General features: G+C 51.0%; 51 protein-coding genes. 19 read left to right on the top strand and 32 right to left on the bottom strand.

Annotation, left to right across the window (positions count from 1 at the left end; translation table 11 throughout):
• From ACO0LN_RS28615 to ACO0LN_RS28600, 4 genes are all read right to left on the bottom strand, one after another.
• The coding region (locus ACO0LN_RS28615; RefSeq protein WP_422979867.1) for a DUF4347 domain-containing protein at positions 1–3,262 on the bottom strand (3,262 nt) is incomplete at its 3' end.
• On the bottom strand, positions 3,259–4,107 hold the full coding sequence (locus ACO0LN_RS28610) for a sulfotransferase family protein (RefSeq protein WP_422979865.1): 849 nt from the start codon (positions 4,105–4,107) through the stop codon (positions 3,259–3,261). The genes ACO0LN_RS28610 and ACO0LN_RS28615, both read right to left, overlap by 4 nt.
• 177 nt (positions 4,108–4,284) lie before the next feature.
• Positions 4,285–4,845 (bottom strand): adenylyl-sulfate kinase, encoded by a 561-nt coding sequence (gene cysC, locus ACO0LN_RS28605; RefSeq protein WP_422979863.1) that lies wholly within the window; start codon positions 4,843–4,845, stop codon positions 4,285–4,287.
• Between the two features lie 322 nt (positions 4,846–5,167).
• The gene (locus ACO0LN_RS28600) at positions 5,168–5,497 is read right to left on the bottom strand and encodes a DUF6916 family protein (RefSeq protein WP_422979861.1); all 330 of its coding nucleotides are present in this window, start codon (positions 5,495–5,497) and stop codon (positions 5,168–5,170) included.
• 89 nt (positions 5,498–5,586) lie between these two features.
• Here ACO0LN_RS28600 and ACO0LN_RS28595 point away from each other — a divergent pair, with 89 nt between their 5' ends.
• The 4 genes from ACO0LN_RS28595 to ACO0LN_RS28580 all read left to right on the top strand — a co-directional run bounded on the left by ACO0LN_RS28595 (position 5,587) and on the right by ACO0LN_RS28580 (position 8,813).
• Positions 5,587–6,162, top strand: a complete 576-nt coding sequence (locus ACO0LN_RS28595; RefSeq protein WP_422979858.1) for a GNAT family N-acetyltransferase — start codon at positions 5,587–5,589, stop codon at positions 6,160–6,162.
• A complete protein-coding gene (locus tag ACO0LN_RS28590; RefSeq protein ID WP_422979856.1) occupies positions 6,149–6,868 on the top strand; it encodes an aspartyl/asparaginyl beta-hydroxylase domain-containing protein in 720 nt (239 codons plus the stop codon). Before ACO0LN_RS28595 ends, ACO0LN_RS28590 begins: the two co-directional genes overlap by 14 nt.
• 2 nt (positions 6,869–6,870) lie before the next feature.
• Entirely contained in the window at positions 6,871–7,914 is a 1,044-nt protein-coding gene (locus ACO0LN_RS28585) for a sulfotransferase (RefSeq protein WP_422979854.1), read from the top strand.
• A gap of 203 nt (positions 7,915–8,117) precedes the next feature.
• A complete protein-coding gene (locus ACO0LN_RS28580) occupies positions 8,118–8,813 on the top strand; it encodes a phage tail protein (RefSeq protein ID WP_422979852.1) in 696 nt (231 codons plus the stop codon).
• 43 nt (positions 8,814–8,856) lie between these two features.
• On the opposite strand, the gene prmC is transcribed toward ACO0LN_RS28580, so the two are convergent.
• From prmC to ACO0LN_RS28485, 19 genes are all read right to left on the bottom strand, one after another.
• Entirely contained in the window at positions 8,857–9,711 is an 855-nt protein-coding gene (gene prmC, locus ACO0LN_RS28575; protein WP_422979850.1) for a peptide chain release factor N(5)-glutamine methyltransferase, read from the bottom strand.
• Entirely contained in the window at positions 9,711–10,217 is a 507-nt protein-coding gene (locus ACO0LN_RS28570) for a disulfide bond formation protein B (RefSeq protein ID WP_422979849.1), read from the bottom strand. The genes prmC and ACO0LN_RS28570 overlap by 1 nt, the downstream gene beginning before the upstream one ends.
• A gap of 232 nt (positions 10,218–10,449) precedes the next feature.
• Positions 10,450–11,529: a peptide chain release factor 1 gene (prfA, locus tag ACO0LN_RS28565; protein ID WP_422979847.1), complete on the bottom strand. Its 1,080-nt coding sequence runs from the start codon at positions 11,527–11,529 to the stop codon at positions 10,450–10,452.
• A gap of 111 nt (positions 11,530–11,640) precedes the next feature.
• Positions 11,641–12,921 carry a glutamyl-tRNA reductase gene (hemA, locus tag ACO0LN_RS28560; protein ID WP_422979845.1) on the bottom strand — a complete coding sequence of 427 codons (1,281 nt, stop codon included), beginning with the start codon at positions 12,919–12,921 and terminating at the stop codon, positions 11,641–11,643.
• A gap of 184 nt (positions 12,922–13,105) precedes the next feature.
• Positions 13,106–15,511, bottom strand: coding sequence for a CHASE2 domain-containing protein (locus ACO0LN_RS28555; protein ID WP_422979843.1), 2,406 nt, complete (start codon positions 15,509–15,511; stop codon positions 13,106–13,108).
• A gap of 45 nt (positions 15,512–15,556) precedes the next feature.
• The gene (locus ACO0LN_RS28550; RefSeq protein ID WP_422979841.1) at positions 15,557–17,266 is read right to left on the bottom strand and encodes a FecR domain-containing protein; all 1,710 of its coding nucleotides are present in this window, start codon (positions 17,264–17,266) and stop codon (positions 15,557–15,559) included.
• Between the two features lie 57 nt (positions 17,267–17,323).
• A complete protein-coding gene (locus ACO0LN_RS28545; protein WP_162043428.1) occupies positions 17,324–18,016 on the bottom strand; it encodes a response regulator transcription factor in 693 nt (230 codons plus the stop codon).
• Between the two features lie 222 nt (positions 18,017–18,238).
• Positions 18,239–18,502, bottom strand: coding sequence for a cell division topological specificity factor MinE (gene minE / locus ACO0LN_RS28540; protein WP_162043427.1), 264 nt, complete (start codon positions 18,500–18,502; stop codon positions 18,239–18,241).
• A 1-nt stretch (position 18,503) separates the two neighbouring features.
• Complete coding sequence (gene minD / locus ACO0LN_RS28535; protein WP_162060871.1) at positions 18,504–19,319, bottom strand: septum site-determining protein MinD; 816 nt, start codon at positions 19,317–19,319, stop codon at positions 18,504–18,506.
• A 46-nt stretch (positions 19,320–19,365) separates the two neighbouring features.
• On the bottom strand, positions 19,366–20,160 hold the full coding sequence (minC, locus tag ACO0LN_RS28530) for a septum site-determining protein MinC (RefSeq protein ID WP_422979838.1): 795 nt from the start codon (positions 20,158–20,160) through the stop codon (positions 19,366–19,368).
• Positions 20,161–20,373: 213 nt separating this feature from the next.
• Positions 20,374–21,132: an ABC transporter ATP-binding protein gene (locus ACO0LN_RS28525; protein ID WP_422979836.1), complete on the bottom strand. Its 759-nt coding sequence runs from the start codon at positions 21,130–21,132 to the stop codon at positions 20,374–20,376.
• Between the two features lies 1 nt (position 21,133).
• A complete protein-coding gene (locus ACO0LN_RS28520; protein WP_422979834.1) occupies positions 21,134–21,973 on the bottom strand; it encodes an ABC transporter permease in 840 nt (279 codons plus the stop codon).
• Between the two features lie 22 nt (positions 21,974–21,995).
• Positions 21,996–22,982, bottom strand: coding sequence for an aliphatic sulfonate ABC transporter substrate-binding protein (locus ACO0LN_RS28515; protein ID WP_422979832.1), 987 nt, complete (start codon positions 22,980–22,982; stop codon positions 21,996–21,998).
• 44 nt (positions 22,983–23,026) lie between these two features.
• Positions 23,027–24,415 (bottom strand): LLM class flavin-dependent oxidoreductase, encoded by a 1,389-nt coding sequence (locus tag ACO0LN_RS28510; RefSeq protein ID WP_422979830.1) that lies wholly within the window; start codon positions 24,413–24,415, stop codon positions 23,027–23,029.
• 9 nt (positions 24,416–24,424) lie between these two features.
• Positions 24,425–25,255 (bottom strand): MetQ/NlpA family ABC transporter substrate-binding protein, encoded by an 831-nt coding sequence (locus ACO0LN_RS28505; protein WP_422979828.1) that lies wholly within the window; start codon positions 25,253–25,255, stop codon positions 24,425–24,427.
• Between the two features lie 28 nt (positions 25,256–25,283).
• Positions 25,284–25,946 (bottom strand): methionine ABC transporter permease, encoded by a 663-nt coding sequence (locus ACO0LN_RS28500; protein WP_422979826.1) that lies wholly within the window; start codon positions 25,944–25,946, stop codon positions 25,284–25,286.
• Complete coding sequence (locus ACO0LN_RS28495; protein WP_422979824.1) at positions 25,939–26,736, bottom strand: methionine ABC transporter ATP-binding protein; 798 nt, start codon at positions 26,734–26,736, stop codon at positions 25,939–25,941. The genes ACO0LN_RS28500 and ACO0LN_RS28495 overlap by 8 nt, the downstream gene beginning before the upstream one ends.
• A gap of 12 nt (positions 26,737–26,748) precedes the next feature.
• Positions 26,749–27,960 carry an acyl-CoA dehydrogenase family protein gene (locus tag ACO0LN_RS28490; RefSeq protein WP_422979822.1) on the bottom strand — a complete coding sequence of 404 codons (1,212 nt, stop codon included), beginning with the start codon at positions 27,958–27,960 and terminating at the stop codon, positions 26,749–26,751.
• 147 nt (positions 27,961–28,107) lie between these two features.
• Positions 28,108–29,010 (bottom strand): LysR family transcriptional regulator, encoded by a 903-nt coding sequence (locus tag ACO0LN_RS28485; RefSeq protein ID WP_422979819.1) that lies wholly within the window; start codon positions 29,008–29,010, stop codon positions 28,108–28,110.
• 119 nt (positions 29,011–29,129) lie between these two features.
• On the opposite strand from ACO0LN_RS28485, the gene ACO0LN_RS28480 reads away from it, so the two are divergent.
• The 3 genes from ACO0LN_RS28480 (at position 29,130) to ACO0LN_RS28470 (ending at position 31,826) form a co-directional block, all read left to right on the top strand.
• Positions 29,130–30,086 (top strand): DMT family transporter, encoded by a 957-nt coding sequence (locus ACO0LN_RS28480; RefSeq protein WP_422979817.1) that lies wholly within the window; start codon positions 29,130–29,132, stop codon positions 30,084–30,086.
• Between the two features lie 145 nt (positions 30,087–30,231).
• Positions 30,232–30,714: a cyclic nucleotide-binding domain-containing protein gene (locus ACO0LN_RS28475; RefSeq protein WP_422979815.1), complete on the top strand. Its 483-nt coding sequence runs from the start codon at positions 30,232–30,234 to the stop codon at positions 30,712–30,714.
• Positions 30,711–31,826 carry an AI-2E family transporter gene (locus ACO0LN_RS28470; RefSeq protein ID WP_422979813.1) on the top strand — a complete coding sequence of 372 codons (1,116 nt, stop codon included), beginning with the start codon at positions 30,711–30,713 and terminating at the stop codon, positions 31,824–31,826. Before ACO0LN_RS28475 ends, ACO0LN_RS28470 begins: the two co-directional genes overlap by 4 nt.
• Before the next feature lie 40 nt (positions 31,827–31,866).
• Here the strand turns inward: ACO0LN_RS28470 and ACO0LN_RS28465 are convergent, their stop codons facing one another.
• Complete coding sequence (locus tag ACO0LN_RS28465; RefSeq protein WP_422979811.1) at positions 31,867–34,293, bottom strand: penicillin acylase family protein; 2,427 nt, start codon at positions 34,291–34,293, stop codon at positions 31,867–31,869.
• Positions 34,294–34,520: 227 nt separating this feature from the next.
• Here ACO0LN_RS28465 and ACO0LN_RS28460 point away from each other — a divergent pair, with 227 nt between their 5' ends.
• Positions 34,521–34,976, top strand: coding sequence for a MerR family transcriptional regulator (locus tag ACO0LN_RS28460; protein WP_422979809.1), 456 nt, complete (start codon positions 34,521–34,523; stop codon positions 34,974–34,976).
• On the opposite strand, the gene prfH is transcribed toward ACO0LN_RS28460, so the two are convergent.
• Positions 34,973–35,605, bottom strand: coding sequence for a peptide chain release factor H (gene prfH, locus ACO0LN_RS28455; protein WP_422979807.1), 633 nt, complete (start codon positions 35,603–35,605; stop codon positions 34,973–34,975). The two genes, ACO0LN_RS28460 and prfH, sit on opposite strands and share 4 nt — an antisense overlap.
• The gene (locus tag ACO0LN_RS28450) at positions 35,605–36,798 is read right to left on the bottom strand and encodes an RNA ligase RtcB family protein (protein WP_422979805.1); all 1,194 of its coding nucleotides are present in this window, start codon (positions 36,796–36,798) and stop codon (positions 35,605–35,607) included. The genes prfH and ACO0LN_RS28450 overlap by 1 nt, the downstream gene beginning before the upstream one ends.
• A 469-nt stretch (positions 36,799–37,267) precedes the next feature.
• On the opposite strand from ACO0LN_RS28450, the gene ACO0LN_RS28445 reads away from it, so the two are divergent.
• The 3 genes from ACO0LN_RS28445 to ACO0LN_RS28435 all read left to right on the top strand — a co-directional run bounded on the left by ACO0LN_RS28445 (position 37,268) and on the right by ACO0LN_RS28435 (position 39,670).
• Positions 37,268–37,468: a hypothetical protein gene (locus tag ACO0LN_RS28445; protein ID WP_162060854.1), complete on the top strand. Its 201-nt coding sequence runs from the start codon at positions 37,268–37,270 to the stop codon at positions 37,466–37,468.
• A gap of 1 nt (position 37,469) precedes the next feature.
• Complete coding sequence (locus tag ACO0LN_RS28440; RefSeq protein ID WP_422979803.1) at positions 37,470–38,237, top strand: zeta toxin family protein; 768 nt, start codon at positions 37,470–37,472, stop codon at positions 38,235–38,237.
• Between the two features lie 233 nt (positions 38,238–38,470).
• Positions 38,471–39,670, top strand: coding sequence for an alpha/beta hydrolase family protein (locus tag ACO0LN_RS28435; protein WP_422979801.1), 1,200 nt, complete (start codon positions 38,471–38,473; stop codon positions 39,668–39,670).
• A 77-nt stretch (positions 39,671–39,747) separates the two neighbouring features.
• On the opposite strand, the gene ACO0LN_RS28430 is transcribed toward ACO0LN_RS28435, so the two are convergent.
• On the bottom strand, positions 39,748–40,941 hold the full coding sequence (locus ACO0LN_RS28430) for a glycerophosphodiester phosphodiesterase (RefSeq protein ID WP_422979799.1): 1,194 nt from the start codon (positions 40,939–40,941) through the stop codon (positions 39,748–39,750).
• A gap of 186 nt (positions 40,942–41,127) precedes the next feature.
• Here ACO0LN_RS28430 and ACO0LN_RS28425 point away from each other — a divergent pair, with 186 nt between their 5' ends.
• Complete coding sequence (locus ACO0LN_RS28425; RefSeq protein WP_422979797.1) at positions 41,128–42,156, top strand: endonuclease/exonuclease/phosphatase family protein; 1,029 nt, start codon at positions 41,128–41,130, stop codon at positions 42,154–42,156.
• Positions 42,157–42,171: 15 nt separating this feature from the next.
• Here the strand turns inward: ACO0LN_RS28425 and ACO0LN_RS28420 are convergent, their stop codons facing one another.
• Positions 42,172–42,720 carry a hypothetical protein gene (locus tag ACO0LN_RS28420; RefSeq protein WP_422979795.1) on the bottom strand — a complete coding sequence of 183 codons (549 nt, stop codon included), beginning with the start codon at positions 42,718–42,720 and terminating at the stop codon, positions 42,172–42,174.
• Positions 42,721–42,949: 229 nt separating this feature from the next.
• Here ACO0LN_RS28420 and ACO0LN_RS28415 point away from each other — a divergent pair, with 229 nt between their 5' ends.
• Positions 42,950–43,516: a DUF3455 domain-containing protein gene (locus tag ACO0LN_RS28415; protein WP_422979793.1), complete on the top strand. Its 567-nt coding sequence runs from the start codon at positions 42,950–42,952 to the stop codon at positions 43,514–43,516.
• A gap of 66 nt (positions 43,517–43,582) precedes the next feature.
• Here the strand turns inward: ACO0LN_RS28415 and ACO0LN_RS28410 are convergent, their stop codons facing one another.
• From ACO0LN_RS28410 to tauA, 3 genes are read right to left on the bottom strand one after another with little or no spacing between them, the layout of a single operon-like run.
• Positions 43,583–44,461, bottom strand: a complete 879-nt coding sequence (locus ACO0LN_RS28410) for an ABC transporter permease subunit (RefSeq protein ID WP_422979791.1) — start codon at positions 44,459–44,461, stop codon at positions 43,583–43,585.
• A gap of 10 nt (positions 44,462–44,471) precedes the next feature.
• Positions 44,472–45,293, bottom strand: coding sequence for a taurine ABC transporter ATP-binding protein (locus ACO0LN_RS28405; protein WP_422979789.1), 822 nt, complete (start codon positions 45,291–45,293; stop codon positions 44,472–44,474).
• Complete coding sequence (gene tauA, locus ACO0LN_RS28400) at positions 45,269–46,264, bottom strand: taurine ABC transporter substrate-binding protein (RefSeq protein ID WP_422979787.1); 996 nt, start codon at positions 46,262–46,264, stop codon at positions 45,269–45,271. Before tauA ends, ACO0LN_RS28405 begins: the two co-directional genes overlap by 25 nt.
• Positions 46,265–46,523: 259 nt before the next feature.
• On the opposite strand from tauA, the gene ACO0LN_RS28395 reads away from it, so the two are divergent.
• Positions 46,524–47,939, top strand: coding sequence for an MATE family efflux transporter (locus tag ACO0LN_RS28395; protein WP_422979785.1), 1,416 nt, complete (start codon positions 46,524–46,526; stop codon positions 47,937–47,939).
• Positions 47,940–48,007: 68 nt separating this feature from the next.
• Positions 48,008–48,724: a glutathione S-transferase gene (locus tag ACO0LN_RS28390; RefSeq protein ID WP_422979783.1), complete on the top strand. Its 717-nt coding sequence runs from the start codon at positions 48,008–48,010 to the stop codon at positions 48,722–48,724.
• A 107-nt stretch (positions 48,725–48,831) separates the two neighbouring features.
• On the opposite strand, the gene ACO0LN_RS28385 is transcribed toward ACO0LN_RS28390, so the two are convergent.
• Entirely contained in the window at positions 48,832–49,236 is a 405-nt protein-coding gene (locus ACO0LN_RS28385) for a hypothetical protein (RefSeq protein ID WP_422979781.1), read from the bottom strand.
• 467 nt (positions 49,237–49,703) lie between these two features.
• Here ACO0LN_RS28385 and ACO0LN_RS28380 point away from each other — a divergent pair, with 467 nt between their 5' ends.
• From ACO0LN_RS28380 to ACO0LN_RS28365, 4 genes are all read left to right on the top strand, one after another.
• Positions 49,704–51,314 (top strand): PAS domain-containing hybrid sensor histidine kinase/response regulator, encoded by a 1,611-nt coding sequence (locus ACO0LN_RS28380; protein WP_422979779.1) that lies wholly within the window; start codon positions 49,704–49,706, stop codon positions 51,312–51,314.
• Positions 51,315–51,380: 66 nt separating this feature from the next.
• Positions 51,381–52,406 (top strand): chemotaxis protein CheB, encoded by a 1,026-nt coding sequence (locus ACO0LN_RS28375; RefSeq protein WP_422979777.1) that lies wholly within the window; start codon positions 51,381–51,383, stop codon positions 52,404–52,406.
• A gap of 195 nt (positions 52,407–52,601) precedes the next feature.
• The gene (trhA, locus tag ACO0LN_RS28370; protein WP_422979775.1) at positions 52,602–53,219 is read left to right on the top strand and encodes a PAQR family membrane homeostasis protein TrhA; all 618 of its coding nucleotides are present in this window, start codon (positions 52,602–52,604) and stop codon (positions 53,217–53,219) included.
• A 564-nt stretch (positions 53,220–53,783) separates the two neighbouring features.
• Positions 53,784–53,999 (top strand): hypothetical protein, encoded by a 216-nt coding sequence (locus ACO0LN_RS28365; RefSeq protein WP_422979773.1) that lies wholly within the window; start codon positions 53,784–53,786, stop codon positions 53,997–53,999.
• The last annotated feature ends 109 nt before the right edge of the window (positions 54,000–54,108 follow it).

Here is a 54,108-nt window from a genome sequence, read left to right as displayed (position 1 = left end):
AACTGCTGGCGGAAGACGTGCCGTTTTTATTGAGAAGGCCATCCACGGCCGCGATATCCGCGCCAGCCAAAGTAAACGTAAAGCTGGTATCGGATGTTACTTCGACGTTGCCTGTAGTGGTCAGCGTGCGGGTGGCGCCGCCTTCACCAGTGATCGTCAACTTGGAAATCGTGACGTCATTCGTGGCACCGATGGTCTTGACCAGATTGGTACCGGTAATGGTGAAGACGTGAGTAGTGCCGTCGTAGGTTGCCGAGGTAATGGTTGGAGCGGTGACATTCGATACTGTCACGCCATTTCCAGTCAGGTCCGCAGTGGTAGCGACTGTTGTATCCCAACCTGCTGCAGCAGCGAGATTAAATGTCGTTGTATCAACTGCCGATGTGCCGTTATTGTTCAGTACACCATTTACCGCGAGCTTGTCAGCAGCGTTCAGGGTCACCGCGAAGGCAGTCGCACTGGTAGCAGTGACGTTGGCCGTTGTCAGCGTATATGATCCAGCCTGGCCAGTGATGGAAAGTTTGGACACATCAATGGTGTCGCCATTAGCCAGATTAGTACCGGTAACCGATAAAATACCTGTGCTCGCATCATAGGTAGCCGATGTAATCGTGGGTGAAGCGACATTCGACACCGTGATGCCGTTGCCTGAAAGATCAGCAATATTGAGCGCAGCATCAGCGCCATTGGCCCAGTCATCTGCTGCTGCCAAGTTGTAAGTCGTGCCACCTGCTGATTGCGTGCCATTATTATTTAGCAGGGTGCGCAAGCCAGCTTTATCGGTAGCCGACAGCACCAAAGTAAAGCTGGTGTCAGAAGTGATCTCGACGTTAGCCGTATCAGTCAGTGCATAGGTGCTACCACCTTGGCCAGTCAGGGTGAATTTATTGGCGATAATATCGTTAGGCGCGCCTGCACGATGGGTAAATCCGGTACCGGTGACTACCAGCGTTCCAGTGCTGGCATCATAAGTGGCTGAGGTGACAACAGGTGCCGCCACCGTGGCGGTTACGCCATTGCCAGTCAAGTCTGCAACTACGACCGCTGCATCAGCACCTGCTGTCCAGTCTTCTGCCGCGGCAACGTTGTATGTTGTGCCACCGGTGGAACTGGTACCATTTTTATTGATGATCTGATTGATGCCGGATTTATCGGTAGCGCTTAAAGTCAGAGTGAAGCTGGTGCTGGAAGATATCTCGACATTTGCAGTATCTGTCAAGGTATAGGTGGCACCGCCCTCACCAGTCAGTGTGAATTTATTGGCAACGATGTCATTGGTAGCACCGTTCAGAGCTTTCAGGCCAGTACCAGTGACGACCAGTGCTCCAGTCGTGGAATTATAGGTAGCTGAAGTGATGGTTGGTACGGCGACATTCGATACTGTGATGCCATTCGTCAGATCCTGGATATTACCCGCAGTGATGACGCTGTTCCAGTCATCTGCGGCAGAAAGATTGTAAGTCGTACCGCTGGTTGAGCTGGTGCCGTTCTTGTTGAATAGGGCTTCAACAAAGCCCACATCCGTTCCGCCAACGGTGATACTGAAACTGGTGGCGCTGTTTATTTCTACATTACCAGTTTGTGCAGCTGAAAGAGTGTACGTTGAACCACCTTCACCCGTAATCGTCAGTGCGCTGACAGTGATATCGTTGGTGCCCCCGATAGTTTTAACCAGGCCGGTGCCGGTGACAGTCAGGATATGGGTGGTGAGGTCATATGTCGCTGAGGTAATGGTGGGTGCGGTGACATTTGAAACAGTCACACCATTGCCAGTGGTATCGGCAGAAGCATTGGCTGTTGAATCCCAGCCTGCAGCACCGGCGATATTGAAAGTCGTGCCGCCGGCAGCAGTAGTGCCATTTTTGTTCAATAATCCGTTAATGGCCAGTTTGTCTGCCGCACTCAGAGTCAATGAGAATGTGGTCGCATTGGTGGCAGTTGTATTGGCAGTGTCTGTAAGCGTGTAAGTGGAGCCCCCTTCGCCAGTCAGAGTCAGTTTGTTGGCGACGATCACATCGTTCGTGACCATGTTCGTACCTGTTACTGTTAGGACTCCTGTACTTGCATCGTAGGCGGCACTGTTTATGGATGTAGTCGGTTGTATGTTGGCAAGAACAATGTCATCGAAACTGACATAACGTACCTTGTTACCGTTCGATGTTGCAGTCATGACAATTTTGGTAACGCCATTCATACCACTAAAAGTGAGAGCCGTTTGTGTGCCGTTAGCGCCTGCAATCGACTTGTTGTTCGTCGCAACCAGGGTATTACTCGCGTTATATCCTTTGAATACTAAGTCCTGAGACAGGCTCTGGGTAATTAATACAATAGAAGTTGCATCAAACTGTTGGCCAGTTTGGAAAGAAAAAGTAATAGAGCTCTCGGTCCCGGCATCGTAGTAATCGGTTGTAATGTAGCCGGAGGGATCTCTGGAAATATCTTTTACTGTCCCGTCAATCTTGAATAAATAGGCTGAATTACCGTTTACCTGGTAAATGACGTCGTTCACTCCACTTGCAGCACCACCTGCAACACCGCCTGGGCTCCCTGGGGCATTGAAGTTTGCTCCGGTACCAAAATTCAGCGTTGCCGAAGCAATATTCAGTACATTGTGGTAGAGCGCTGCCAACTGTGGATTTCCAACCGAACTTGCTTCAATACTGCCACTGTTGACCTCAAGATCCCAATTGGCATTAAATGGCTTACCACCAGTCAAGTCATTCGATGCCGCAATATCGGCACCCGTCATGACAGCCAACTGGTCAATAAACGTTTTTCCCTGATTGGCACCAATATCGCAACCATACAGAAGGATGTCGCCGTCCTTGCTTAGAGAGTCACCGATGATTTTCAGTTCTGCCGCATGGCTTCCCAAACTGGACTGATCAAGTATTAGCCCCCCCAGATTGACCGATGCTTCCTTGCCGTGAGAAATCAAATGCAAGGCATCTACATCTTTGCGACCAGCAAGGATGTCAGCCATTTGCTTGAGACCGTCTTTGCTGGAATCCAGAATATGTATTTCCCGACCATTCCCTATGCCTTTGAGCAGCGTATCCATGTCGCGCACGTTGTCTTCGACGAAGACAATTTCTACCCGTCCAGCTGCCGGTGGCGCTGAAGGGACGCTGGAATTGGCTGGTGCAGTCAGTATCTCCAGGGCTGCAGCTTCAAATGTGGGCACTTCTGGTCGCTCGGTAGCACCATTGTTAATGCTCAGGATATCGAATTCAGTTTGTTTGTTGATGATTGAGTTGTTCATGATTCGTTTTCTTTCACATTTAACTTGGGAGCAATGACATTTGCTGCACTACCACTAGGGTCAGACCAGAACGTCAGTTTCGAGTATTTGTCAAATAAATCAGGGGGGAGGACGGTACGTCTTTCAGTAAATTCAACTTTTGGTTTTACCCTGTGAAGGCCAGGCGCACCGATTTGCAAGTCAAACTCTGGTGCGTCGTATTCCAGTGTTTCAAAATCGTGCTGGAAATAAGGTTCATCGATGAACTGGTACAACAGTCGCATGATTTTTTCTGGTGCTTGAGCCAGCAAGTCGTAGTCAATCACCAGCAGAGATTTTGCATGTTCCCCGTAAAAGGCTTCTCGTAATCCTGCCCACGAATAGCCAACCATTTGGTCATGTTGAGCGAGACCTTCACAGCGTTGATAGACAGTGCTGCGCGACATATTGCCACCAAATAGTTTGCTGTTCTCATAAGGGTTACTACGAAATTGGCGCTCTATACTATCCATGACCCAGCCAACATTACGCACGCAGGCGATCATTTTTGCACCAGGAAACAAATCCATCAACAGAGGCAACTTGGCGCTCCACATGCGGTTGGTGTCAAAAATTACGTCTTTGTCCAGATCATTTTTGTAATAGGCATCGAACAGACTCTGCATGATGTCTTTTCGTTGTGTCTGGTTAAGCAGACTGGATACCTCACTTCCCGCACTCATTTGTGCAAGCACAGCATTTACCAGCGCACCAACAGCGCTACTCATCCCCGCCTGGAAGCGCGGATTCTGACGCAAGATGGCTGCCAATAAGGTTGAGCCTGAACGTGGTAAGCCTGAAATGAAATGATATTTGGTTAGTGACATGAAATAGTTGTATCTAACTGAAAATGGTATTAACGCAATTAATATTAAAATGCTTATCGGCTAGATAATTGAAAAATTAATTAACTTAATGTAAGCCCGTAAGCTCAACGTAAGAGTACAAAAAAATCTATGGTCTGATTCGCCAGGACGGGAGTGGGTTTTAATGATTGCCATGAGTCACTTTCGCAAAAATGAAGTCAGTTGAACAATTGCATCTGCTAGGTCTGTTTGACTGGTATCTATCACGCATTCGGCAGAAATTGGTGCCTCGTACGGCGCAGAAACGCCAGTGAGTTGCAGAGCCGGGTTTTGTTTTGCTTTGGCGTACCAGCCCTTGGGATCGCGTTGCTGGCAAATGTGCAGAGGTGTCGATATATAGGCTTCTACAAATTTGTCGTGGCCTATGACGCCGCGTGCCAGCGCCCGCCCACGCATGCTGGGAGAAACCAGAGCGACGATGGCAGAAATACCATTCAGGTTGAGCAGGCGGGCCATCTCAGCCGTCCTGCGGCCTTGCTCTTCACGGTCAGTAAGGCTAAAGCCCAGGTCCTTTGACAAACCCTGCCTTATTTCATCACCATCAAGCACGCATACTGCAATAGATTGTTCGCGTAGATGCCTGGCTAGGTTTTGCGCAAGTGTTGTTTTCCCCGCACCGGGCAGCCCACTTAGCCACCAGGTTTTGACATTGTTTGCAGCAGGTTCTGCACTGCTTTCCGTTTGATTACTTCCAGGCATCCGCACACCACCGATAAGCTAAAAAAATCGGGACTAAGCAGAAACCCGATACGTAACAAATCAAAAATCCAGGGCTGAATAAAGGGTACTGCCATTGCATTATCGCCGCCAATCAGTTGGATCGCTGATATTTCTGATTTGCAATTTATCTTGATAAATCAAGAAGATAAATGATTAAGTGTTAAAAAATTAACTGCAATATTAACATCGAAAACTTTTTTTGCGTGCAAATGTAACAAAAAATCTGCTAATTAATTAAGCAATTTAGATGAAAAATTTGAATGCCACAGATACAAGCTTAAAAAATCTTGCCGCAGTGAAATCAATTGAAGAAAACCTGGTAATAAACGCAGGTTCCACCGTCCTCATGCGGGCGTTGATATTGCCCCTTGGCATGGTCAGCCAGGGTAGGTGCGACAGTCCAGACGTGTCTGCCCAAGGCAGGGTGTTCAACAAAATAATTATCTTGTGCCAGTGGCTGTGTGGAAGATCCTGCGAATATCAACAGCAGTGGGGTGCGAAAATTATCAGGCACGCCACGGCGTGGACGTTCTTCTGCTTCAACGAGTTCGAGGTGAATAATGCCATTCGAGGTTTCGAGTTGAAATTTGTTGCCGATGAGGGGGTGTACTTGTTCTAGGCTGATGGTCATGATCAAAGTTGTGAAAAGTTTCACTTGCAAGAAAACACAAGCATAGGCAGGATAATATGCATGTTATTTTAACCAGCTTGGGAGTGCTTGTGTATAAATTACCTGCTGCGCTTGCATTGCGTGAAGTGCATGAAGACGATCAGGGGTTTCTGGATGTACTGTACGCCAGCCGCCGTGAAGACTTGCGACAAATGCCCATGGACGCTGCCTTCATCGCGCAAATGATCAAAATGCAACAGCATGTGCAAATGGAGGGTGTCAGGATGAATTATCCTGATGCCATGCATAGGATGATTGAGCGCGCTGGTCAGGCTGTAGGGCGCGTCATTCTCAATGCAGGCAGTGATGATATGCGCCTGATCGATATTGCGATTATTCCTTCAGTGCAACGCCAAGGTATCGCCAGGACTATTTTGCAGGCAATACAGGCCGATGCACAAGGCCAGGGAAAGGGTGTCAGCCTTGCTGTTGAACAAACCAATTTTGCAGCGCGCGGCCTGTATTTACAACTGGGATTTGTTGCCATAAGTGCTGATGCCCTGTTTGAACAAATGCACTGGCGTTCACAGGCAGCCGCAGAGGAGCAAGCCCTGATCGATTTATTGCCAGCCACCACCCTCGCTCACAAGATCACACAACAAGGGCAGTTTGATGCTACAGCCTAGCCGTTATCTGAAGTTGCCCTTCAGTTTTGATTTAGTTCGCTTGCGCGCCGAACTGCATCAGCTCGAAGCCTCAGATTGGATTAGTCATTTCAATACCAATGCCTACGTCAACAACTGGACCTGCCTGCCCTTGCGCGCGGTGGATGGCCGTATTGATCACATCATGCCTGTGAATGAAGGCAATTTTCAGGATACGGTACTCATGCGAAGTTGCCCTTATTTACGGGAAGTGGTTGATACGTTTCAATGTGACAAAACATCTGTGCGCCTGATGTCGCTGGAGGCTGGCGGTATTATCAAAGAGCACAGGGACGATGGTACTTCGCTGGAGGATGGGATTACCCGTCTGCATGTACCTATCACCACGACACCCGACGTGCTGTTCACCATCGATGGTGAAGAAGTGCATTTTTCTGCTGGTGATACCTGGTATCTGAACGCCGCTTGCCTGCATGGCGTGGTGAATCCGGGCAGCCAGGCACGGGTGCATTTGATGCTCGATTGCGTCAGTAACGACTGGCTGGAGCAAGTGTTTCTGGAGGCTGGCTGGATTGCCAGACCAAAACCAAAATATGATGACCCGGCCATTCATGACGGCAATGTACAGGAAGTGATCGCCATGCTGCGTGCCACGGGGCAAAGTGCGGGTCTCCAAATTGCCAGCCGGCTTGAAGCAATCCGGCTCGGACAGGCATCAGCGGGTTGAGTATGCAAATTAATCGCATAGGTATTAAAGCCGGTTTTGTGGCCGAAGAAAGAGCTTTGTTGCGCGGCCAGCAGATCAATGAAGGTGATTTGCCTTCGATGCTGGGCTGGTACCCGGTAGCAATTGATGCTGTGACGGGAAATGTGTGCTGGCGTAATTTGGGACAAGCGCGGTTTCTGGAGTCGTTTTTTCTCGACACACTGAACCAGCAAAGCCGCGAGCAAAGGCAAGTTTGCCACACACCGATAGAATGCTTGCCTGAGCAACTTGCATGCATGCCGCAGGTGGCACCCACGGCTTTTATTTTCCATGTGTCACGCTGCGGTTCTACCTTGCTGACGCAGATGCTGGCATCGCTGCCACAGTGCATCGTGATGTCGGAGCCACCTGTCATTGATGCATTTTTTCGCTATTGCCACCACCAACCTGAAGCAGAAAATGCGATACCTGTTTTCCAGGCCTTGATCGCCGCTCTGGGACAAAGACGGCGTGACGAAGAGACTCATTTTTTTATCAAATTTGATAGCTGGCATTTGCCCTGGCTACCCTTTGTGCGCAAGGCCTATCCTGCCATCCCTATCATTTTTTTATACCGTGAACCGCAGGCTGTGCTTGCTTCGCACCAGCGTCAACGTGGCCCGCAGATGATACCTGGCTTGCTCGATACGTCCCGGCTCAAACCCGGTGTATCTGGCTTTCCTGCCGCAGATTTTGATGCCTATGCTGCTAGTATGCTGCACAGCATGTATTGCGCAGGGCTGGAACATGCTGAGGCTGAAGATTTGCTCCTGTTGAATTATCAGCAATTACCTGAGGTGGTTTGGTCAGATTTGCTGAGCCTTTTTCAACTTGATTGCGATGAGCAATTAGTCGAGAAACTGAAACAGCGATCAAGCTTGCATTCAAAACACCGGCACATCAGTTTTACCGGCGATCCTCAACCCAGCGGTCTCTTACCAGTAAAGCCAGGTTCAGATTTTGCAGACCTCTGCGAGCAAAAGTATAGTCAACTAGAGCAATTGCGTGCGAAAGTTAAAATTTGTTAACTGATGCAGCGATGAAAAATTTGCAGTGTATTTTTTGCATAAGGGTTGTAGAATTGGTTTGCTTTTTTTGAAATTGCTTGTTTGTTTGCATATTAAAGCCATTGATGAAAGCCCTGAATTCAACTCTCTGGTGAAGGGGTGGATACAGAAGAGACTAGACAGCACAATCCCTATTTAAACGATAACTTGAATTGGAGTATGCAATGGATGCATTTATGGGTACCGTATTGGCCGTTGGCTTTAACTATCCTCCTCGTGGCTGGCTGTTCTGCAATGGGCAAACAGTGCCTATTCAACAGAATTCAGCCATGTTTGCCTTGTTGGGCACCATGTATGGTGGCGACGGCCAAAATACATTTGGCATCCCTGATTTGCGTGGTCGTGTAGTCGTTGGCTCACAAGCACAAGGCCCAGGTTTGGCCAATGTTGTACAGGGTGAAAAAGGGGGCAACAATAATGCGACAGTGATCTCTAATGGCACAGCCACGATCTCCTTGAACACAACCAATTTGCCTCAGCACAATCATACTGTTTCGATAAGTGGTACTAGTTTTGGCGCGACATCCGTGCTGAATGCGACAAGTAGCGGACCAGCGTCACCTGCATCAGGCGGAACAGCTCCATCTGCAAATGCGGCACTTTGCAACACTGGCACAGGTGGTACTGCCGGTGCAGTCTATTTGCCAACAACTGGCGATGCAACAAATTTGGTACCTCTGAACACAAAGAGCGTGGTGACAACATTGACGGGTACTGCAGCCGTTAATTCAGGTAATACTGGGGCAGGCACGCCATTGACAGTGCCTGTTGTATCTAGCGCTACTATCTCCAACATGCAACCTTATCTGGGTTTGAACTACATCATCGCGATGGAAGGTATCTTCCCATCCAGGAACTAAGTTTCCCCTTCCTGATAAAAAATGGCGCAGTCTGCGCCATTTTTTATGTCTGTTTTGATGTCAGTGCCAGTAGTTTTCCGCCTGATACCCGCTCTATTCCTGCCAGGTCCCTCCAGCTTTGTACTTCGGTAAATCGGGCTTTTATCAATAAGCCCCGCACTGATTCTGCCTGATCGTAACCATGTTCCAGCAAGATCCAGCCATCTGCCAGCAAGTGCAAATGTGCCTCGCCTATGATGTGGCGATAGGCTGATAAGCCATCAGCATGATCCGTCAGCGCATCAAGCGGTTCAAAGCGTAAATCACCTTGTTGTAAATGGGCATCATTTTCTATGATGTAAGGCGGGTTGCTGACGATGGTCTGGAATTTTTTATCTACCAGTGCTGCGTACCAATTGCTGCAAAAAAATTCCACTATATTTGCGGGCAGATGTCGCCTGGCATTTTCCTGGGCGACTGCTAATGCAGCGGGGCTGACATCCAGGGCTGTGACTTGCAAGTCTGGTCTTTGGTGGGCAATTGCCACGGCAATGGCACCAGAGCCAGTGCCCATGTCCAGCAGCCTGGAATTGGCTGGCGCATATTGCAGTGCCAGTTCCACCAGCAATTCTGTATCGGGGCGTGGGATGAGTACGGCAGGTGTGACGTGAAAATTCAAACCAAAGAATTCTCGCTCCTGCAGTATGTAGGCGATGGGTTCGCCTTTTATGCGACGGCTAAATAACTCTTGCACGATGGCGAGTTGTTCAGCAACGAGTACAAGTTCAGACTGGGTGATCAGTTGTATGCGCGTCAGGCCCAGCCCGTGCATGAGCAGCAGGCGGGTGTCTATCCGTTCGAGCGGGCTGCTGTTTTCACAGGCAGCCAGGGTGATGCCGGGCTGTAGCCAGTCCAGCATCAGCGTGAGGGGCCAAACATGCCGCGCTTGGTTTTTTGATTACGTATCAGCAGTACCAACAGCGTCAGGCTAAATAATATAAAAAATATGCCTGCCCATGCTGGCAGTGACAAGCCCAGGGTAGGTGGATAAGGTGTTTCGCACAGGCCGTCAGCCCTGAACATGGCTGGCCACCATTGCGCCAGGAAAAAACTATTCAAGCCAGTTTCCAGCGGATCAATGCCGCAGGACAGGGCAGGGTGCTCAAGTATCCAGAAATGCTTGCCAGCGGCACCCAGACCAATCAAGCCAGACAACAGTGCCAGGCCGGTGGTGATGCGGTGCATGATGCCATCGGTAGCCACCGCAATGAGACAGAAAACCGCGATCAGGGCAAAGGCGTAGCGCTGGAATACGCAATATGGGCAAGGCAGCATTTTTTCCACGATTTGCAAATACATGGCAGCCGCCAGCAAGCCTATGCAGGTAAGGGCAATCGACAGCAAAAGTTTTTTCGACAGATTCATGGTGCACGCGATGAAAGAATTGTTATTGGACGCAATCCTAGCGTTTTAGTTCTGTATCGCAGGATAGTGGCAGCGAGTATCCGACAGTTTCATGCAATTGCGCAATCAAATACTGTTGATTTTACGCGAAAGCTGGTTTTGTCTTATGGATATGCTTATTTGTCATATCTATTAGCCATCTCTGTTTGCATTTTTGTGGGCATTTCTGTCGGCTTTTCTGCCGGCATTCTTATTAATCATCACCGAGCTCAGCCAGCAGTTCGGCCTGATGTTCTGCTACCAGTGCAGTCGTCAACTCTGTCAGTTCACCATCCATGATGAAATCCAGCTTGTACAGGGTCAGGTTGATGCGGTGATCGGTCATGCGGCCTTGTGGATAATTGTAGGTGCGTATGCGCTCACTGCGGTCGCCGGAACCGATCAGGCTCTTGCGGGTGGCGGCTTCCTTGGCCTGTTTCTCACGCAACTGGCCGTCCATGATGCGGGTTGCAAGCACGCGCATGGCTTGTGCCTTGTTTTGATGCTGGCTGCGGCCATCCTGGCATTCGACGACGATGCCGGTAGGGATATGCGTCAGGCGCACGGCGGAGTCAGTCTTGTTGATATGCTGACCACCAGCACCACTGGCGCGGAAGGTGTCTATGCGCAGGTCGGCATTGTTGATGACCACGTCTGCCAGTTCATCGGCCTCGGGCATGACAGCAACAGTACAAGCCGAGGTATGGATGCGGCCCTGGGTTTCTGTTGCCGGTACGCGCTGTACGCGGTGGCCGCCAGATTCAAATTTGAGTTTGGAATATACACCCTGACCAGCCAGGCGCACGATGACTTCTTTATAGCCGCCCAGTTCGGATGGCGATTCCGACATGATCTCTGTCTGCCAGCGATTACGCTCGGCAAAGCGCATATACATGCGTAGCAAGTCGCCAGCGAACAGGGCAGCTTCATCACCACCAGTACCTGCACGTATCTCCATGAGGATGTTGCGGTCATCATTCGGGTCTTTGGGTAGCAGCATTTTTTGCAAATCACTTTCCAGCGTCTGCATGGTGTTTTTGGCGGCTTCGATTTCGTCCTGGGCAAAGGCCTTCATGTCCGGGTCGCTGAGCATGAGTTCGGCTTCGGCGATATCGGCCTGGGCTTGCTTGTAGTTGTTGTACAGGGCGACCAGCGGGTCGAGTTCGGCATGCTCGCGATTCAGTTTGCGATAAGCATCCATGTCATTGGTGGCACCTTCCTGCATGAGCAGGTGGCCAACTTCGTCCAGGCGTTCGGCAAGCTGGTCCAGCTTGTGTAGCATTGATGGTTTCATAATATATTCTTTGACTATAGCTAATGACGCTAATAATGGGGCGGGTCAGGCTGACCCAGAAGAAAGTGCCCGTAAGCGCTTACGCGTACAGGCCAGCAGCGTAGCGTATCGCTAACGCTTGGTGCGGAATAATTGAGGTAACAGCGTTGCCAGGCGGGCGCGTTCATCGCCGCTGGCTTGATGCAAGGCTTGTTGCGGGCCATGCAGGAACTTGGCGGTGATGCCCTTGGACAAGGCTTCGAGGACCGCGTCTATATCATCGCCACGGGCCAGCATCTTGCGTGCACGTTCGAGTTCTATCAGACGCAATTGCTCGCTGCTTTCATGCAAGTCCTGTATCACCGGTACAACAGCACGTCCATCAACCCAGTGCATGAAGGATTGCACGCGGGTTTCTATAATGGCTTCTGCCTGCGCCACCGCAGCCTGGCGACTTTCCAGCCCGGTTTGCACGACAGTGCCAAGATCATCGACAGTGTATAAAAACACGTCATCGAGCTTGGCGACTTCAGGTTCTATATCGCGCGGTACCGCCAGATCGACCATGAAGATGGGGCGGTGCTTGCGCGCCTTGACGACACGTTCTATCAGACCCAGGCCTATGATGGGCAGGGAGGAGGCCGTGCAGGAAACGATGATATCGAATTGCGCCAGTTGCTGCGGCAAGTCTGCCAGGCGTATGGCCTTGCCGCTGAAGCGGTGCGCCAGTGCTTCGCCACGTTCCAGCGTGCGGTTGGCAATGGTGAGCGACTTGGGGTTTTGTGCGGCAAAATGGGTGGCGCAGAGCTCTATCATTTCACCCGCACCGATGAACAGGACATGCTGGTCAGCGATCTTGTCAAAAATACGTTGTGATAATCTGACGGCAGCCGCCGCCATCGAGACACTGTGTGCGCCTATCTCTGTGGTAGTGCGTACTTCCTTCGCGACAGCAAAGCTGCGCTGGAACATCTGGTGCAGATAAGTACCCAGGCCACCGGCTGCTTCTGCCTGGCGCACGGCATCTTTCATTTGCCCCAGGATTTGCGGCTCACCGATGACCATGGAATCCAGGCCAGAGGCCACGCGAAAGGCATGCCTTACCGCATTGTCTTGCGGCAGGGTATACAAATGCGGGCGCAAATCTGTGTAAGACAGCTTATGAAAATCCGCCAGAAAATGCGCGGTAGAATCAATCGCATTGGCACCACTGCAGGCCGCGTACAGTTCGGTACGGTTGCAAGTAGATAAGATTGCTGCCTCGTTGCCATGCCTTGCCACATTGTCATCGCGACCAAACCAGGCACGCGCAGCCACCACCGCCTGAGATATTTGCTCAGGCGAGAAGGCGACCTTTTCGCGCAGGGACAGCGGCGCGGTCGTGTGGTTGAGGCCAACAGCAGACAGTTGCATTGCAATTAAGCTCAATTAAGCTGGGGGAGGATGTAAGGCTCCATTATAACGCTTTGCACCAGCATTTTCCTGAACGTGGGCATTTGATGCATATCAAGTGCGCCTTATAAGTCAGGAATTATGCCTTTTTTGCAACATGCAATGCGCCAACATCTGCTTTGTTGCCCGTGCTTAATGCCTGAATTTATTCCAGGTCGGCTGGAATGCGTACATTGAAGGTTGTTCCCTCATTCGGTACGCTGGTGAAGTCTATGGTCGCCTGATGTCTGTCCAGTACGGCTTTGACGAAGACCATGCCCAGACCTATGCCGTCATTTTTAGGCTGGTCACTGGTCTTGAAACGCTGGAAGCGCTGGAACAGTCTGGCCTGGTCCGCATGGGTAATGCCGTAGCCCTGGTCAGTGATAGAACAGACGATGACAGAGTCAGCCAGCCGCTGTTCACGTACCAGTGAACAGGTGATGATAGTGTTCTTGGGGCTGTACTTGATGGCATTTGACAACAGATTTGTCAGCACCCTGGTCATCAGCGAGTTATCGACCAGAACCGGGAATTCTTCATCCTGGATTTTTGTTTGTATGCGGATATTCTTGCTGCGGGCCAGCGACCACATTTCTTCTGTCGCTACCAGCAAGATGTCCTGGAAATCAGCTTCTTCGTAGCGATAATTTTGCGACTCTGCCTGCGCCAGTTGTACAAAATTATCAGCCAGGCCCAAAGTGGAGCGCGATGCCCTTTCTATGCGCGCCATGAATTCATCCGCTGGCAGGGCGGTGCTGCTGTCTTTTTGTAATTCCAGCAGTGCCAGTATTGATGCCTGTGGTGCACGCATGTCGTGGGAAATGAAATGCAGGGTTTCATCCCGGCTGCGTTCGGCGGCACGCACACTGGTGATATCGATGAGGCTGACTATCCAGCCCACCAGCTGTTTTTCACCGTTGTAACTCGGGGCGCTCTTGATCAGCAAATCCTTGCCCTGCGGGTCTCTGACTTCTATGCCCTGCGACATGGTTTTGGTGTGTTTGATGTCGAGCAAATCCCACCAGCTAAAACTGGCATCGGAACCGGTATCGGCATTGCTTGGTGGCGACATCTTGGCGAACAGATAGGGAACCAGCGCATCATTGACCTTGGGCATGCCTATCCCGGCAAAATAATCAAGCGCAGGCTGGTTGGTCAGCAAGACATTGCCATCGGTAGTGGTGACCATGGTCGCATCTGGCAGGCTGGCCAGGCTGTCACTGACGAACTGGCGCAGGTCACGTACGCGATCGACCGCTTCACGCATGGCATTGATGCTTTGTTCCAGAGTATCGGTCAGGGCACGCGCGGGTTCTTCATCGTCTTCATCGATAAACTCTGGCAAGAGATGGGGTTCCTGGTCGAGCACCCGGAACTCTTCTGCCAGAAAGCGTATTGCTGCTTCCAGCCTGCGCCAGCTCCACAGAGGGTAGGCGAGGATGAGCGCAAACAGGGCAGCAGTGGGGGCTGCCCAATAACCCGCAAACCTGAGCATGGCCCAGCTACCGAACATGGTGACGACCGCCACTATCGCAGTTGCCATCAGGGCCTTGCGTGGTGACAGCATCTGGTAAGCCATCAGCGCCAGCGCCACGGCCAGCAGATTCAGCAGGTATAAATACAGCTTGGGTGCCGCATGTATGCTGCGCTGGTCCAGCAGCGCAGCGAGGATATTGGCATTGATCTCTACGCCGGAAATCATGCCCTCGTTACCAGATACCGGCGTAGGAAAGGAATCAGCCATGGCACTGGCCGTAGGGCCGACCAGCACATACTTGTTCTTGAAAAAATCAGCAGGCACTTCGCCTCGCAAAACACTGACATACGGCACAGAGCGGAAGTGCCCGCTGCTGCCAGCGAAAGGAATATGGATCAGATAGTCGCGTTGCCAGGTACCGGGCTCAGGTGCTGCATTGCGCAAGCTGGCAGGCAGGCGTTCACCTGGCAAATTTGTTTCGGTACCCGGGGTCACCTGGCTACCGATGTCGGCCAGCGCCAGTGCAAAATGTGGCCACCATTCGCCATTCATGCCCTCGCGCAGGAAAACACTGCGCACCACGCCATCTTTGTCGAGTTCCAGGTTGATATGCGCCAGTTGACGTGCAGCACTTGCGAGCAAGGGTATGGGGCGTACTGTGGTCAGGCCCTTGCCCGCATTTTCCGAGATCAGCGGCAAGACCACGTTATTGCTGCGCACCAGTGCCTCCGCCAGTTGCTGGTCACCATTTTGTGCCTGCTCATTGCGCTCTTCAGCTTCAGTAAAGACAAAGTCCATGCCGATAGCTAAGGGCTGGGCTGCGCTGATTTGCTTGATGAGTTCAGCATGGCGCAGGCGCGGCCACGGCCATTTGCCAAGTTCGCTAAGGCTGTGGCTGTCTATGCCAACGATAATGATGTCATCCCGCGCCGGGTGGGAATTGAGTTGCATCAGCCTGTCATACAAGACCAGGTCAGTTCGCTCCAGGGTCTTGTAGTAGAGCAGGCCAGCGGTGACGCAGAGGATGAGGATACTGAGAACCAGCCACTCGCGTAATGCAATACGTTCTACCTGTAAGTGGCTGTTTTTCATAGGGTGCTGCTAAATTTGCCTGTCCTTTTTTATGCTGTGATTGTATCAATAATTGGTGCCGATAGGGCCGCTGCCACTCTGTATGGACGAGCCGTCCCCACTTGTCCAGCGCTGTTGCAGCGTGATTTTCTGGGTCGATGAGAAGGGACTGACATAGCCATCCGGGTCAGTCGAGCGCACACGGATGAAGTAAACACCTGCATCTGGCCGGTTGATCTTCAGCTCAGCCTTGTCGAGTTCCTTGCTCAGGAACAGTTTCTTGAAATCAGCATCAGTGCTGATCTGTATCAGGAATTTCTGTCCCGGTTCAGAAGCCCAGCTAAATGACAATTGATTGCCATTGCCTTCATCCGGCGGTGCCAGGCTGGTGACTGGCAAGACCACGAATTTTTGTGCATCGCTGTAAGGGCCATGATCTGGCTTGCCATCTTTTTGCACTATCGTGGCGACATGCCAGAAATACTCAGCTTCGGCAGGGCGATCAGCGCTGAACTGGACTTCTTTCAAACCCGGTTTGTCGATGAGCAGGTTTTTGAATTCTGCATCTTTGGCGACTTGCAAGTGATAAGCCACGGCATTGCTGGCTTCTGTCCAGGCAAAATCCAGACGTTCAGCCCTTGTCTTGTTTTTGGGCTGTACGGTGAAAGGTGGTTCCGGACGGGCTTTCAGGGTCACTGCTTTGACCAGCGGCAGGCCTTCCAGCCCCAGTTTGTCGATGGCAGTGATGCGTACAAAGTAATTGCCATCGGCAAAGCCATCAAACTTGAAGCGGTTGTCTTTGTAGCGGTTTTCTGCCAACACATTGATGATGTCCTTGTCCTGGGCGATTTGCACGCGATAGCCCGTGGCTGCAGGATTGGTCTCTACCTGGAATTGCAGGGTAGGACGTTCTTGCAGCAGATAGCTGTCATTCATCTTCGGTGGTGGCAGCAGTTCAACAGGCTTGCCGACACCCGTAGCAGAAATGATATTACCCTTGCCAGCAGTCAGCACCAGTTCATCCGTCTTTTTGGCGGTAGTATTGTTGACTGCTACACCACCCTCCAGCACTTCATTGGCTATGCCATCTTCATTAACACCAACGCGGAAGTTGGTGCCGCGTACCCCCGCCACAGCGAGGTTGGTGCGCACTTCAAAACGCCCCTTGTTGTTGACCAGCGAAGAAACGCGTGACTCTACCTTGCCCTGCAGCAAGGTGACCTCAGTACGCGGGCTGGCCGTATATTTGGTCTTGCGCAATTTTGACAGGCTGACATTGCTGTTCGATGGAATCGAGATACGTGATTCATCCGGCAAGGCCATGGTCAGGAAACCATTTTTGTCAGTGCTGATCTGCGCGCCTTCTTTCAATACGCTGCCCAGGGCCAGCGTGCCAACCGTGCCATCGGCAGCTTTATAGGCCGGGTTGCCAGTCATGGCAATGACCTTGGCTTCGCTTGGTTCTTCTGGCAACAGTTCCAGCGGTATCAGTATCGCCGTGCCTATGGGTATCGCCCTGTCGTTACCTATCTTGTTACGCTTGCCCAGTATTGGCCAGTTGGTGGTTTTGTCAGTGTAGTGTTTAGCGATCGATGTCAAAGTATCACCCTGGAGGGCGAAATAAGTCATGTCAGGCGGGGTATTGATAAAACTGCCGGGTGTACCTGTAGCCGCGGGGGCCGGAGCGGCAAAAGCGCCGAGAGGGGCAGCAATTGCCAGGCTCAGTAACATGCAATAGGGGGTCTTTTGCAAGAGCGTGGGGGCGCATGGTCTCATGCGGGACTCCTTGATGGGGAAAACTAAGCGGGGCAGCCTTGGCTGCCCCGGGGGTATTTATTCTGGTGTCATTTGTTCGAGGCGATAACCATAACTATAGACTGGTGCCAGCCTGTAGCCATTTTCAGGACGCAATTCCAGTTTGCTGCGCACTCTGGAAATATGCGTATCCATGGTACGCGAAGGGATATCCACATCGCGTGACCATACTGCTTCGAGTATGTAGGCGCGGGACAGGGGGCGGCCAAGGTTGCGGAACAACAGCAGGGCCAGGTCGAATTCTTTCTGTGTCATTTCTACAGGCACATCATTGACACTGACGCGGCCAGCGCGGGTCTCAAATTTGTAGATGCCAAATTGCAAGTGTTCAGACGCTGCCTGGGTAGGGTAGGCGCGGCGTAACAGGGCCTGCACCCTGGCCACCATCTCACTGCGGCGTATCGGTTTGATCATGTAATCATCGGCACCGGCAGCCAGGCCAGCGACGATATCGTCTTCACCAGAACGGCTGGTCATGAACAGAACCGGCAGCGTGGGCGAAAGTTTTTCGCGCACCCAGTGCAAGATTTCAGTGCCGCTCAGGTCTGGCACTTGCCAGTCCAGTATCAGCATGTCGTAACTCTCCCTGCGCAATTGATGCAGCATCTCTTTCCCGCTCAGGAAAGGGTGAGTCGTATGACCGGCTGCATTCAATATGGTGCAGACCAATTCGAGCAAGTTATTGTCGTCGTCAAGTACAGCGATTCTCATGGGATGTTACCGTTGATGTTCGGCAAATAAAGTGGAATATCTTCCATTATATCGAAAGCAAGTGAAAAAATAAGTAATTGTGAAAAAATGTGAATAAAACACAAATTACTTCTTGTTACAAACTTCCGCCAATAGAAGGCGTCAATTGCTGATTTTGTTGTTTTTTAGTAAATTCCTCGCCGTACTGCCTGTATGTGTAAAACCAGTCAGTGTCTTTATGACTTAACTGCGTAATTCCAGTTCCGGCAAAACCACATTCACGTCCAGCACTTCCAGATTACCCTGTTTATCCAATGATACTTTGATATCTTCCGGATTGACCTTGGTGTATTTTGAAATCACGGCGATCAGTTCTTCACGTAATGCTGGCAAAAAATCATAGCCATCGCGGCCAGTACGCTCACGGGCGATGATAATTTGCAGACGTTCCTTCGCCACATTGGCGGTTTTTGGTTTGGTATTAAATAAAAATGAAAGCAGAGCCATATTATTTGCCTCCGAAAATGCGTTGCAGCAGCCCCGGTTTTTCGTAATTGATGAAACGCAAGGGCACTTCTGCCCCCAAAAAGCGGGAAACCACGTCTTCATAGGCATCCGACACATCACTGCCCTTCATATGAATGGCAGGGTTACCTTGATTAGATGCATGAAGTACCGCTTCGGATTCAGGAATAACACCAATCAGCGGTATGCGCAAGATTTCCTGTACATCGGTATAAGACAACATCTCACCAGCCTCCACCCGTTTTGGTGAATAACGGGTGATCAGCAGATGTTCTTTGACCGGTTCACCGCCCGCCTGGGCACGCTTGGACTTGGCCTGGATGATACCCAGAATGCGGTCAGAATCCCTGACGGATGAGACTTCAGGGTTGGTCACGACGATGGCTTCGTCGGCAAAAGTCAGCGCCATAACTGCACCACGCTCGATACCGGCAGGCGAATCGCAGACGATGAATTCAAAATCCATCTTGATCAGGTCGTTCAATACCCGTTCCACGCCTTCTTCCGTCAGGGCATCTTTGTCGCGGGTTTGTGAGGCGGGCAAAATGAACAGGTTATCGCAGTGCTTATCCTTGATCAGGGCCTGGTTCAGGGTCGCTTCACCGCTGATGACATTCACCAGATCATACACGACGCGGCGTTCACAGCCCATGATGAGGTCAAGGTTGCGCAGGCCCACGTCAAAGTCCAGCACGGCTGTTTTATGGCCGCGCATGGCCAGGCCTGAAGAAAAACTGGCACTGGAAGTCGTCTTGCCTACGCCGCCCTTACCGGATGTCACAACGATGATTCTTGCCACAAATAACTCCTTTTATCTATCCGAAGATACTGAAAATTGGGGGGCGTCAGCCTGCTGATTTCACTGATGATACTTCAATACTGTCACCAAGCAGTTTAACTTGAACCGGATGGTGGGGTAGTAACGGCGGGAAGCCATTTTCAAATGTACGGTAAATCCCGGCAATGGAGACCAGTTCAGGTTCCATGGTCAGGGCAAAAATCCTGGCTTCGGTATTTCCAGTTGCGCCAGCCAGGGCGCGGCCACGCAAAGGCGCATAAATATGGATGCTGCCATCGGCAATCACTTCAGCCCCGTTATTGACTGAAGCGGTGATGATCAGATCAGCCCCGCGTGCATAAATGCGCTGGCCAGCGCGTACAGGCGTATCAATGACCATGGCAGGCATATTGCGGATGATGACTTGTGGTTCAACTGCAACGGGCGCCGGGGCAGCTACCACCTCTACAGGTGCTGGGGCTGGCTGCTGTTCAACTGGCGCTTCAACCGGGGCTTCAAGCTTAAGTTCCGGCTCTGCCCTGGGTTTGCTGACCACATCTATGCTCAGGCCATGAGAGCGTATGGTGGCATGGTCTTCTTCACGCGCATGGCGCACGGCAACCGGGTTCAGCCCATGCGACTTGAACAGCGGGATCAGTGCATTCCAGTCCAGCGTCTGTTCAGTAATCGCTTCCACATCAATGACGGCAAATTCATCATCAAAAAAATCAGGCGAACCCGCGGTCATTTCCTTCAATGCTGCTTCGAGCACAGGAAAAGCGGAGTCATGCAGCAAAATTGCAACAGCAACAACAGTAGAAATCTTGATCTCAATGGGCTTGCGCGTCAGGCTGTTTTGCATGGCATCCAATAAAAATAGTGGTAAATCTGCTTATTGCCCAAATACTTGCACAGAAGGAATAATTGCATTCTCCTATGCCAGCATTATATTCATATACCAATTGTGGCAGGCATGAAAAGGACTAATCCTACCAATAGGCGGGCAGGATTGCAAAATTATGCACTTTTTATTTTACAAAGCTACAAAAACTGAGGTGAGTGCACTTAAATCGACTTAAAAAGCATGTGCTTCGTGCAAGCTTTCTAGTATAGTAATTTTCATCGCTGACAAAGCTACATGCGTCCGCTTGCGTGGTCTTTCCTGCAATACGGCAAATTCTTGTCTTATGCTCGCGGTATGCTGAACCGTCTGTTGTTCCATGAGTACGACACGGTCACTCAGGTACAGGGCTTCATCAATATCATGGCTGACCAGGATGATGGTCAAGCCATGCTCGCTGGCGATATTGATCAGCAAATCCTGCATCTTCATGCGGGTGAACGCATCCACAGCAGAAAAAGGTTCATCCAGTAACAGAATTTTAGGGCTGGAGAATAAGCCACGGGCAATTGCCACACGTTGTGCCTGGCCACCGGATAATTGCTTGGGCAGGGCATGCTCATAGCCATGCATACCGACTTCAGCCAATAGCCTGGCAACTTTAGGCTGGTCGCGACTGGCGTCATCGCTGTCGAAAGCAATATTCTCAGCCACCGTCAGCCAGGGGAATAAACGCGGCTCCTGGAAGATAAAACCGATGTCGCTGCTGACACCCTGCAGCTTGCGGCCATCCAGGCTGATTTGTCCTTCAAAATTGCCATCCAGCCCGGCAATGATGGATAGCAGGGTACTCTTGCCGCAACCACTTGCACCGATCAGGCTGAGGATTTCACCCTGTTGCACGCTGAGTTGCAGGTTCTTGAGTATCTGACGTGTGCTATAGGATTTCCTGGCGACTTCGATTTGTAAAAAGGGGGACGAAAAGCTGCTCATCTCAAGTCCTTTTGCCGTGTTGGTAAGTATCCCGCCAGGCCAGAAAATGCGTTTCCAGTTTTTGCATGAGCCAGTCGCTGCTTTTGCCCAAGACCGCGAGTATGGCTATCGCCGCCAGCACGATATCGGCACGGCTGGTTTCTCGACCGTCAGTCAGCAGATAACCCAGGCCCTGGCTGGCAGCAATCAGTTCTGCCGCCACCATGAACATCCAGGCAAGACTGAGACCATTGCGCAAGCCCGTGATAATGGCAGGCAAGGCCGCGGGCAAGAGTATGCGCCTGATCATGGCGGTGGTCGATAAGTGGTACAGCTTGCCCACCTCGATGAGACGCCGATCTACTCCGCGTATGCCCGACACCACACCCATATATACCGGGAAGAAAGCACCAATCGCAATCAGTACCAGCTTGGGTGCTTCATCTATGCCCAGCCACAGCAGTAGCAAAGGCACCCATGCCAGTGAAGGTATCGCCCGCAAAGCCTGGAAGCTGGGATCCAGTATTGCTTCCAAGCGGGTACTCAGACCCACCAGCGAACCAGTCACAATAGCCAGAGTGGCCCCTGCGATAAAACCTGCCGCGACCCTGGCGCTACTAATGCCTATGTGGGCCAGCAAGCCTTGCTGTGCAAGGTAAACGATAGTGTTGAAAATCTCGCTGGGAGCAGGCAAATGATTGGCGGCGATCCAGCCACGACTGACACTGACCTCTGCCAGCAGGATCAAGGCGAAGGGCAGTATCAAGCCCAACAAGAAACGCGGTATGACAGGGCGCTGCCTGCTGGCAGTGACAGTTTTGGCAGGCGTATCCGCAATAATGGTGGCGCTGGTCGAAGGCATGATGCTGATTCGCTAGTCTGGATTAAACCGTGATCAGCTTCTGGGCAAAACGGGTATCAACGAGATCGCGTATGGTGCGGCTTAGATCGACGCCCGGTTTCACCAGACCTTCATCTTGCAGAATAGGTGCTGCTACCTGCAAGGCCTGTATATGCTCATTCGATGGCAGGGCATTGCTAAAGTCACTGCGCAATTTGATTTGCAACAAGGCTACCGGCAAACTGACCTTGGCTTCTTCGGACAAAATTTTTGCCGCTTCAGTCGGGTTAGTACGTATCCATGCCCTGGCTTTTTCATAAGCCCGCAACACACGTGTCACTTCGGGGCCGTGGTTATTCAGAAAGTCTTCACGCACATTCAAAAAGCCATAAGTATTGAAAGCCACGTTGCGATAAATCAGGCGCGAATTGGCTTCCAGTTCACTGGCTGCCATATGCGGATCAAGCCCGGCCCATGCATCTACCTTCCCTTGCTCGAGTGCGGCGCGACCATCGGCATGTTGCAAGCCCACATGTTCAATGTCTGAACGTTTCAGGCCAGCGGTCTTCAAGGCGCGTAGCAAGAACAAGTAAGGATCAGTGCCCTTGGTCGCTGCGACTCTCTTCCCTTTCAAATCTGCCAAAGTGCGGATAGGAGAATCCTTGCGCACTACCAGCGCTGTCCATTCAGGGCGTGAAAAAATATACGGTGTCTTGATCGGGTTGCCATTGGCCTTGGCCAGCAAGGCGGCCAGTCCCGCAGTGGAACCTATGTCCAGGCTATTGGCATTCAGGTATTCCAGGGCGCGGTTACTACCTGCACTGAGCACCCATTTGATATTCGTGCCATCTGCCTTGAATTCTTCTTCTAGCCAGCCAAAGCGGCGCAACACCAGACTGGTTGGCGAGTAATAGGCATAGTCGAGACGCAATTCCTTCAGCGGTGATGCAGCCTGAACGAGTGATGGCAAGCTCGCAATGCCAGTAGTTGCAGCAACAGTAGATAGTTGTAGAAAATGGCGGCGTTTCATGACGTTTCCCGATAATGTTATTGTGTTTTATTGGATGCAATCTTTTAGGCTGCATCAGCCAGCGGATTGTTGATATGTGTATTTCTGCCTATATGGTTTTCTGGAAGTCGTGAGCCTCGCTGGAATAACTGCTGGCGCAAAGTGCCATCGTTGTAACTGGTTTTATAACGGCCACGCGCCTGCAATTCCGGTACGATGAATTTCACTACATCCCTGATGGTTTCATGCGCGAGAGCGAAGCTCAGGTTGAAGCCATCAATACCGGTTTCATCCAGCCATGCCTCGAGTTGATCAGCCACTTCCCTTGCATCGCCAACTAGCACAGGGCCACGGCCACCGAGGGCGATAAATTCTGCGGCTTCGCGTACTGTCCATTTCTTGCCAGGGTCTGCAGAACTGAATGAGGCCAGCGCAGAGCGGCCTGCTTCAGATTCTATGTAATCGATAGTTGCATCCAGTGGTAACTTCGAGAAATCGACACCTGTCCAGCCAGACAGCAAGGCCAGTGAAGCCTCAATATCAATGTACTGGCGATATTCCTGATATTTTGCTTTTGCGGCTTCGCTGCTTTCTGCCGTGATGATCAAGGCCTGTGCATAGATATACACATCACCAGCTTCGCGCCCGGCAGTTTTCAACGCCGCGCGTGTGTCATCGACATAGCGTTTAACGACCTGCTTGCTGGGGCCGCTGACGAAAGTGCATTCTGCATGCTGAGCCGCAAAGGCAGTGCCGCGCGCGGAATTACCCGCCTGGAATAACAGCGGTGTTCTTTGCGGTGAAGGTTCGGACAAATGTATGCCGGGCACGCTGTAGTATTTGCCATGATGGTGGATGGCATGCACATGTGCGGGGTCGGTATAAATGCCACGCTTCTTGTCGCGCACAACAGCCTGCTCATCCCAGCTTTTTTCCCATAACTTATAGACCACTTCCATGTACTCATCCGCCAGGTCATAGCGTTCATCATGGCTCAGTTGTTTTTGCAGGCCCAGGTTACGGGCTGCACTATCCAGGTAACCAGTCACGATATTCCAGCCTATGCGCCCCTGCGTCAAATGATCCAGCGTAGAGATACGTCGCGCAAAGGTATAAGGGTGTTCATAAGTCAGTGCGCATGTCACCCCAAAGCCCAGATGCCTGGTGACGCTGGCCATCAGTGGCACCAGTGTCAGCGGATCATTCAGCGGCACTTGTATCGCATGGCGCAACGCGGCATCAGTGTCACCCGCATATACGTCATATACACCCAGCACATCTCCCAGGAAAATGGCATCAAACAAGCCTTCTTCCAGCAGGCGTGCCAGCTCAGTCCAATGGTCTGCACTGGTGTAGCGATGGCTATTATCCCTGGGATGGCGCCATATGCCTGGCGACTGATGCACTACAGTGTTCATCTGGAATGCATTGAAGCGGATAAGCTTTTTGCTCATTTTGAATATCTACTTGGCTGCGACTTCAAGTGCCTGCTGATAATCAGGCTTGGAGAAACCAGCGAAATGCTTATTCGTCACTTCCAGAAATTCCCTGGAACGGTAAGCTGCTTCCAGGTCTTTTACCCAGGGTTTGCTCTTGTCATCGGTACGTATCGCAACCAGGTTTTGATAATTGGCAGAGATTTTTTCACGCGCCAGTGCTTCATTGAGTTTCAAGCCCGACGCCAGTGCGAAATTGCCATTCACAAAAGAGAAATCAGTATCTTCGAGAGAGCGTGGCAGTTGCGCTGCTTCCAGTGGTATCAGCTTGATTTTCTTGAGGTTGTCCGCCACATCTTTTTCAGATGCACGGATAGGGTCGATATTTGCCTTCAATTTGATCCAGCCCAGCTGATCCAGCAAGACCAGCGCGCGTGCCAGGTTGGTTGGGTCATTGGGCAAGGCAACTGTCGTACCTTCTTTAACTTCGTTTAGTGACTTATGCTTTTTGCTGTAGATCGCAATCGGTGCAGTTGGTACCTTGATCAATTCTGATAGCGCCAGTTTATTGTCGGTCGAGAATTTCTTGAGGTAGATAATGTGCTGGAAGGCATTCGCATCCAGTGAGCCTTCTGCCAGCGCAAAGTTGGGCTGGATGTAATCATTGAATTCAACCACCTTGACCTTGTAGCCTTGTTTTTCCAATATGGGTTTGATACCCAGTTTGACCTGGTCCGCATAGGGACCAGCACTGGTGCCTATTACCAGTTCTTTTGGGTCTTTTGCGAAGGCTGAGCCAGTCAAGGTAGTGGCGAGTGCAAGAGTCAGTGTAGCTAGCAGGAACGGGCGACGATACATGATGATGTCCTTTTGAAAAATGAAAGAATTAGCGTTTATCGATATGACGGGCAATGCGGTTGCCCGTGAACTGTATGATCTGCACCAGTGCAATGAGCAGGGCAACCGTGATGAACATGACGTCGGTCTGGAAGCGGTAATAGCCGTAGCGTATTGCCAGGTCACCTATGCCACCGCCACCAACTACACCGGCAACAGCAGAGTAAGACAGGAAACTGATCGCCAAGACAGTCAGCGCCAGCACCAGGCCACTGCGTGCTTCTACCAGCAAGACACGGAGAATGATTTGCAGTTCAGATGCGCCCATGGCATGCGCAGCTTCAATCACGCCGCGTGGCACTTCACGAAAACTCTGTTCTACCAGGCGAGCAAAATAGGGGATAGCTGCAATCGACAAAGGCACGGCAGCAGCCAGCGGGCCTATCGAGGTGCCGACGATAAAACGTGTGAATGGCACCAGCGCCACCAGCAAAATAATGAAAGGAAATGAGCGTATGGTATTCACCAGCCAGCCCAGGAAAACTGCCAGCGGGCGGTTTTGCAGCGACTGCCCATCTCCCACCAAAAAAAGCAAAACACCCAGCGGGCCGCCTACCAGCACCGCCGCACTCAGGCCTATGACCAGCATGGTAAAAGTTTGCAATACGGCTGTACCCAGCTCAGGCAATAATGAAATCAGGTTTTCAAACATGGCTTAATTCCTTCCACTGTGGATTGCTGCCATTCTCCCGACCATGGAAAGCCAGCTCACGGCCCAGTGCAGTTTTGCGCAATATCCCAGCATCAGCCAATGAAAAACTCTCAGCAATTTCACCTTCTTCGATAACGGCAACCTTGTTGCAGATGGTGCTGAGCACCGTCAATTCATGACTGACAATGACGATAGTGACACCCAGTCGCTGGTTGATGTCGCGTAGCGTATCCAGTACTTCACGTGTGGTTTCTGCATCCAGCGCCGAGGTGGGTTCATCGCACAAGACCACGTTGGGTTTGCTGGCCAGCACACGTGCAATTGCCACGCGCTGTTTTTGTCCGCCAGACAATTGGGCCGGATAGCTGCCTGACTTATTGGATAGGCCGACGATGTCCAGGCATTCAGCAACACGCTGCGCGATTTCCTGCTTGCTTTGTTTCGTGTGTATTCTCAATGGAAAGGCGACATTTTCAAACACGCTGGCGTTTTGCAGCAGATTGAATTGCTGGAAAATCATGCCTATGTTTTGCCTGGCGACGCGTAGTTCTTTTTTACCCAGCTTGGTCAGGTCCTGCCTGGCGACGGTGACCGTGCCGCTATCTGGACGTTCGAGCAAATTAATCAAACGCAGCAGCGTTGATTTACCGGCGCCGCTCTTGCCTATCAGTCCAAAGATATCGCCCTGTTCAATGTCGACACTGACAGATTTGACTGCATGAAAAGTCTTGCCATCCGGCAGAGGAAAAGCCTTGCTGACAGACTGTATTTGTATAATAGATGTACTCACGTTTATTACCGGTCAAGAATATGCAGTAGGTTCAGGGAGGCTGCCATTCAATACATAGCGGCCCAGGTCACGCAATTTGTAATCGATTGGGTCATGCAGGGTATGTACCCTGACATTGCGCCAGAACCTGTCATAGCCATAGCGTGCCGAGGTGGAACGGGCGCCAGTCAGTTCAAACATTTGCGAGCTGACTTCTATGCCAGCGCGGTGCGCCAGGCATTTTGCTTCTGCTACGGCAATTGCGAGTTCACCGCGGGTTTCTGCCGTGACCAGCGGTCCCTGGCGAAAAGCTTTTTCCAGGCTCACTGCTGCCTGATCTGCCAGGGCAACTGCCGGGCGCAATAGCAACCACAGTTCGCCATAACGGTGTTGTATGTAAGGGTCGTCCGTGGCTTTATCCACGCCTGCAGCAAACCATGCCCTGGCCTGCTCTTGCGTATATTGGCGGGCGGCATCAAAGGCACCCAGGCCTATGCCCAGGTACAGATTCGTCATGATGAGCTGGGCAACTTGCGAGCGCAGTGTTGCCTGCGCAGTGGGTATTGTTGCTGGCGCTTGCAACACCAGATCAGCAGGCAAGAAGACATTTTCAAAATGCACATTGCCACTATCCGTCTGTTTTTGGCCGAAGGCATCCCAGTCAGCTTGTACCGAGATACCTTTTTGCGTTGTTGGCACTGCGGCGATCAGGGCGCTTTGAGTCTGTTCATCCCAGGCCGAGATCGTCAGCCATTCCGCACCCACAGAGCCAGATGAAAAACTCTTGATGCCATTCAGAATATAACCAGCATCCGTCCTTGTTGCAGTGGTGCGCTTGTCCAGTGGATTGAGGGCATTACCCCAAAAAAATCTTTGTTCTACCGTCGCTGCCAGCAAGCGGCGCTGTTGCTGCGCATTGCCATACAGTTGTATGCCAGCGAGTTGCAAATGATGGAAAGCGAACACATGGGCCAGCGCACTGTCGGCCTTGGCCAGCAGGCGTATTACCTGGAACACCAGAGACCAGTCCGCACCCTGGCCGCCAAATTCTACCGGGATGGAGAGCGTCAACAAGCCAGAGGCGCGTATCCATTCGCGCTCTTGCTGCGCATGCCCGCCTGCGCGGTCACGTGCTACGGCGGTGCTGGCCAGTTGATCAGCCAAAGCACTCGCGATAGCCAGAGCATCTTCTTGCTGATCTGACGAAGAAGTAGGTGTAGCGCGGCTGTGGAGAGCAAAAGGCATGGCAAACCTGATCTATCAAAATAATTTGAAAAATCAGTATTACATTGCTCCTTATGCGCGTACACGAACAAATCCAGCTTATCTTATGCGTTATTGACCTATGAAGAAAATTAAGATTGCATAGTCGAAATGCGCATTATGTTTAGGTTATGAGGCCGATGAGTTTTGTGTCTGTAGCAGATAATCGATGAAGCCCCTGACTTTCAAGGCCAGATGTTTGCCTGGCGTATATACCGCATAAATATTGCCAGTATAAGGCGCGCAAAATTCCCAATCAGGTAAAACAACTTCCACCTGTTTCGCGGCAACGGCAGCGCGTGCCGTAAAGTCCGGGATCAGGCCTATGCCACCACCAGCCAGGGTGGCAGCGAGTATTGCTGAACTATTGTTGATAGTCAGTCGCGCCGGGATTTGTACATTGCATTGCTGCTTGCCTTTTTGCATGCTCCAGTGATCACCAAAGCTGCCATAGCCCAGATAAATGCAGCGATGAGTCGTCAATTCACCCGGCTCGGTGGGACGGCCAGATAGCTGCAGATAATCTGGAGTCGCCACTAGTACATAGCGCATCTTGCCCAATGGCCGGGCTGCCAGACCGGGTGCCAGTTCGCGCGAAATGCGTATCGCCAGATCGACACCTTCTTCGATGAGGTCCAGGGTATTGTCTATCAGTGTCAAGCGCACAGAAACATCGGGATAGGCATCCAGAAAGGCCGGTAGCAAGGGCGCCAGCCAGACTTCGCCAAGTACCACAGGGGCAGTCACACGTATCACGCCGCTGGGATGCTGGCTGTAAGTGCCTGCCAGCGCATGGGTTTCACGTGCTGCCTGCAAGATACGCCTGCTGCCGGTCAGCACTTCCTGCCCCAGCTCGGTTAGGGAAAATGAGCGCGTGGTTCTTTGCATTAGCCTGCCACCCATATGCGCTTCCAGCCGGGTGATGTGGCGGCTGATGGCCGAGGTATTCACTCCCAGCTGCCGTGCAGCAGCCGAAAAACTGCCGCTTTCCACTACCTGGGCAAAGATCGCCATCTCATTGAGCATTTCCATCATGTATACCCTTTTATTTTTGCCCTATAGGCAATTATCCTTTGTATTTTATGCGTATTGTTGAAGAGTGTCAGCTTGTCGATAATGGACGCTACTTAAATAAGAAGCAGGTGGACAAGATGAACAGCAGCAATTCTGGTAACTCTTGGAGCTATGGCGGCTCCGGCAAGTGGCAAATGGTGGTGGCAATGGGCTTGTCGGGCACAATAGGCCTGTTCGTTCTCGCCAGTGGCCAGCCGGCAATGACGGTGGTTTTATTGCGCTGCCTGATCGGCGGCCTCAGCCTGCTGGCTTTGCTGTACTGGCAGGGCAACTGGCAAAATTTGAATGTCAGGCAAGTGAAATGGTTGCTGCTGGGGGCTGCAGCCCTCATCATCAACTGGCTATGTCTGTTTTCTGCCTACAGGCTCAGCAGTATTTCCATCGCCACGGTGGTCTATCATGTGCAACCCTTCTTTTTACTGATCTTGCTGGCCATGATGCAAAGAGATGGGCAGATCTGGCGCAAGCTGCCTTTCCTGCTGGTGGCTTTTGCTGGGGTGGTGCTTAGTTCTGGTCTGGATATCCGGCAAGACTTCCTGCGCAATGCTGACGGACATGTTAGTCAGGCACTGGCAGGTGCCGGGCTGGCTTTGCTGGCAGCATTGCTGTATGCCTTCGCTACCCTGGCGACCCGTAAGCTGCAAGGCATAGTCCCGGCGCAGATTGCAGGATTACAGTTGCTGACGGGTGCCGTGGTGTTGGCACCGATGGCAGATTTATCAAACTGGAGCTGGCATTGGCAAAGCTGGGGCAGTTTATTGCTGCTGGGCTTTGTCCATACCGGGTTGATGTATAAACTCATGTACGATGCTTTTCAAAAATTGCCAGCAACGAGTATTGCTACCTTGTCCTTTATTTATCCGCTGGTGGCCTTGCTGGTTGATGTGCTGTCTTTTGCAACTATTCTGAGTGCCTGGCAATTGCTGGGCATGTTCATGATCTTGCTGGCTGTATTGGGAAATCAGCGCGACTGGCATCCTGCCATTTTGAAGCATGTCGCGAATGCGGTGTCTGGGCGCGGAAAACAAATGTGAAAGTGTTTTTGCGGGATTTGTGGTGATAATATCTACGCTTTCATTGTGCTACTTGGATACGATGCATGAGATTTTCATGGGCAAGGGCCGTCGGGTACAGCATAATTGCAGATTGCTCTGTTACCAAGAATAAAAAAGGATACACATGACACTCACCTGGATAAGACAACCCCCTAATTCTTATCGCCTGCAACGCTTGTCAGGTATGTCATTGTTCGCCACCCTGAGTCCGCGTGAGCTGAAAATCATTGATGGCATGTTGCACGACAGGCAGTATCTTGCCAATGAAATCATCTTCGATGAGGGTGAGGAAGGGCAGGCCTTGTACATCATCCTGTCCGGCGTAGTCAGTATCAACCGCAGGCGCGAGCATGGTGATGAGTTCATTGCCAATCTGACCGAGGGCAATTTTTTCGGTGACGTAGCCTTGCTGGATAATTCTCCGCGCAGCGCGCAGGCCAAGGCAGCAGAGAATTGCGAGGTCGCGGTATTTTTCCGTGCTGACTTCAGCTCTTTACTGGAAACCAATGCCGTCATTGGCTATAAAATTTCGCTGGAACTGGCCAGGCTGAACAGCCGCCGCCTGCGTGATTCCCTCGATGATGTTTCGCGTAGTGAGGCCTTGTGAACCAGCGTCAATCTGGCCCCATTGTATGGCTATGTGTACTTGCATCGACTTGCGCTCTGCTATTTTTATTGCCCAAGGTCTTGTGGCTGCTGATACCGTTCATGTTTGCGATGATACTGTATTACATCCTCGTACCTGCAGTGGCACGCCTGAGTTTGCTGGGTTTGCCGCGTGAGTTGGCCGCTACCCTGGTTGGCGGTATTTTTTTTATTGCTCTGGCTTTGGCACTGGCCTACATCATTAATAAATTCACTTTGCGTGCCGGATCTTTGCAAGACATGTTCACGCATTATGTCGATGGCGGGATACGTTTCGTGCACAATTCCATGCAGACCATGGAAGAAAATTTTTCCATACTCCGCAAGGCGCATGCGAGCGAATCAGTGAATGCATGGATGGCGAGTAATACCGATAATTTTGCCCAGCAATATGTTGCCAACATCCTGGTTTCCATGGCCGGAGTATTGCCGGCGTTTTTTCTGACCCCTTTCCTGACTTTCTTTTTCTTGCGTGATGGCCGCAAGTTCAAGCAATTTCTGGCACGTGCTGTGCCGAATGCTTTTTTTGAAGAAACCCTGTTTCTCATGCATGAAATTGGCCAGACAGCGCGCCGTTACTTCCAGGGCTTGTTGAAACTGACGGTGATCGATACTCTCATACTGGCGCTTGGTCTGTGGTCTATCGGCATATCAGCACCATTCACGCTGGCGTTGATATCAGCCATTCTCGCATGGGTGCCTTTTGTTGGTTCTGTACTGGGTTGCATCATGGTGGTGCTGGTGGCGGCTACTGACGCACCTGACACTCCCTTGCTGGCGTATGGCGCGATTGCCGTCTTCATCACGGTGCGCCTGCTCGATGATTTCATCTTCATGCCCATGACTCTGGGCCGCAGCTTGCATATGCATCCGCTCATTTCTGTGTTGATGATTTTTGTCGGCGGTGAGCTGGCTGGTATCGCTGGCCTGATGCTGGTGTTGCCTATACTGGGCATTGCCATGGTGGTGGGTGAGACAGTAGGGAGTGTGATTACCAACCCACGTTTGCGGGCACGTCACCGCCATGCCAAAGCCTTGCGTGAGCGACAGGTCAGTTTTGATTTAAAAGACTAAGGGATAAAAAAATGGCAGCGACGAGGCTGCCATTTTTGCTTTAAGGCTTCAGGGTTTGCCTGTGTCTGGCATTGGCTTCTACCTTTGCGGGCGCAAACCACCAGGGGCGACGTTCATCTTTTGCCCACAGTTTGGCCATGTCATTCTGATGCTCCTGGAAATGCCTTTCACTGACACCACCGGCCATGGCCGCTTCTATCTTTTCATTGTCGCCAAAATCCATAATGACTTGCATGGACGCGAAGAAGTTGGATTCGTAGGGTTTCTGGAAATCATAGACACCACGGCTGACAGTTTCGCCACTGCCCGAGCGTTCAACAGTAAAGCCTCCCAGCAATTCCTGTCCTGCGCCATTGCGACGCAAGGGGCTGACAAAGCGCACGGTATGTGATTTGCCCCAGCGCCACTGCGATGTGTCTTTACCTTGCAGGGCTTCGATTTCTGCACGGGCGCGCGGTGCTGCCGCGCTTATCACGTCGGCCAGGGTTTCACGTTTGTCCTTGGTGCGCACGTCGTCAAACCAGATGGAATCCGGCTTGGCCAGCAGGGTATCAAAACGCTGCTGCCAGAAATACCAGGTCGATAACATGTCTTTGGCGACATCGTCACCCAGTTCATCGCTGAACGTGCCTATCACGACTTCCCTGTACAGCGCCTGATAGACCAGCGGTGCAGCAAGGGCAGCATCGTCCCTGCCATCCCAGGTCTTGAGTATGGCAGCCAGGTCTTTGTTTGCGGGATCATTTTCCAGCGCAGTAATAAGGGCAGGGCGCAGGGCATCTGACTGCAGGTTGCGGCTGTCATGCATGAGTTTCCAGTGATCTTCCACCGTCATTTTTTGTGCCGCACCGAGTACCTGTCCTATGCGGGTATAGCGATAATTTGGTGAAACATAATTGGTGTAATACCAGGGGAAATCTTCAGGCCGGGTATCGTGATTGGCGGTGCCCACCCATGCGCGTGCCGGATTAGTCATGCCGGGCATCTTGTCCTTGGGAATAAAACCAGTCCAGTCATCACTACCATCTGCCGGTGGCAGGCGCGGGAAGCCGCCATCAGCACCTGAGCGTATAGGCACCGCGCCAGTAGCGCGGTGAGCGATAGTTCCCTGGTCATCACCAAAGACAAAATTGAACATCATCAAATCTATCTTTTGTACTTGCTTATCAAAGTCAGCGGCATTGGCGGCAGTCAGCATGCCTTCTATGCCGATCTGCGGTGTCAATACTTCTGCATCGGTAGAACGCAAGACCAGTAGCTTGTCACCTTTGGGGCCAAGGCCGGGGTGATCGGTAATTACTGGCCCACGTTTGGTATAGCGTATGACCAGTACTTGATCCCGGTAGCCGCCTGTGGCGCTCTTGTCCTTGATGCGTATGTTTTCAGTGATGACCGTGAATGGCACGCTGCTGCCACCATCCATGTAATAATCCTTATTGGCCGGGTCCAGGCTCTCCACATACAAGTCCTGCACATCGCCATAGGCATTCGTGACACCAAAAGCCACATGTTTATTGCGACCCACCATCATGCCAGGCATGCCGGGTATGGCTGCACCTACCGCCTGTATCTCCGGTGTAAACAAACCTACGGGGTGCCAGGTGCCTGGCAAGATACGGTTATCCAGATGCGGGTCATTTGCCACCATGGCCTTGCCGGATTGCGAGCGCGATGGGCCAACTGCCCAGTTGTTTGAACCCAGGCCCTGATGATTTAAAGTCTCGGGTGCGATATTCAAATCACTCCATGCCAGGTTCAATTGTGCGGATTGTGCTTGCTGGTTTTCTGATTGCTCGATGGATGCTACTGGAGTTGTCTTCCAGTCAGGATTCACAGTCAAGGGGAAAATCTCGCGTGCTTTTTCCATGCCCAGATGATCGATGAGTTTTTGCGCGATGACTTCCGCCTTGAAATTGGTGGAGTGGGTGTAATGGATGTAATGCACCAGCGCCACCAGGTCAGCTACTTTCCAGGCTTGCGGCACCAGGCCGACGGCCTTGAGTTCTACAGGATGTTCATCTGGATAAGACTTGATATAAGCATTGATGCCATCGACATAATGCTGAAAGAAGGCCCGCGATTCAGGGCTGAGTTTTTCTGCATGGCGCTCACCATTGCGACGTATGCCCAGCACGCGCATGCGTATGTCGCTGGGCACGGTCTCGGCACCCAGGATGGCTGACAATTCACCGCGCCAGGTAGCACGGAACAATTCCATCTGCATCAGCCGGTTTTGCGCCGTCACAAAACCTTGCGCGCGTAACAGGTCAGGCGTATTGCTGGCGAAAATATAGGGTATCCCCAGCTCATCACGCAAGACTTTGACGGGGGCAGTCAAACCAGCCAACTGCATTTCACCATCGATTTGCGGGTGACCGGAGCTGCGCAGCTTCAGGTACCCGACCGTTGCACCCAAAACCAGTATTACCGCCAGACCTATGGTCGTGCGTTTCAATATTTTACTCATCTTGTCTCCATCTGGGTCAGGCCCTGGCCTGCCCATTGTTATATTTGTCTGCCTTTTTAAGCAAGGCTCTCATCATTTCGCAAGCCGCTAGCGCAGTCAAGCAATAATCACTTTGCAAGGGCTTTTGCTGCAAAGCGAAATTATTTGATCTTGCATTTGGTCTTGTATCCAGCCTAAAGCCTGGACTACACTCCATAGTCAAGAACGATTTCAGTCTGGAGCAGTCTATGAACATCAGCCAGTTTGCGGGAGTTTGCGAAGTATCGACCGACACCGTGCGCTATTATGAAAAGCAGGGCATCATCAAACCCGCCCCGCGTCAGGGTAATGGCTATCGCAAGTATGGCGATGCCGATGTACAAACCCTGCGCTTTGTCCGTGGTGCGCAGGCATTGGGATTCTCTCTGGCAGAAATACAGGCCATCCTGCCGCGTCTGGCAGAGGGCAAGTTTGGCCGTGCCGATATAGAGCAGCAATTAATGAACAAGATGGCACAGATAGACGCGCACATGCGTCAGTTGAAAACTCTTAAAAAAGAATTGCAGGCGACCTTTGCCTTGCTGACTTGCAAGCCTGAATTGTCAGTCACCACCACACAAAGTACCGCCACCGATAGCGGCAGCGGTGCTGGTGCGGCAATCGCAAAGCAGGCTTTCAAGAAACCTGTCGCAAAAAGGCTTTAAGCTTTTTGTTCCTTGAAATCCATGCCCACAAATATGCGTCTGGCATTTCCCCTTTCTGTATCGTGATGTTGCATGCGTCTTTCTGCCTTGCTGTCGCGCTCTTTGGCGGCATGCAATTCTTCCAGTTTGCTGCTTAGCAGTTGCGCGGCCAGGCGCTTGTTGGCATGCTGGCTGCGTTCAGTCTGTACCTTGACTGAAATGCCGGTCGCGATGTGCGTGGCGCGAATGGCACTGTCAGTCTTGTTGACATGCTGGCCACCCGGGCCGGATGCACGAGTGGCTTCATAACGTATTTCACTCTCCGGCATGGTGCTGCCAGCCTGAAATACTTTGCAACCCAAAAACCAGTTCTTGCGTTTATGACCCAGCCGGTAAGGGCTATTGCAGATCCATAGCAGGCTGCCTTCCCATGCATGTGCCAGATTTTGCAAGGCATCATCATTTTGATCAGCCCTTAATTCCAGCAAAGCTGACCGCAGGCTGCCAGCATATGGGCCATCGACTTGCTCAATGATGCGCGCAGTGACACCTGCTTTTGCCGCTTCTTTATTGAATAGCTGCAAAGCCTTGGCAACGGCCAGGCAACATTCTGCCGGGCCTGTATTCGCGGTGATTTGTAGATACAGCATCAGCAGCACTCCCCACGTGTTTTGTAGGTCAGCAGCGGTTTACTACGGGCGATGACGGTGACCAGATCGGCACCCAGCAAACAGTCGAGTACGCTATCCAGATTTTTGTAGGCTTGCGGTGCCTCTTCATAAATCAGGGCACGGTCAACACAAATCACGCGGCTGCCAAATTCTGTGCGGCTCAATTGATCTGGTGTCGCCAGTTTGAACAACCTGTCCTTGCAATCAGTGCGCTGCCATTTACGGCCTGCACCATGTGCCAGTGAATGCAAACTGGCTGCGCCATTCTCTGCTTTTGGTTGCAGCAAATAACTGTAGTCGCCACGTGAACCCGGCAACATCACCATACCCTGATCACTGGGGCTGGCGCCTTTGCGATGCAACCACAAACTCTTGCCATCCGCTTTTACAGGTGTGACGAGATTGTGATGCACGTCGAGAACCAATTCGCCATGGCAACGCAGGCGGCGCAAGATACGTCCAGCGATCATGGCGCGGTTCAGTGCGGCATATGCCAGCGCGGCATCATGTTTGCGCAGGTAGTCTGTCGCAGCTTTGCTGTCACTTGCTAGACCCGCGTGACTATGCGCATCGACATGCTGACGCAAGATGAATTGCCCCAGACCACGCGAACCGCTGTGCACCAGTAATTGCACGCGCTTCGCATGCAAGTTTGCTGCGTCGTAGCCGGCTGTATCATCGACTCTGTCAGTGATTTGTAATTCGGCAAAATGATTGCCACCACCGATAGTGCCGAGCGAGCGCATTTGCAGTAAATCCAGTCCCGCTGCCAGCAAGCCATCTGCGACGGCCTGTTTTTTTGCAGCCAGATCAGGATCGATGCTGAGCAATTGCTGCCATTCATCTTCATCGACAGGCTCATCAAGATTGCCGATTTGCTTGTCGAGTTTATCCAGCTTGACCTTGTTGATTGCCAGGTCAGTCTGGTACAGGCTCATGCCGCAGCCTATGTCGTTGCCAACCAGGGCAGGGTAGAAATGGTCTTGTGATAAAAATGCGGCACCCACAGGGTAGCCACGGCCCGGGTGTAAATCAGGCAGGCCCACTACACTGACCATATGTGTTAATTGTGCTGTGGTCTTGAGTTGCTGTATCGCGCTGTCTTCAAGCCACAAGCGGTCTGAGGCGATCACAGATACGCGCTCAGACAAATGCTGAATAAAATTGCCCATAGAGGAATTCCAAATAATATTTTTAAGGAATTGGGCGCTGGTATAGACGTATCAAATCACCAGCAGATGCTGACAAGATGAAGACTAAGATGAAATGCTTGCAGATGCGTACGCTGTATTAACAGAACGATGAAATACGCGCGCTGAAATACGCGCACTAAAATACGGATTAATGCAGGCAGTAGAAAACCAGACCCAATGAAGGAGAGAGGTTTGGTCGTAGTCGCATGTTGATCTCCTTTCAGATAGTTGGTTGAGGTGAGGGCTTTATAGTAGCTGATGGATTTTGGTTTTGGCAAGGAATTTTTTACATTCGTATTTTTGCATTTGTATCCTCGCTATGCCTTAAATCCAGCGAAAGCCAGCGCGTAACATATTGCAACTTTATTTATTCTTTCGCTATCAAACGACTAGAATGAAAAAACGGAAATTCTTGAATTATTTATTTATTGCCATGTTAGGAATGAAAATGAATCACACCGACAAAGAAACAAAATTGAGTGATGCTGCCAAACGTGCGCTCGAACTTGATCAGAAATTTGCAGAGCATATCAAAAAACTTAATGAAACCGAATCTGTCAGTTATATCGATGAAGAAGGCTATGTAGTCATGCGTTCCCCAGACGGCGTCATTACCAGAATGCGCGATGTACCGAGTGTGAAATCCTGATATGAGTGACCGTCCTATAGCCTTATTTTATGGCGGCACCAATGGCTCAGGTAAATCGACTTTGAGAGAGATAGACACCAACACTGAGATCAAAAAACATATAGACCCGGATGCAATTGCACGTGTCATCAATCCCAAAGATCCACGTTCTGTTGATGTTGCTGCCGGGAGAGAGGCGATACGCCAGTTCAAAGAAGCAATCGACAATAAAACTTCTTTTTCAATGGAAACTACACTGACTGGTAACGGCATACTCAGACGCATGGAAGAAGCCAAGACTGCTGGATTCGAAACCCAGCTTTTTTATGTAGGGTTGAAAGATGCTGATTTGAATGTTTTACGTGTCGCCAATAGAGTGGCTAAAGGAGGGCATCATATAGATGAGGATGTTATCCGGAGGCGCTATACTGAAAGTCAGGAAAATCTCATCAAGGCTATTGCGATATGTGATCTGACTATGGTTCGTGATAATTCGGAGTTATATCCCGTCACTTATCTTGAAATTCAAAACAATCAAGTCATACGTCTGAACGGAAAAAAAGCTCCCGATTGGATACAAGGCATAGAAAACAAAGCCCTGATAGACATACAGACACGAAAAGAAAATGCACCATTGGCAAAAGAGTTCGAAAATTCCACTGAAATTTCTGACAAACAAACTCAAAAGACCGTAACAGACGTTAATTTGTTGTCAGGCTCTGACGGCCCTTCGAATCGGGTGATCTCCACCGCAAATGCAGCAATTAAAGCGGATAAGCTCAAGCCCTGAATTTAAGACGCTGCCGCGAGCAAAGCTCACTTATACATCAATATGTATCAATGCAGCTTTGTTGTCATCCGATTCTGTTCTTTGCCGTTATAGGCAGGTATGCCTGTATTTATTCCTGTGTTAGCAGTCAGGCAGAAAGCGCCAAGCACCATGGGGCAGATGCTTTTCTTCATGTAATGCACTCTGGCTACCTATACTGCCTGACCACAACCTGAGCAATAAAGGGAAAGAATATGAAATCTGATTTATTAAAACGTGTATTGCCAGGCTATTTAGCCGGTCTGACGGTATGCCTGATTGTCACTGCCTGTGGCGGAGGCTCTGCCTCCAGCCCCGCGACCATTCCTGTTGTTACCACGCCAGATGTGGCTAATCCACCTGGCCCCGGGCATTTCGATACTGCCACCTTTATCAAAACCATCAGCCTTGCTGATGTGACTGCTGCCTTGCCAAAAGAAGTGACAGCAGTCATCAAGCCCTTGTATGCAGTTGATACCTACAAAATCACATACACCACGACGGACACCAGTGGCCGCAGCGTGGTGGCCTCTGGTTTGGCGGCGATCCCGCGTAAGACTGGCAGCCTGGCCAGCCCGGTACTCAGTTACCAGCATGCAACCATCAAAACCAATGCTGAGGCACCGAGCAACCATGCCACTGCAGATGAACCGGCAGTGTTGTTCGCCTCCATGGGTTATCTGGTCAGTGCCACCGATTATGTCGGCTATGGTGTGACCAGGGGGCTGCCACATCCTTATCTGCTGGCGACACCGACTGCTCTTTCAGTGGCTGATTTCATGACGGCCACTGCGCGCTGGCGGCAGACGCAGTCCATTGCTGACAATGGCCAGGTGTTTTTAACCGGTTATTCAGAGGGGGCGTATGCGAGCATGGCAACCCTGCGTTACCTGACACAAAACCGGGCAGGTGCTTTGCCTGTCAATACCTATATCGGTGCCGGGCCTTACGACGTGGTCCTGACGCTGAATGCGATGCTTGATGCGGTACGCAAAGAGAACCCTATCGTCGGCGCGCTTATCAGCCCCGGTTTCTTGAAAAAACTCGGTGCGAATGACAGGGCCAATGTGCGTAATCTATTGTTGTCGTCTGCATTGGGCAACAATAGCGATATCGTATTTGACCCTGCTTTCCTCGACAATTTCCTCAACGATGACGATGCAGCCATCATCGCGCAAAGCAATGTCAATGACTGGACGCCGCAATCACCTATCTCATTTTTCCATGGCCGTGATGACACAACCGTGCCGTATGGGAATACAGATTCCGCCTTCCAGGCCATGACCAGGCGCGGCGCAGGCACTCTGCTGGACCGCATGGATTGCCCGGTCAAACCGGCAGAGCATATCCCCTGTGTACCGGCCTTCCTGATCAATGATATTACCCGCCTGGGGACTCTGGCTAAAGGACTGTAAGCCAGCCATTTATCTGCAAGCTCATGCGTGAAGTGAAGACACTTCACGCATGTAATGCAAAGCGTTGATGAAATAAATCAGCGGCCTGTTTCTTTCAGATAGTCAGCACGTGCGGCCAGTGCTGTGTCGGCAAAATCAGAGAACATGCCATCAATCCCGAGACGGAAGAATTGCAGGTATTCTGCCTTCGGGTCACCATTGTAGTTGGCTGCCAGGCGGCGCCTTTCATTACGGAAAGTGTAAGGATGTACCAGCAGGCCAGCCTTGTGTGCATCGCTGATCAGGCTGGTTGGTGCCAGCGTGGTGGCATCAGTTTCATTGATTTTGCCATCGCCATTCACATCGACCAGTTTGCCATCAGCACCCACGGTACCCTTGACGCTGACGATATAACGCTTCCAAGGGCCTATGCCATCGGCATAAGTCTTGATCTCGGCCAGGCCCGCAGGCGTCACCATGTCGCTGAACAGGCGTTTGTCGCCCGCCAGGGCCCAGTCATAAGGCCGGTCGTAAGGTGCGGCAAAAGTCAGTGCGCCGGTTTTCAGATCAACATCATCTGCATCGATCAATTGCACCAGCTTGACGTTCAAACCTTTCCTGCGCAATTCTTTCAGGCTGCCTGGTTCAAATGACTGCACGAAGATGGGCGCAGTTTTATCATTCCAGCCTGCCTTGGTGATGAGGTCTATCAGCTTGTCTTCCAGCGGCAAACCAAGGGCGCGGTGGTAGCTGGGGTTCTTGGTTTCAGGATAGACTGCAATCGTGCGGCCGGTTTCTTTGCTCTTGGCTTTGACCAGATCGATGATCTCCTGGAAGCTGACTATTTTATACAAGCCATTGTATTGCTGCGGACGCTCAGCATCGGTGGAGATGCCACCCAGAGTCTTGATCTCTGCAAAAGTAAAATCGCTGGCAAACCAGCCGGTTTGGGTTTCACCATCAACGTCTATGGTTTTCTTTCTGGAAGCAAATTCAGGGTGTTTATCGACATCGGTGCTGTAGGCCAGGTTGGGATCATGGCGCGCAATCAGTACACCATCCTTGGTCGAAATCAGATCGGGTTCTATCGCATCTGCACCCAGGTCAATCGCTTTGACGTAGGCTTCATAAGTCTCTTCGGGCAGATAGCCTGATGCGCCGCGATGGGCAACCACCAAAGGTTTGTCGCCATTCAGGGTTGGTAAAGGCTGCAGGCTATTGCCACCGCAGGCGCTGAGCAAGACCAGCAGGGAAGATGCCAATAAATATTCTGGAGTGCGTGTAGGTAGCATGAGCGTCTCTCGGTAAAAAAGAGCGACGATATAAGTTGTGTATGACGATGTAATGACAGAGTTACAATTGTTACACTTGTCTCAAAAATATTTTTTGCCTGGTTTTGCGATGCTATGATGAGCGCCGATATGCGCATTTCTGTTCCTGGTTCCAGTTGAAATAGTCAGGCTTTCAAGGGGTTAATCATGCCTCATGGCAAAGTATCTGCAGAAATTGCAGCAGGTTTATTGGTATTGAAGGACAGCATCAAGGAGGCAGAAATACCTTCTTCCAAGCTGGATGAAACCATCAATATCGCCACCTGGAATATCCGCGAATTTGGCCGGAAATCCCGCATCGAAGCATCAATCCATTACATTGCAGAAATCCTCGGTCAATTTGATCTGATCGCCATTGTTGAATTGCGCAATAATCTCGAAGACCTGGGCAAGGTCATGACTTATCTTGGTGACTCGTGGCGCGTTGTGTATTCAGACTGGTCAGACGACCGCGGTGGCAATGACGAGCGCACCGCTTTTCTATATGACAGAAGGGCTGTGACGCATACCGGTCTCGCCGCCGAAGTAGAGGCGCAAAGGGTAAAGGAAGGTGATGAATGGGTCACCAAAGAATCTTACTGGCGCGCACCATACTTGTGTTCATTCAGAGCCGGTAACTTTGATTTTTTGGCGCTGGCCCTGCATGCCAGATGGGGTGACAGCACCGCCGCACGCCGTGATGAATTACAGCGCTTCAGCAACTGGATCAAGCGCCGCTTCGAGAGTAAATATGTAGAAGACCATGACCTCATCGTGTTTGGCGATTTTAATACGCCGACCATCAAGGATGAGCTATTTGCAGCCCTGGTAGATTGTGGCTTGCAGATACCCAAGCCACTGGTGCAGTTAAAAGCAGGCAAGCGCAACATAGGTGGCTCTAATCTGAAGGGCAATGCGCGTTATGATCAGATACTGCATTTGCCTACCGTGCCTGAGAATTTTACCAATGCAGGCGGGGTGGTCGATTTTTTTGTCGATGAGGCCAATATCGCCAAACTATATCCAGGCAAGAATTACACATTGCAGCAATTCAGCTACCAGATGTCTGACCATTTCCCGGTCTGGATACAGATCAAGACCGATATCGAAGGTTTTCGTCTTAACCAGATCATCCGGGCAAAATCAAAACAAAGTTTTGCGCCTTTACTGAAGACCAGTAAAGGTAATGTTCGCTGACACTAAGCCTGACTATTAGTCCACATCCCATACACCCCACCAGTTTTGCTGCGCATCAGTTGCAGGATATTTTTTTGAGGGCAGATAAGTCGTTTCCTCAAGACTGATATTGACTTCGGCAGGCTGCTTGTCTTGCAAAACCTGATAAGCCGTTTCGCCCTTCAGTTTATCCAGCATTGCTGCCAGGCCGGCGACAGACCAGCAGTAATATGACCAGGTGTCTTCCGCCAGTACGCTGGTCGCAATATCCATGTCAAACTTGTAGCACAGGCGCAGCCGCAAACGCAGGGCCGGTTGTGGCACTGTGCTGGCCTTCTCTGAAGGCAGGCAAAACAGGCGGACGATACCTATCTCAAAGCGCGTACCGCGCCCGCGATTGGTGATGTCGTCATACACCACCATGCCGTCACCTTCAGTAGCAATGACGTCGTAGTCGCGCATATCCTGGTAGTAAGCGCTCATCAGGTTCAAGGCTTGCGGCAGCTTCATGCCCTTGAGCGTCTGTTTATTTGCCCTGAGCAGGGCACGCAAGTCTTTTTCAGATTGCACCGGATTTTTGTTCATGCTGATTTTCTCTTAAAGTTGCGAACCTGATACTGAGGTCTTTACATGTATATATGGTGGGCAATTTTACAGCGAAATAAATTCAGCCTGAGGAAAACTGATCCCGCAAGATAGTTCTGGTGAATGATTGATTTATTTAAAGAATGTTGAATCCATTCATGAGTCTCCTGCGTATCTGAAATATTGGTCATCAAAGACTGATATCCCAACCACCATACAGGAGCCTTAAATGAAAGCCTTTACTCTGACTTCCGCGTCGCGCGCTGCTGGCATTTTCACCGCGCTGGCCAGCGCACTATTGGCAGGCTGCACTTCCATGAGCCCCATGGCAGCCACCTACTCGCAAGACAGCTTGCCAGATGCAGTCAAGGTGCCCGCAGGCAATAAAGTAGCTATGCAGACCGTAGGCGCAGGGCTGATCACCTATGAATGCCGCGCCAAGAAAGACATGGCCGGCCAGTTTGAATGGGCCTTCGTCGGCCCGGACGCCACACTCAGTGATCGTAGCGGCACCAAGGTCGGCAAATACTATGGCCCACCAGCGACATGGGAAAACATGGACGGTTCCAAAGTCACCGCCACCCAGGTAGCAGTTGCACCAGCAGGCGCAGGCAATATTCCATATCAACTGGTCAAAGCCAATCCAGCAACTGGCAGCGGTGCCATGACAGGTGTTACTTACATACAGCGCGTGGCAACCAAAGGTGGTGTCGCACCATCCAGCACTTGCGATGCGGGTAGTGCAGGTAGCAAGCAGACGGTGAATTACCAGGCGGATTATATTTTCTGGAAGTGACCCGAATTGGGCGCGGCTGAGATATCTTCTGAATTGAAGCGCCGCGCCATTTCATTCGCTAAGTACTCAGCTATGCGCTTTCCATGGCACCAGCTTGCGTTCAAGGCGGCGCATGAGCAAATCGAACAGGTAGGCCACGATGCCGATGAGAATGATGCCCATGATCACGAGATCAGTGCGCAAGAAGCTTGACGCGTTCAATACCAACTGCCCCACGCCAGCCGTCGCGGCCACCATTTCAGCCGCGACCAGCGTGGTCCAGCCAAAGCCTATGGCAATCCTCAAGCCGGTCAGAATATCAGGCATCGCCGCCGGCAAGATCACATGCCGTAATAACTGCCATTGGCTTGCGCCCATGGACAGTGCCGCATGCAATTGTTCGGAAGCGACCTTGATGACGCCAGCGCGGGTAGCTACCGCGATAGGTGCAAAACACGCCAGGTAGATCAACAATATCTTGGCTGTTTCATCAATGCCGAACCAGATCACGATCAAGGGCAGGTAGGCTAGTGGTGGTAGCGGTCTATAAAATTCCAGGATGGGATCAAAGATGCCGCGCACGATGCGATTGGTGCCCATCAATAAGCCCAGCGGTACGGCGCTGATAGCCGCTAACAAGAATGCACCAAATACGCGTATCAGGCTCCAGGCCAAATGCTGAATTAAAGGCAGCCCGCCTTGTATATTGCCACTCCAGGCCTGTTGAGCGGCCAGCCATACCGCAGCAGGCGAGGGCAGGAACAAGGGCTCCACCCAGGCCCTTGCAGTGATGAGCCACCAGCCAGACAACAGTACGGCGATGGTGACGATAGTCACGCCCAGGGTCTTGCCACTGCCTGGCCGTGGATATACCTTTGCTACCGGCAATACTGGCTCTGCCTCGCGCTTAATGACTTCTGTATAAGCGTGATCAGGAGTTGCAACTGAAGGGGATGATGGTGGCATGTGGAATGTTTTAAACAGGATGATGCACAAGTTGCAGCAGACGTTCACGCCAGGCGATGAAGTCAGGCGAAGACTTGACTGCACGCGCATCACCCGAAGCCAGATATTCGCCAGAAAACGGTAACTCAAATTGTTGGGCAATGCGGCCAGGGCGCGGCGACATGACGATTACCCGCGTGCCCAGAAAAAGTGCTTCCTCTACACTATGGGTAATGAAAAAAATAGTCTTGCCGCTGCTTTGCCAGACCTTGACCAGCAGTTCTTGTATCGCCTCACGCGTCAGGGCATCAAGCGCACCCATGGGTTCGTCCATCAGCAGCACGCGCGGATTATTGGCCAGCGCACGGGCTATCCCTACACGCTGCTGCATGCCACCAGACAATTGATAGACGGGAGACGCAGCAAATTGCTCCAGCCCGACCAGACGCAACTGATCCAGCGCAAGCGCATTGCGCTGCTCACGCGCAATACCGCGAAAACGTAATCCCAGTGCGACATTGTCCAGCACATTTAACCATGGCATCAGCGCATGCTTTTGAAACACCACACCCACGCCAGGGCTGGGTCCATTGATTGCTACATCGTCCAGCGTGAGCTCACCTTCAGATGCCTGGATGAAACCTGCCAGGCAATTCAGCAAAGTCGTCTTGCCACATCCTGAAGGACCAAGCGCGACGACGAATTCTCCTGGCGCGATAGACAGGTTGACGTCCGACAAGGCCAGTGCTTCGTCAGGCCCGGTACCGTCAAAGCGCACCGACAGCCGCAGTATATCTAGCCGGCCGCCGTTGTGAACCGCAGGTGTGCTTACTGTGCTGCTTTGCGTACCCATGTAGCATTGACTCCTACGCTATAGTCCGGCAAAACAGTCTGGATAGTACCCTGGCTTTTCAGGAAGGCCGCTGTCGCCGCCAGTGATTTGGCCGCACCACCACCCAGCCATTGTGCTGAGGCCTGTTGCTGCAAAGTCGGAAACTCATACAAGGCCAGGCTGGCAGGTACCTCAGCCGCCTCAGCGCCAGCCCACTTGGCTACCGCCTTGATTTGCACTGAGTCTGTTTTCCAGTTCGCCTTGTTGTTGCGGTAATCGGCATCCGTGGCTGCCAACAGCTTCACCAGCTCTGTCAGGAATGCATCATTCTGCTTGGCGAAATCCGTGTTGACCACGATGCCATCAAAGGTTGCAGTGCCAGTCTGTTTGGCGATCTCGCCAGAAGAGATCAGGGTCTTGCCGGTCTTCTTCACTTTGGCCAGTACAGGATCCCAGATGAAGGTTGCATCAATATCGCCACGTTCCCACGCGGCAGCAATTTCTGGCGGGCGCAAGTTGATAATCTTGACGCCGCGCGCATCAACTTTTGCATGCTCCAGTGCCAGCAAGGTATGGAAGTGTGAAGTCGAGACAAATGGCACTGCAATGCGCTTGCCATTCAGATCAGCCAGCGTTTTGACATTGCTGCCATTACGTACCACCAGTGCTTCGGCGTCATTGATATTATCCAGTATCCAGAACAACTGTATGTTCAATCCCTGCGACAAGCCAGAGGCAATCGGTGCCGACCCTGCTTCGCCTATCTGTACTGAACCAGAGGCAAGCGCGCGGATCACATCAGCACCACTCGCCAGCTTGCGAAACGTCACCTTGTACCCGGTCTTTTGTTCCAGGTTGTGCGTTTCCTGCGCATAGCGCCAGGGCACCACCATGTCCTGGTAAGCGATGACTACTTCTTTGGTCTCGGCAATAGCATTCCCCATGAGGAAGACACTGGCGGCGAGGGCGAGAACATGCAGATTCTTTTTCATAGATGTTGATGGGACAAGTGGCAGACGGCCCAGTATATGAGCTGCTTTTGTGCTGTAAAACGAATCTTTCCGACTATGAATATGCAGTGCATGTATTGCGTACTTTGGGTATAAGCCGGTAAGGGGCGTTGAGAGGCCGTTAAAAAGCAAAATGTTCGGTGCCGTACACTCATCTGACTTCTACCGTCGCATAATGCATATCAATGCGCTCTATTTGTCAGTGCAAACTATAGCCACTAAAGCCAATAAAGGACATCGCGTGGAACGCCAAAAGCTTTTTCTGGAAGGCCCTATCACCAAAGCACTCGCGACACTGGCGTTGCCCATTATCCTCGGCAACATTTTGCAGACTGGTTACCAGTTGACAGATGCGTTCTGGGTGGGGCGCCTGGGTGCCGCGGCAGTAGCTGCGATTTCCATCAGCTTTCCTGTTACCTTTCTCGTCATCGCCCTGGGTTCTGGTCTTGCCATGGCAGGGGCGACACTCACTGCACAGTATATGGGTGCAGGCCGGCAAGATATGGTCAACCATGTTGCTGCCCAGACCATGGTCATGGTCGCTATCAGCTCGCTGGTGCTGGGGCTGGTTGGGTATAGCCTGGCACCGCACCTGCTGACACTGTTAGGCGTAGAGCCAGCGGTTCATGACGGCGCGCTGGGTTTCATGCGGGTGTCCTTCATAGGTATTATTTTTGTATTCATTTTTGCGATGTTCCAGGCGCTGATGCGTGGAGTCGGCCAGACCAAAATCCCTTTGTATATCGTCGCCGGAACAGTACTTCTGAACTTCTTGCTTGACCCCTTGTTCATCTATGGATGGCAGATCATTCCTCCATTAGGTGTTATGGGCGCAGCCTATGCAACCCTGGTTACACAGGCCTTGGCAGCCTTGATAGGTATGATCATTTTCTTGCGTGGCAGGCATGGCATACAACTGGATTGGCGCGCTTTAAAACCGGACCCGGCATATATCCGCAGGGCTTTCTTCCTTGGCCTGCCAGCTTCGGTTGAGCTCTCGACCCGTGGTCTGGGTTTGATCGTCATGTCCTTCCTGGTGTCCAGTTTTGGCACTGTCACGATTGCAGCTTACGGTGTCGGCGCAAATATTCTGCAAGTCATCACGATACCTATCATGGGCATCTCGATGGCGATATCCACATTGGTGGGACAAAATATCGGGGCAGGCAATATAGAACGCGCATCGCGCATTACTGTGCTGGGTACCTTGATAGGCTTTGCCGTGCTTAGCGTGGTGGGCGTCATCGCCTATGCGCTTGCGCCCTTGATTGTCAGTTTTTTTATTCCCAATGACGCCGCAGTTATTGCAGAGGCAGCAAGTTTCTTGCGCATCATGTGTCTGGCCTGGGGCGGCATTGGTGTGCAGCTTTGCATCGTGTCAGCTTTCCGTGCATCCGGCAATATGCTCAATGCCATGATCATCGCGCTGGTGTCACAGTGGATGGTACAGTTTCCGCTGGCGTATGTATTATCCAAGCATACGCAACTCCATGCCCAGGGCTTGTGGTGGTCGTTCCCGGTGACGAATATTGTGGTCGCCCTCATCGCCATCTGCTGGTTTGCCAGAGGCAGCTGGAAAACCACCAAACTTACTGAGGATGACAGGCAAACAGCACTCGTCAGTCAAGAGACGATTATCGAGGATGGCATACGGTGACGATTTTTTTATCGCCCGGATGGGCATTTAGAATATGGATTGCAAGTCATTGAAAAAGGGATATCGCCATGAGTATTTCAAAAACTCTTGATTATGAGTTGTACTATTGGTCAGTACCATTTCGTGGTCAATTTGTGCGGGCGATTCTGGCATATGCCGGAAAAACCTGGGTAGAGGCTGACGATGCATCGATCGCGAAGCTCATGAGCGGGCCAACAAAAAACATGCCAGTACCCTTCATGGGGCCACCCCTACTCATCAACAAGAAAACCAGTTTCGCCATCGCCGAAATGCCCGCCATCGTGCTGTATCTTGGCGATACACTAGGTCTCATGCCAGCAAGCCCGGAACTCCGCGCCATGACCATGAAAATAGTCAATGATGCCAATGACGTCATCGATGAAATCACCCTGGATGGTGGGCGGCAGATGTGGACTGAAAAACGCTGGAAGGAGTTCATTCCAAGACTGCAAAAGTGGATGTCGCTATGGGAAGAAATCGGTAAACGCCACGGCCTGCGGGCTGGCAGTGGATTTTTATTGGGCGGCAAGGAGCCGGGCATTGCAGACATCGTGACCGCCACTTTGTGGTCAACTTTAGGTGATCACTTTCCCAAAATAAAAAAGTTGCTTGAAAAGACTGCACCCATGACTGCAAACCTGTCGCAACGCGTCAGTGCGCTACCGCCCTTGGTCAAACTCGCCGCCAAAGCGCGCGAAGATTATGGTGATGACTATTGCGGTGGCAAGATAGGCACATCAATGAAAAAAATCATAGGTACTTAGCCAAATAACAGAGTCCTGCGGTCTTGACGTGAGGTTCCTCTGGCTTGAGCAACTGGTCTTGAATTCAGATGAGACGCAGGATGTGCTGCATAATTGATTTTTGGATGTCAGGATCTGTCTGAATTGATTTCAGATGCTGTATCCACTTCCTGTAAGCGCCCCAGACGTACCAGTCTTGAGTTGATCGACCCTCTTGAGCGCCCAAATTCCCTGGCGATTTCGCTGACCTGTGCTCCCGCATCAAAAGCAGCCAGCAGTTCGGTGTCGTCAATTGCGGTCCAGGGTTTTCCCGCATTTGTCGGCAGTGATTTTTGCTTTTCATTGCTCGCGGATTTTGCCATTGCTACTTCCGTTTCCTGTCTTCCTGCGCCCAGCGCCTGGGCTGCAAGAAACAGGGCACGTATAATCTGGGGTTGATTAAAAATTCCTTCATCTGGCAAAGCGTCGCCGGTTTCCGGGTGTATGCCGAGCGCCAGAGATTCCAGAATGGTTTTTGCTTTTTGAGGAGTCATAAATTTTCGTTTTCGGCAAATGCGAAATCAGCAAAGGTGATATGAAAAGAAGGAAATTGGCAAAATTACTTTTCTGCTGATGCCAAAGCATTGAGCTACAACGATAAGCTACAACAGAGATTGCTGATCCGTAAAGACTGTTGCTGGAATTTTTTATTTGCTGTGTTTCCAATCCCAGATTTTTGTCAGAAAAAGTAAAAGAAAAATCAGATCAATGCGAAAAACCGCTTAACAAAAAAATTTGTTAAGCGGTTTTTCATTTCTTGGAGACTCAAGCAGTAGCTTATGTATGTGACCTCATGCGCCGCTTGCTCGTATAAGGTAATGCAAACATGTACAAGCCAGAAAATAACATCAGAAATAGCGGAGGCAAAGGCGCATATCTGGTCTAGCCAGTTTGGAGTGCGATCTCGGTAATGGGCAGATCGGTGTACCGTACAACCGAGGACAAGATCGATGGAGCCGTAATGACTTTCATTGACATTAGTAGCCGTCGTGAGGCCGAAACCAAAGCCCGCATTGGCGAAGAATGGATGCGCCTCGTGGCCGATAGCACGGATGATTTCGCCATTATTACCACCGATAAGCGTGGCTTCGTTACAGCATGGAACAAAGGGGCTGAACGTAACTTTGGTTATACTGAGGAAGACATGTTGGGTAAAACCCTTGATCTGGTTTACCTGCCAGAAGACCAGGCTTCGGGTGTTCCTGAAGATGAGCGCAACCGCGCTTTTAAGGATGGCCGCGCAGAGGACGAGCGTTGGCAAATACGTAAAGACAATAGTCGCTTCTACTGCACTAGCGTTACTACCGTTCTGCAAAATGGGGACTTTGAAGGCTATGCAAAAATAGCTCGTGACCAGACTTCCCGCATGCAGCACGATAAGCGGCGCGAAGCAGCACTATCAAACGAGCAGGCCACCCGTTCGCATGCTGAAATGACTAACGCAATGAAAGATGAATTTCTTGCCGTGATGTCACATGAGTTGCGCCACCCTCTCAATGTTATTTATATCAATGTTGAACTGCTCTCGCGTCTACCAGCAGTACGGCAATCGCCACCTGCACTACGATCCGCTTCAATCATCCGCGATTCAGTGACGAGCCAGGCAAAAATCATTGAAGACCTGATGGATATGTCGCGTGTTGCAACCGGTAAGTTGACGTTAACAATACAAGACGTAGAACTGGGTGCGCTTGCATTCAAGCTGGTAGAAGTTATGCGGGCTGATCCGGCGGTAGAAAACTTGACTCTGCAATATGTACAACATGACAGGCCTATATTGGTAGCGGCTGATAGGGTTCGTATTGAGCAGGTGGTGCTCAACTTGCTCAGCAACGCAGTGAAATTTACTCCCTCTGGCGGTACTGTTACCGTTACATTGGGTATTGAAGACGATCAGGCGACGCTGGAAGTTAAAGACACGGGAGCAGGTATTTCGGTCGAATCACTGCCACGCGTATTCGACATGTTTGGTCAGGGAACTGCCACGGCCCTGCGAAGTAAAGCGGGTCTTGGCATCGGCTTGGCACTGGTGCAGCAGATAACTGAACTACATGACGGCACGGTTGTCGCTAATTCAAATGGTGTCGGTCAAGGTAGTACGTTTACCTTACGGCTTCCGCTCTCTCATGTAGCAATGGGTCTGACAGGGCATGATTTTGATTCCGCTAAACCTAGAATCACAGGCTGCAGTTTACTGCTAGTGGATGATTCGGAAGACATGTTGTCAATGTTTAAAGAATTGCTTGAGTCAGAAGGAGCAATCGTACAGGTGGCTTCATCGGCAAAGCAAGGACTTGATATTCTAGTAAGTGCTCAATTCGACGTGGTTGTTTCGGATATTTCAATGCCAGACATGGATGGTTTTGAATTTATTCAATCGCTGAGGGCAATGCCTCATTTACTGACATTGCCTGTTATTGCAGCAAGTGGCTTGGGACGAGAACGAAACACGACTGAAGCGCAAAGCGCCGGTTTCTCCGCTTGGCTTACCAAACCCATTTTATTGGAATCGCTTTGCGATACAATTTGCTCGCTGTGTCCATCATTCAAAGGTCCAGGTCGAAATGGATAAAATTTAATTCGTTGTAAGTTCTCTAACGCACAGACTTAATGGACCTTGCCATGCAATTGTGGCCCTATGAAACATACATCACATCCTGCTGTCGATATCGTCGTTATAGGTGCCTCTACTGGCGGTGTAGAAGCATTAAGAGTAGTGGTCGCAGGCTTACCGTTGCGATTTTCAGCCGCTGTAATAGTTGTAATGCATATTGGGACGCATGAAAGTATCTTGCCATCGTTACTGGCCCGTACATGTGTTTTACCAGTTAGACACGCTCAGCATGGTGAACTAGTAGAAGCAGGGCGTGTGCTGGTTGCGCCTCCAGACTTTCATTTAACTTTATTGCGACAGGGAGCAGAGTGTCGGGTGGTACTCGCACGTACAGCCAAGGAAAACTATACGCGCCCCGCGATTGATCCTCTTTTCCGCTCTGCTGCTGCAACGTATGGTCGACGAGCAATCGGCGTTATTCTTACTGGATCCCTGGATGACGGAACCGCGGGCCTAGCAGCAATAAAAGCCTGCGGTGGAAGTGCAATTGTTCAAAATCCTGATGAAGCCCTGGCCCCAGATATGCCGGCTAGCGCTATAGAAAATGTGGCAGTTGATCGCGTACTTAAACTCGAAGAAATTCCACAAGCACTGATACAACTGGTTGCCGAGAATGTCAAAGGTGGTGCGACCTTACCACCGATTGAAGAAGTGCCCCAATGGGTGCAACTGGAAAATAAATTTGCCGTAGAAGGGGTTGAAATGGATGGCCTCAAGCTGCTTGCCAAACCCTCAACTTTTACCTGTCCAGAATGCAATGGAACGCTATGGGAGTTAAATGATCAGCGGCCCCGCCGCTTTCGCTGCCATACCGGGCATGCATATACACAGCGTAGCCTGATAAAATTTCAAAATGAAATGGTGGAGAATTCGGTATGGTTTGCGATGCGTTCTCTTCAGGAGAAACACATGCTGCTTTCTTCAATGGCAAAGGATGCTCTACTAAAGAATCTTGATGCGGTCGCTGCTAAATATGATACCGCCGCTATCAAAGCACAGCAAAATGCAGAAACATTACGCACGCTGATAGGTCAGTTGCCCGATGAATGAAATTTTGCTCTTTATTCAGCCTCAGGTCGGTTACGGTTGTTATATGGCGTGCTGAAATGTAAACGCTTTTTTGACGAATAGCGTTGTTGAGTAATTATGCGTCGCTCCTTAAAAATTCATCTCCTGGGCAAAAAAACCGTAAACACAATGGCCGGGCTGCAGCTTTTAATAGTGGAAAATTTGTAGGTGATATACATGTATTATGGAGAGCGCTTCAACAGCATTACCCACGCGGTTGGTGCTGCGCTAGCAGTAGTGGGCGGTGTATCGCTGATTACGATAGCAGCTCGTAGTGGTGACTATTGGAAGATTGTTAGTTTCAGCATCTACGCTGCCACGCTATTTGCTCTTTATTTTACATCTGCGCTGTATCATAGCTCTCAAGGGCCAGCCAAAGACCTATTGCGTCGTCTCGACCATTGCGCGATTTACTTGTTAATTGCTGGCACCTATACTCCATTCACACTGGTCAGCCTAAGGGGGACTGGGGGATGGTCGCTGTTCGGCGTGGTGTGGGGGCTTGCCGTTGCTGGCGTCCTGCAAGAATTATGGTACGCCAAAGGAGCGCGGCTAATGTCGTTGCTAATATATGTAGTGATGGGTTGGGTTGGCGTGATTGCTGCTAAGCCGCTCATCAATGCGCTCACGATCGACGGCTTCTGGTGCTTGGCAGCAGGTGGTGCGCTCTACACCGGCGGCATCGCGTTTTATGCCACAGATCACAAATGGCGTCACGGACACGGAGTTTGGCACCTGTTCGTGCTCGGCGGAAGCATGTGCCATTTTGGCGCCGTTTTGCTGTACGTGACCTAGTAAAGAGTTCAGCAAAGTCTTCTGTCAGGCGGGCTATTTGAATTCGTCCTAGTCTATCGATTGGATCAACTGCCGCTATGTAGCACATGGGTTTCCACGCATAGACACAACGCGCCATTCCAGGGTGGCGTATTTACTTTGCATTACGGTCCATGAAAGCAGATTTGCTAAATTTGAGATAGATTGAAATCGAGACATCTGGAAAGTCATTCATTTATAGCAGCTCGCCTGCAAAAATTGTGCCATTCTCATTAACGTAGGCACCTAAATAGGGACCCTTCATCTTCCAATGACTCGTCGCAGGCTGGTAGTCGTCTTAGAGAAGTACCCGATTACATATGCATCAGGAAAGCTATAGCTATCTATCTCAAAATAGTAATAAATATAAAAAAATCAAACTCTCGACATTTGATTTAATGAGCCTATACTTAATTAAAAGAATAATAATATATCTACTTAGCCTTTTAATAGGCATGTCCTTTTCGACATGTTCATCCGATTCATTTCCTGTGTTTCTACTTGTTTTTGAAAGCGATGAATAGGGATAGCTGAAGGGACATTTTCATGTCTAAAGCTTTTGTTAAAAAAGAGATTTTGGATTTTCTCGCAAAAGATAAAACAGAACAGGGTCAAGCACTTAACTTGAACGCCTTATTTCATACCCACATCATTTTCTGGAATCCTGGTCAGCAAGCCTATGTTGAACCGGCAATCACTGAATTAAGTAAAGAAAATATTTTAAGACCGCAAGGAGAAAAATACCCCCCGATGTCAGAATAGTTGTCGCGTCATCCGATAAATAGAAATCATATCGGGGGCGGGAAAAAGAGATCAAGTGAAAAAGTATTCAGAGGAACGGAAAGAGGCGATCCTGAAGAGGATGATGCCG

Origin of the sequence: Undibacterium sp. TC9W, assembly GCF_049339865.1 — a bacterium.
In the GTDB taxonomy this organism is placed as follows: domain Bacteria; phylum Pseudomonadota; class Gammaproteobacteria; order Burkholderiales; family Burkholderiaceae_D; genus Undibacterium.
Note: the sequence above shows the minus strand (reverse complement) of the source record. Positions and strands in the feature narration are given on the sequence as shown.

Bases quoted from the DNA above. Each gene is read 5' to 3' on its own strand.
- ACO0LN_RS28610 (WP_422979865.1), bottom strand. From the start codon at position 4,107: ATGTCACTAACCAAATATCATTTCATTTCAGGCTTACCACGTTCAGGC.
- cysC (WP_422979863.1), bottom strand. From the start codon at position 4,845: ATGCCTGGAAGTAATCAAACGGAAAGCAGTGCAGAACCTGCTGCAAAC.
- ACO0LN_RS28600 (WP_422979861.1), bottom strand. From the start codon at position 5,497: ATGACCATCAGCCTAGAACAAGTACACCCCCTCATCGGCAACAAATTT.
- ACO0LN_RS28590 (WP_422979856.1), top strand. From the start codon at position 6,149: ATGCTACAGCCTAGCCGTTATCTGAAGTTGCCCTTCAGTTTTGATTTA.
- ACO0LN_RS28585 (WP_422979854.1), top strand. From the start codon at position 6,871: ATGCAAATTAATCGCATAGGTATTAAAGCCGGTTTTGTGGCCGAAGAA.
- ACO0LN_RS28580 (WP_422979852.1), top strand. From the start codon at position 8,118: ATGGATGCATTTATGGGTACCGTATTGGCCGTTGGCTTTAACTATCCT.
- prmC (WP_422979850.1), bottom strand. From the start codon at position 9,711: ATGCTGGACTGGCTACAGCCCGGCATCACCCTGGCTGCCTGTGAAAAC.
- ACO0LN_RS28570 (WP_422979849.1), bottom strand. From the start codon at position 10,217: ATGAATCTGTCGAAAAAACTTTTGCTGTCGATTGCCCTTACCTGCATA.
- prfA (WP_422979847.1), bottom strand. From the start codon at position 11,529: ATGAAACCATCAATGCTACACAAGCTGGACCAGCTTGCCGAACGCCTG.
- hemA (WP_422979845.1), bottom strand. From the start codon at position 12,921: ATGCAACTGTCTGCTGTTGGCCTCAACCACACGACCGCGCCGCTGTCC.
- ACO0LN_RS28555 (WP_422979843.1), bottom strand. From the start codon at position 15,511: ATGAAAAACAGCCACTTACAGGTAGAACGTATTGCATTACGCGAGTGG.
- ACO0LN_RS28550 (WP_422979841.1), bottom strand. From the start codon at position 17,266: ATGAGACCATGCGCCCCCACGCTCTTGCAAAAGACCCCCTATTGCATG.
- ACO0LN_RS28545 (WP_162043428.1), bottom strand. From the start codon at position 18,016: ATGAGAATCGCTGTACTTGACGACGACAATAACTTGCTCGAATTGGTC.
- minE (WP_162043427.1), bottom strand. From the start codon at position 18,502: ATGGCTCTGCTTTCATTTTTATTTAATACCAAACCAAAAACCGCCAAT.
- minC (WP_422979838.1), bottom strand. From the start codon at position 20,160: ATGCAAAACAGCCTGACGCGCAAGCCCATTGAGATCAAGATTTCTACT.
- ACO0LN_RS28525 (WP_422979836.1), bottom strand. From the start codon at position 21,132: ATGAGCAGCTTTTCGTCCCCCTTTTTACAAATCGAAGTCGCCAGGAAA.
- ACO0LN_RS28520 (WP_422979834.1), bottom strand. From the start codon at position 21,973: ATGCCTTCGACCAGCGCCACCATTATTGCGGATACGCCTGCCAAAACT.
- ACO0LN_RS28515 (WP_422979832.1), bottom strand. From the start codon at position 22,982: ATGAAACGCCGCCATTTTCTACAACTATCTACTGTTGCTGCAACTACT.
- ACO0LN_RS28510 (WP_422979830.1), bottom strand. From the start codon at position 24,415: ATGAGCAAAAAGCTTATCCGCTTCAATGCATTCCAGATGAACACTGTA.
- ACO0LN_RS28505 (WP_422979828.1), bottom strand. From the start codon at position 25,255: ATGTATCGTCGCCCGTTCCTGCTAGCTACACTGACTCTTGCACTCGCC.
- ACO0LN_RS28500 (WP_422979826.1), bottom strand. From the start codon at position 25,946: ATGTTTGAAAACCTGATTTCATTATTGCCTGAGCTGGGTACAGCCGTA.
- ACO0LN_RS28490 (WP_422979822.1), bottom strand. From the start codon at position 27,960: ATGCCTTTTGCTCTCCACAGCCGCGCTACACCTACTTCTTCGTCAGAT.
- ACO0LN_RS28485 (WP_422979819.1), bottom strand. From the start codon at position 29,010: ATGGAAATGCTCAATGAGATGGCGATCTTTGCCCAGGTAGTGGAAAGC.
- ACO0LN_RS28480 (WP_422979817.1), top strand. From the start codon at position 29,130: ATGAACAGCAGCAATTCTGGTAACTCTTGGAGCTATGGCGGCTCCGGC.
- ACO0LN_RS28475 (WP_422979815.1), top strand. From the start codon at position 30,232: ATGACACTCACCTGGATAAGACAACCCCCTAATTCTTATCGCCTGCAA.
- ACO0LN_RS28465 (WP_422979811.1), bottom strand. From the start codon at position 34,293: ATGAGTAAAATATTGAAACGCACGACCATAGGTCTGGCGGTAATACTG.
- ACO0LN_RS28460 (WP_422979809.1), top strand. From the start codon at position 34,521: ATGAACATCAGCCAGTTTGCGGGAGTTTGCGAAGTATCGACCGACACC.
- prfH (WP_422979807.1), bottom strand. From the start codon at position 35,605: ATGCTGTATCTACAAATCACCGCGAATACAGGCCCGGCAGAATGTTGC.
- ACO0LN_RS28450 (WP_422979805.1), bottom strand. From the start codon at position 36,798: ATGGGCAATTTTATTCAGCATTTGTCTGAGCGCGTATCTGTGATCGCC.
- ACO0LN_RS28445 (WP_162060854.1), top strand. From the start codon at position 37,268: ATGAATCACACCGACAAAGAAACAAAATTGAGTGATGCTGCCAAACGT.
- ACO0LN_RS28440 (WP_422979803.1), top strand. From the start codon at position 37,470: ATGAGTGACCGTCCTATAGCCTTATTTTATGGCGGCACCAATGGCTCA.
- ACO0LN_RS28435 (WP_422979801.1), top strand. From the start codon at position 38,471: ATGAAATCTGATTTATTAAAACGTGTATTGCCAGGCTATTTAGCCGGT.
- ACO0LN_RS28430 (WP_422979799.1), bottom strand. From the start codon at position 40,941: ATGCTACCTACACGCACTCCAGAATATTTATTGGCATCTTCCCTGCTG.
- ACO0LN_RS28425 (WP_422979797.1), top strand. From the start codon at position 41,128: ATGCCTCATGGCAAAGTATCTGCAGAAATTGCAGCAGGTTTATTGGTA.
- ACO0LN_RS28420 (WP_422979795.1), bottom strand. From the start codon at position 42,720: ATGAACAAAAATCCGGTGCAATCTGAAAAAGACTTGCGTGCCCTGCTC.
- ACO0LN_RS28415 (WP_422979793.1), top strand. From the start codon at position 42,950: ATGAAAGCCTTTACTCTGACTTCCGCGTCGCGCGCTGCTGGCATTTTC.
- ACO0LN_RS28410 (WP_422979791.1), bottom strand. From the start codon at position 44,461: ATGCCACCATCATCCCCTTCAGTTGCAACTCCTGATCACGCTTATACA.
- ACO0LN_RS28405 (WP_422979789.1), bottom strand. From the start codon at position 45,293: ATGGGTACGCAAAGCAGCACAGTAAGCACACCTGCGGTTCACAACGGC.
- tauA (WP_422979787.1), bottom strand. From the start codon at position 46,264: ATGAAAAAGAATCTGCATGTTCTCGCCCTCGCCGCCAGTGTCTTCCTC.
- ACO0LN_RS28390 (WP_422979783.1), top strand. From the start codon at position 48,008: ATGAGTATTTCAAAAACTCTTGATTATGAGTTGTACTATTGGTCAGTA.
- ACO0LN_RS28385 (WP_422979781.1), bottom strand. From the start codon at position 49,236: ATGACTCCTCAAAAAGCAAAAACCATTCTGGAATCTCTGGCGCTCGGC.
- ACO0LN_RS28380 (WP_422979779.1), top strand. From the start codon at position 49,704: ATGACTTTCATTGACATTAGTAGCCGTCGTGAGGCCGAAACCAAAGCC.
- ACO0LN_RS28375 (WP_422979777.1), top strand. From the start codon at position 51,381: ATGAAACATACATCACATCCTGCTGTCGATATCGTCGTTATAGGTGCC.
- trhA (WP_422979775.1), top strand. From the start codon at position 52,602: ATGTATTATGGAGAGCGCTTCAACAGCATTACCCACGCGGTTGGTGCT.
- ACO0LN_RS28365 (WP_422979773.1), top strand. From the start codon at position 53,784: ATGTCTAAAGCTTTTGTTAAAAAAGAGATTTTGGATTTTCTCGCAAAA.